The sequence below is a fragment of the Streptomyces sichuanensis genome, from assembly GCF_020328095.1.
GTDB lineage: Bacteria > Actinomycetota > Actinomycetes > Streptomycetales > Streptomycetaceae > Streptomyces > Streptomyces cinnamoneus.
In genome coordinates this window covers 1-57671 of record NZ_JAIXMK010000061.1, presented here as the reverse complement: position 1 = coordinate 57671, position 57671 = coordinate 1, and the positions used below count along the sequence as shown (strand labels likewise).

General features: G+C 72.1%; 52 protein-coding genes and 1 riboswitch (1 of these 53 running past the window's edge). Of the genes, 38 read left to right on the top strand and 14 right to left on the bottom strand.

All coding sequences use genetic code 11. The features are described 5' to 3' along the window. From LE181_RS18765 to LE181_RS18745, 5 genes are all read left to right on the top strand, one after another. On the top strand, positions 1-734 hold the 3' portion of the coding sequence (locus LE181_RS18765) for a L,D-transpeptidase (RefSeq protein ID WP_372458406.1). 520 nt of this gene lie to the left of the window's left edge; the window shows 734 of its 1254 coding nt (coding positions 521-1254); its start codon lies beyond the left edge, outside the window; the stop codon is at positions 732-734. Between the two features lie 94 nt (positions 735-828). After that, the gene (locus LE181_RS18760) at positions 829-1596 is read left to right on the top strand and encodes an enoyl-CoA hydratase/isomerase family protein (protein WP_225662462.1); all 768 of its coding nucleotides are present in this window, start codon (positions 829-831) and stop codon (positions 1594-1596) included. Positions 1597-1873: 277 nt separating this feature from the next. Continuing rightward, the gene (locus LE181_RS18755; RefSeq protein WP_225662461.1) at positions 1874-2377 is read left to right on the top strand and encodes an ATP-binding protein; all 504 of its coding nucleotides are present in this window, start codon (positions 1874-1876) and stop codon (positions 2375-2377) included. A gap of 219 nt (positions 2378-2596) precedes the next feature. Further along, positions 2597-3172, top strand: a complete 576-nt coding sequence (locus tag LE181_RS18750; protein WP_225662460.1) for an N-acetylmuramoyl-L-alanine amidase — start codon at positions 2597-2599, stop codon at positions 3170-3172. 38 nt (positions 3173-3210) lie between these two features. Then, positions 3211-3423: an EF-hand domain-containing protein gene (locus tag LE181_RS18745; RefSeq protein ID WP_190109889.1), complete on the top strand. Its 213-nt coding sequence runs from the start codon at positions 3211-3213 to the stop codon at positions 3421-3423. A 29-nt stretch (positions 3424-3452) separates the two neighbouring features. Here the strand turns inward: LE181_RS18745 and LE181_RS18740 are convergent, their stop codons facing one another. From LE181_RS18740 to gcvT, 5 genes are all read right to left on the bottom strand, one after another. Then, positions 3453-3764 (bottom strand): hypothetical protein, encoded by a 312-nt coding sequence (locus tag LE181_RS18740; protein ID WP_225662459.1) that lies wholly within the window; start codon positions 3762-3764, stop codon positions 3453-3455. 89 nt (positions 3765-3853) lie between these two features. After that, positions 3854-5236 (bottom strand): L-serine ammonia-lyase, encoded by a 1383-nt coding sequence (locus LE181_RS18735; protein ID WP_225662458.1) that lies wholly within the window; start codon positions 5234-5236, stop codon positions 3854-3856. Between the two features lie 254 nt (positions 5237-5490). Further along, positions 5491-6753, bottom strand: a complete 1263-nt coding sequence (gene glyA / locus LE181_RS18730; protein ID WP_225662457.1) for a serine hydroxymethyltransferase — start codon at positions 6751-6753, stop codon at positions 5491-5493. 34 nt (positions 6754-6787) lie between these two features. Beyond that, positions 6788-7168 (bottom strand): glycine cleavage system protein GcvH, encoded by a 381-nt coding sequence (gene gcvH / locus LE181_RS18725; protein ID WP_225662456.1) that lies wholly within the window; start codon positions 7166-7168, stop codon positions 6788-6790. 88 nt (positions 7169-7256) lie between these two features. Beyond that, the gene (gcvT, locus tag LE181_RS18720; RefSeq protein WP_225662455.1) at positions 7257-8372 is read right to left on the bottom strand and encodes a glycine cleavage system aminomethyltransferase GcvT; all 1116 of its coding nucleotides are present in this window, start codon (positions 8370-8372) and stop codon (positions 7257-7259) included. 146 nt (positions 8373-8518) lie between these two features. Then, a riboswitch (glycine riboswitch) is annotated at positions 8519-8615 on the bottom strand. A gap of 84 nt (positions 8616-8699) precedes the next feature. On the opposite strand from gcvT, the gene LE181_RS18715 reads away from it, so the two are divergent. The 10 genes from LE181_RS18715 to LE181_RS18670 all read left to right on the top strand — a co-directional run bounded on the left by LE181_RS18715 (position 8700) and on the right by LE181_RS18670 (position 20188). Then, the gene (locus LE181_RS18715) at positions 8700-9413 is read left to right on the top strand and encodes an AAA family ATPase (protein WP_372458405.1); all 714 of its coding nucleotides are present in this window, start codon (positions 8700-8702) and stop codon (positions 9411-9413) included. A gap of 235 nt (positions 9414-9648) precedes the next feature. Beyond that, positions 9649-10431 carry an enhanced serine sensitivity protein SseB gene (locus LE181_RS18710; protein ID WP_372458404.1) on the top strand — a complete coding sequence of 261 codons (783 nt, stop codon included), beginning with the start codon at positions 9649-9651 and terminating at the stop codon, positions 10429-10431. A gap of 72 nt (positions 10432-10503) precedes the next feature. Continuing rightward, a complete protein-coding gene (locus LE181_RS18705; RefSeq protein ID WP_225662452.1) occupies positions 10504-11298 on the top strand; it encodes an enhanced serine sensitivity protein SseB C-terminal domain-containing protein in 795 nt (264 codons plus the stop codon). Between the two features lie 382 nt (positions 11299-11680). After that, on the top strand, positions 11681-12679 hold the full coding sequence (locus tag LE181_RS18700) for an ABC transporter permease (RefSeq protein WP_225662451.1): 999 nt from the start codon (positions 11681-11683) through the stop codon (positions 12677-12679). 114 nt (positions 12680-12793) lie between these two features. Continuing rightward, positions 12794-14575, top strand: a complete 1782-nt coding sequence (locus tag LE181_RS18695; RefSeq protein ID WP_225662469.1) for an ABC transporter substrate-binding protein — start codon at positions 12794-12796, stop codon at positions 14573-14575. Between the two features lie 121 nt (positions 14576-14696). Next, a complete protein-coding gene (locus tag LE181_RS18690) occupies positions 14697-15695 on the top strand; it encodes an ABC transporter permease (RefSeq protein WP_225662450.1) in 999 nt (332 codons plus the stop codon). Then, on the top strand, positions 15692-16774 hold the full coding sequence (locus LE181_RS18685) for an ABC transporter ATP-binding protein (RefSeq protein ID WP_225662449.1): 1083 nt from the start codon (positions 15692-15694) through the stop codon (positions 16772-16774). Before LE181_RS18690 ends, LE181_RS18685 begins: the two co-directional genes overlap by 4 nt. Before the next feature lie 11 nt (positions 16775-16785). Next, a complete protein-coding gene (locus tag LE181_RS18680) occupies positions 16786-17829 on the top strand; it encodes an ABC transporter ATP-binding protein (protein WP_225662448.1) in 1044 nt (347 codons plus the stop codon). 127 nt (positions 17830-17956) lie between these two features. Then, positions 17957-19480 carry a M1 family metallopeptidase gene (locus LE181_RS18675; protein WP_225662447.1) on the top strand — a complete coding sequence of 508 codons (1524 nt, stop codon included), beginning with the start codon at positions 17957-17959 and terminating at the stop codon, positions 19478-19480. Positions 19481-19519: 39 nt separating this feature from the next. Continuing rightward, positions 19520-20188, top strand: a complete 669-nt coding sequence (locus LE181_RS18670) for a trimeric intracellular cation channel family protein (protein WP_225662446.1) — start codon at positions 19520-19522, stop codon at positions 20186-20188. Positions 20189-20525: 337 nt separating this feature from the next. Here the strand turns inward: LE181_RS18670 and LE181_RS18665 are convergent, their stop codons facing one another. Next, positions 20526-21107 (bottom strand): TIGR03086 family metal-binding protein, encoded by a 582-nt coding sequence (locus tag LE181_RS18665; RefSeq protein WP_225662445.1) that lies wholly within the window; start codon positions 21105-21107, stop codon positions 20526-20528. Positions 21108-21311: 204 nt separating this feature from the next. Here LE181_RS18665 and LE181_RS18660 point away from each other — a divergent pair, with 204 nt between their 5' ends. Beyond that, positions 21312-22295 carry a helix-turn-helix transcriptional regulator gene (locus tag LE181_RS18660; RefSeq protein WP_225662444.1) on the top strand — a complete coding sequence of 328 codons (984 nt, stop codon included), beginning with the start codon at positions 21312-21314 and terminating at the stop codon, positions 22293-22295. A gap of 10 nt (positions 22296-22305) precedes the next feature. Here LE181_RS18660 and LE181_RS18655 read toward each other — a convergent pair whose 3' ends face one another. Continuing rightward, positions 22306-22740 carry a carboxymuconolactone decarboxylase family protein gene (locus LE181_RS18655; protein ID WP_225662443.1) on the bottom strand — a complete coding sequence of 145 codons (435 nt, stop codon included), beginning with the start codon at positions 22738-22740 and terminating at the stop codon, positions 22306-22308. A gap of 117 nt (positions 22741-22857) precedes the next feature. Here LE181_RS18655 and LE181_RS18650 point away from each other — a divergent pair, with 117 nt between their 5' ends. Together LE181_RS18650 and mnmA are read left to right on the top strand one after the other, a co-directional pair. Next, on the top strand, positions 22858-24027 hold the full coding sequence (locus LE181_RS18650; RefSeq protein ID WP_225662442.1) for a cysteine desulfurase family protein: 1170 nt from the start codon (positions 22858-22860) through the stop codon (positions 24025-24027). Positions 24028-24179: 152 nt separating this feature from the next. Further along, complete coding sequence (gene mnmA, locus LE181_RS18645) at positions 24180-25328, top strand: tRNA 2-thiouridine(34) synthase MnmA (protein ID WP_225662441.1); 1149 nt, start codon at positions 24180-24182, stop codon at positions 25326-25328. A 100-nt stretch (positions 25329-25428) separates the two neighbouring features. On the opposite strand, the gene LE181_RS18640 is transcribed toward mnmA, so the two are convergent. After that, positions 25429-26037, bottom strand: coding sequence for a hypothetical protein (locus LE181_RS18640; RefSeq protein ID WP_225662440.1), 609 nt, complete (start codon positions 26035-26037; stop codon positions 25429-25431). Between the two features lie 212 nt (positions 26038-26249). Beyond that, a complete protein-coding gene (locus LE181_RS18635) occupies positions 26250-26705 on the bottom strand; it encodes a hypothetical protein (RefSeq protein ID WP_225662439.1) in 456 nt (151 codons plus the stop codon). A 233-nt stretch (positions 26706-26938) separates the two neighbouring features. On the opposite strand from LE181_RS18635, the gene LE181_RS18630 reads away from it, so the two are divergent. From LE181_RS18630 to LE181_RS18580, 11 genes are all read left to right on the top strand, one after another. Then, positions 26939-27478, top strand: coding sequence for an LOG family protein (locus LE181_RS18630; protein WP_225662438.1), 540 nt, complete (start codon positions 26939-26941; stop codon positions 27476-27478). A 14-nt stretch (positions 27479-27492) separates the two neighbouring features. Next, a complete protein-coding gene (locus LE181_RS18625; protein WP_225662437.1) occupies positions 27493-28191 on the top strand; it encodes an SDR family oxidoreductase in 699 nt (232 codons plus the stop codon). A gap of 31 nt (positions 28192-28222) precedes the next feature. After that, positions 28223-29251: a methionine synthase gene (locus LE181_RS18620; RefSeq protein WP_225662436.1), complete on the top strand. Its 1029-nt coding sequence runs from the start codon at positions 28223-28225 to the stop codon at positions 29249-29251. 8 nt (positions 29252-29259) lie between these two features. Continuing rightward, positions 29260-31515, top strand: coding sequence for an NAD-dependent DNA ligase LigA (ligA, locus tag LE181_RS18615; protein WP_225662435.1), 2256 nt, complete (start codon positions 29260-29262; stop codon positions 31513-31515). 173 nt (positions 31516-31688) lie between these two features. Further along, on the top strand, positions 31689-33794 hold the full coding sequence (locus LE181_RS18610) for a putative bifunctional diguanylate cyclase/phosphodiesterase (RefSeq protein WP_225662434.1): 2106 nt from the start codon (positions 31689-31691) through the stop codon (positions 33792-33794). A 194-nt stretch (positions 33795-33988) separates the two neighbouring features. Beyond that, positions 33989-34285, top strand: a complete 297-nt coding sequence (gene gatC, locus LE181_RS18605; RefSeq protein ID WP_225662433.1) for an Asp-tRNA(Asn)/Glu-tRNA(Gln) amidotransferase subunit GatC — start codon at positions 33989-33991, stop codon at positions 34283-34285. A 4-nt stretch (positions 34286-34289) separates the two neighbouring features. Further along, positions 34290-35783 (top strand): Asp-tRNA(Asn)/Glu-tRNA(Gln) amidotransferase subunit GatA, encoded by a 1494-nt coding sequence (gene gatA / locus LE181_RS18600; RefSeq protein ID WP_225662432.1) that lies wholly within the window; start codon positions 34290-34292, stop codon positions 35781-35783. Positions 35784-35871: 88 nt separating this feature from the next. After that, entirely contained in the window at positions 35872-36126 is a 255-nt protein-coding gene (locus tag LE181_RS18595; RefSeq protein ID WP_190109916.1) for a hypothetical protein, read from the top strand. Positions 36127-36151: 25 nt separating this feature from the next. Continuing rightward, positions 36152-37660 carry an Asp-tRNA(Asn)/Glu-tRNA(Gln) amidotransferase subunit GatB gene (gatB, locus tag LE181_RS18590; protein WP_225662431.1) on the top strand — a complete coding sequence of 503 codons (1509 nt, stop codon included), beginning with the start codon at positions 36152-36154 and terminating at the stop codon, positions 37658-37660. Between the two features lie 236 nt (positions 37661-37896). After that, positions 37897-38484: an AMIN-like domain-containing (lipo)protein gene (locus tag LE181_RS18585; RefSeq protein ID WP_225662430.1), complete on the top strand. Its 588-nt coding sequence runs from the start codon at positions 37897-37899 to the stop codon at positions 38482-38484. Positions 38485-38698: 214 nt separating this feature from the next. Beyond that, on the top strand, positions 38699-40936 hold the full coding sequence (locus tag LE181_RS18580; RefSeq protein ID WP_225662429.1) for an MMPL family transporter: 2238 nt from the start codon (positions 38699-38701) through the stop codon (positions 40934-40936). A 110-nt stretch (positions 40937-41046) separates the two neighbouring features. Here LE181_RS18580 and LE181_RS18575 read toward each other — a convergent pair whose 3' ends face one another. From LE181_RS18575 to LE181_RS18565, 3 genes are all read right to left on the bottom strand, one after another. Continuing rightward, positions 41047-41211, bottom strand: a complete 165-nt coding sequence (locus tag LE181_RS18575) for a DUF6191 domain-containing protein (RefSeq protein ID WP_225662428.1) — start codon at positions 41209-41211, stop codon at positions 41047-41049. Between the two features lie 16 nt (positions 41212-41227). Continuing rightward, complete coding sequence (locus LE181_RS18570) at positions 41228-42361, bottom strand: PQQ-dependent sugar dehydrogenase (RefSeq protein WP_225662427.1); 1134 nt, start codon at positions 42359-42361, stop codon at positions 41228-41230. Positions 42362-42451: 90 nt separating this feature from the next. Then, positions 42452-43462, bottom strand: a complete 1011-nt coding sequence (locus LE181_RS18565) for an aldo/keto reductase (RefSeq protein ID WP_225662426.1) — start codon at positions 43460-43462, stop codon at positions 42452-42454. Between the two features lie 74 nt (positions 43463-43536). On the opposite strand from LE181_RS18565, the gene LE181_RS18560 reads away from it, so the two are divergent. The 6 genes from LE181_RS18560 (at position 43537) to serA (ending at position 53311) form a co-directional block, all read left to right on the top strand. Continuing rightward, positions 43537-44499, top strand: a complete 963-nt coding sequence (locus tag LE181_RS18560; protein WP_225662425.1) for a 2-hydroxyacid dehydrogenase — start codon at positions 43537-43539, stop codon at positions 44497-44499. Positions 44500-44793: 294 nt separating this feature from the next. Then, positions 44794-47679: a putative bifunctional diguanylate cyclase/phosphodiesterase gene (locus tag LE181_RS18555; protein ID WP_372458409.1), complete on the top strand. Its 2886-nt coding sequence runs from the start codon at positions 44794-44796 to the stop codon at positions 47677-47679. A gap of 231 nt (positions 47680-47910) precedes the next feature. Next, positions 47911-49779, top strand: a complete 1869-nt coding sequence (locus LE181_RS18550; RefSeq protein WP_225662423.1) for an acetolactate synthase large subunit — start codon at positions 47911-47913, stop codon at positions 49777-49779. A 40-nt stretch (positions 49780-49819) separates the two neighbouring features. Next, positions 49820-50344: an acetolactate synthase small subunit gene (ilvN, locus tag LE181_RS18545; RefSeq protein ID WP_225662422.1), complete on the top strand. Its 525-nt coding sequence runs from the start codon at positions 49820-49822 to the stop codon at positions 50342-50344. A 119-nt stretch (positions 50345-50463) separates the two neighbouring features. Then, positions 50464-51465 (top strand): ketol-acid reductoisomerase, encoded by a 1002-nt coding sequence (gene ilvC, locus LE181_RS18540; RefSeq protein ID WP_225662421.1) that lies wholly within the window; start codon positions 50464-50466, stop codon positions 51463-51465. A gap of 241 nt (positions 51466-51706) precedes the next feature. Next, complete coding sequence (serA, locus tag LE181_RS18535; RefSeq protein ID WP_225662420.1) at positions 51707-53311, top strand: phosphoglycerate dehydrogenase; 1605 nt, start codon at positions 51707-51709, stop codon at positions 53309-53311. 118 nt (positions 53312-53429) lie between these two features. Here the strand turns inward: serA and LE181_RS18530 are convergent, their stop codons facing one another. Beyond that, a complete protein-coding gene (locus tag LE181_RS18530) occupies positions 53430-55001 on the bottom strand; it encodes an MFS transporter (protein WP_225662419.1) in 1572 nt (523 codons plus the stop codon). Positions 55002-55096: 95 nt separating this feature from the next. On the opposite strand from LE181_RS18530, the gene LE181_RS18525 reads away from it, so the two are divergent. The 3 genes from LE181_RS18525 to LE181_RS18515 all read left to right on the top strand — a co-directional run bounded on the left by LE181_RS18525 (position 55097) and on the right by LE181_RS18515 (position 57223). Further along, positions 55097-55693, top strand: a complete 597-nt coding sequence (locus tag LE181_RS18525) for a TetR/AcrR family transcriptional regulator (protein ID WP_225662418.1) — start codon at positions 55097-55099, stop codon at positions 55691-55693. Positions 55694-55802: 109 nt separating this feature from the next. Then, a complete protein-coding gene (locus LE181_RS18520; RefSeq protein ID WP_443742922.1) occupies positions 55803-57011 on the top strand; it encodes a cytochrome P450 in 1209 nt (402 codons plus the stop codon). 20 nt (positions 57012-57031) lie between these two features. Next, complete coding sequence (locus LE181_RS18515) at positions 57032-57223, top strand: ferredoxin (RefSeq protein WP_225662416.1); 192 nt, start codon at positions 57032-57034, stop codon at positions 57221-57223. A gap of 24 nt (positions 57224-57247) precedes the next feature. On the opposite strand, the gene LE181_RS18510 is transcribed toward LE181_RS18515, so the two are convergent. Next, positions 57248-57671, bottom strand: a 424-nt coding sequence (locus LE181_RS18510; RefSeq protein ID WP_225662415.1) for a PucR family transcriptional regulator, incomplete at its 5' end; no start/stop codon positions are given.

Sequence of the window (57671 nt, the reverse complement as noted above, 5' to 3'; positions counted from 1 at the left end):
ACCCCAAGGCCGTCGAGCGTGCCATCAAGGTGACCGCCGAGCCGGCCGTGGAGGTCAAGGCCCACTGGTTCGGCAACGACCGCATCGACTTCCGCCCCGAGAAGTACTGGGCCGCCGGCACCAAGGTGACGGTCAACCTGAACCTCGACGGCGTCCAGGGCCGCGAGGGCGTGTACGGCTCGCAGACGAAGACCCTGAAGTTCACGGTCGGCCGCAGCCAGATCAGCACGGTCGACGCCAAGTCCCACCAGATGACGGTCGAGCGCGACGGCAAGGTCATCAAGACCGTCCCGATCTCCGCCGGCGCCCCCGCCAACCCCACGTACAACGGCCAGATGGTCATCAGCGAGAAGCACGAGGTGACGCGCATGAACGGCGCCACCGTCGGCTTCACCAAGGGCGACGGCAAGGGCGAGTACGACATCCCCGACGTGCCGCACGCGATGCGCCTGTCCACCTCCGGCACGTTCCTGCACGGCAACTACTGGTCCGGCTCCTCGACCTTCGGCTCGGCGAACGCCAGCCACGGCTGCGTCGGCCTGGAGGACGAGCGCGGCGGCGGCGACCCGAACACGCCCGCCGCGTGGTTCTACAGCAACTCCCTCATCGGTGACGTCGTGGTCGTCAAGAACTCCGATGACAAAACGATCCAGCCGGACAACGGCCTCAACGGCTGGAACATGCCGTGGTCCGAGTGGGGCAAGCCCGCCAAGGACGCCGGCAAGGACAGCTGACGGCTCCCGCTCCTCTCCAGCCCTTCCCGCGGCCCGGTGCACTGTGACCAAGTGCACCGGGCCGCGGGCCGTTAACGGGGGCTAACCTGCAGTCATGACTGTGCATCTTGAGGTAGCCGAAGGCGTCGGCACCGTCCGGCTGGACCGTCCGCCGATGAACGCACTGGACATCGCCACCCAGGACCGGATCAGGGAGCTCGCCGACGAGCTGACCCACCGCGACGACGTCCGGGCCGTGGTCGTCTGGGGCGGGGAGAAGGTGTTCGCGGCCGGCGCGGACATCAAGGAGATGCGGAACATGGACCACGCCGCCATGGTGGCGCGGTCGCGCGGGCTGCAGGACTCCTTCACCGCCGTCGCGCGCATCCCCAAGCCCGTGGTCGCCGCCGTCACCGGCTACGCCCTGGGCGGCGGCTGCGAGCTCGCGCTCTGCGCCGACTTCCGGATCGCGGCCGACAACGCCAAGCTCGGCCAGCCCGAGATCCTGCTGGGCCTCATCCCGGGCGCGGGCGGCACCCAGCGGCTCGCCCGCCTCGTCGGCCCGTCCAAGGCCAAGGACCTCATCTTCACGGGCCGTCAGGTCACGGCGGACGAGGCGCTCGCCATCGGCCTCGTCGACCGGGTGGTCCCGGCGGCGGAGGTGTACGAGCAGGCGCACGCCTGGGCGGCCCGGCTCGCCGCCGGCCCCGCCATCGCGCTGCGCGCGGCCAAGGAGGCGGTGGACACCGGCCTCGAAACCGACATCGACACCGGGCTCGCCATCGAGCGCAACTGGTTCGCGGGGCTGTTCGCCACCGAGGACCGGGAGATCGGTATGCGCAGCTTCGTGGAGGACGGTCCCGGCAAGGCCAAGTTCGTCTGAGTCGCGGGGCATTGCCCCGGAGCGCCCGGAAGGGTTCCCTCCGGGGATTGCCACTTGTGGGGGAATTCCGCCGGGTGCGCGCGACGCCGGGAACGGCCTGTCGCCGGGCCCCCGGCGATCTCCCCCGGGCCGGAGGTCGCTGCAGGTCAATCCCCGTTTTCCGGGTGGACTACGGCCAGTGGCATATGTCGCCGGAGGGCGCCGGAGCCTCACGCTCCGCTGCATCGAATCCCACCGTTCCCCTCCCTGACGGCTGGATGACGGCCATGATGGGGGCATGGCGGGCCTGGAGGGAACGGAGCAGCCACGGCAGCGGGTCGGCACGGCCCCTGCGCGGTGGACCCCGATGGTTGAGGACGAACTGGCGCTGAAGGCGCTCGAACTGAGCGGCAATCCGGGCCTCGGCGAGGTCAGGCTGCCCTCCCGCCCGCACTCCGCGGTGGCCGCCCGGCGGCTGACCCAGACCGTGGTGCTGCGCCACTGGGGGCTCCCGCCCCAGGTGGCCGAGCACGCGGTGCTGCTGGTCTCCGAGCTCGTGGGCAACGCCGTGCGCCACACCGGCGCCCGCTTCTTCGGGCTGCGCATGCTGCGCCGGCGCGGCTGGCTGCGGATGGAGCTGCGCGATCCCTCACGGGGCCTGCCGTGCCTGCTGCCGGTGCGGGAGACGGACGTCAGCGGGCGGGGGCTGTTCCTCGTCGACAAGCTCTCGGACCGGTGGGGCGTCGACCTGCTGGCGCGCGGCAAGACCACCTGGTTCGAGATGCGCGTGGTGGACCGGTGACGGCCGTACGAAGAAGCCCCCATCCGTCGTCGTGACGACGTGGCGGGGGCCTCTTCGTACGGCCGCGGAAGATTGGGGTGTGCTCCGCGGCGGTGATGACGACCTGGCCCGGGTCAATGGGGGTCGCTGCCGTCGACTATGTCACGCGCGGTACGCGAGGGCCAAAGTGAGACCTCTGTAATCCAAGGTGAGCTGCGCCACTGACCTTGTATTCAATGCATGGATCCGGGGAAATTCTTATCTTTATGCAAGGCGGTCGGTGCCCTTGCGGAGGCGACGGTAGCGGGTTGTGATGTCCTCGTGACGAGCGCCCCGTACCCGCCCACCCACTGGATACCGGCCAGCACCGGTAACTACACGGCCTCCGGCCGCCCCGGTGCGTACCCGGTCGACCGCGTCGTGATCCATGTGACCGAGGAGACCTTCCCGGACGCGATGAGGATCTTCAAGGACCCGCGCTCCAGGGTCTCCGCCCACTACATGGTCGCTTCCGCCGACGGTTACATCGGCCAGTTCGTCCGCGAACGGGACATCGCCTGGCACGCGGGCAACTGGCGGTACAACACCGTCAGCATCGGCATCGAGCACGAGGGCTGGATCCACCGCCCCGAGTACTTCACCGACGCCCTCTACCGGGCCTCCGCGCGGCTCACCTCCGCCGTCTGCGCCCGCTACGGCATCCCGCCGACCCGCGAGCACATCGTCGGCCACAGCGAAGTGCCCGGATCCACCCACGCGGACCCCGGTCCGCACTGGGACTGGGACCGTTATCTGGAGCTCGTGACCGGGGGCTAGTCTGTGCCGGTCAACGAAGCACACAAGGGGAGGCCCATATGGCTGACATGGACGCTGCGCGCACTGCTTTCGCCCGTTTCGACGTGGACGGCGACGGCTTCATCACGGCCGCCGAGTACAAGAGCGTGATGGCTCAGCTCGGCGACCACAACGTCACCGAGACGGTGGCCCAGGCCATCATCAACAAGAAGGACGGCAACGGCGACGGCGTGCTGTCCTTCGACGAGTTCTGGGCCTCCCTGAACCACTGACGGGCCGTGTTACGGACCGGGCCGCCGGGTCAGCGCCAGCCCCGCCGCTGTGCGCCGGCCCGTCGCCGCCGGTCGTTGCACAGCAGGCACCGGCCCCAGCCCTGCGGCAGCGGGTCGTCCTTGTCCCCGTAGAGGGGATCCACGGGCCCCCGCGGGTGCTCCGCGCAGCCCGTGGCGCCTATCCCCGCGCCCAGCGCGTTCGCGGCCGTCAGTGCCCGGCGCAGGGCGTCCAGCAGCTGGTCCGCCTCGTGCGGGGCGGGGGCTGCGGCGTCGAGGGAGAAGGCGATGTCCGAGGCGGTGTTGAGCGCGCTCTGGAGTTCGCGCAGGTCTGCGTAACTCATGCTCGCGAGCGTACGCGGCACCACTGACAACGGAAACGGCCTCCCCGCCCGGTGGGCGGGAAGGCCGCTTGAGTACCGGTGTCAGGCCCTCAGCACTCGATGACGTTGACGGCCAGGCCGCCGCGCGCCGTCTCCTTGTACTTGACCTTCATGTCGGCGCCCGTCTCCTTCATGGTCTTGATGACCTTGTCGAGGGACACGTGGTGCCGGCCGTCGCCGCGCAGGGCCATGCGGGCGGCGGTGACGGCCTTGGCCGCGGCCATGCCGTTGCGCTCGATGCAGGGGATCTGCACCAGGCCGCCGACCGGGTCGCAGGTCAGGCCCAGGTTGTGCTCCATGCCGATCTCGGCGGCGTTCTCGACCTGCTCCGGGGTGCCGCCCATGACCTCGGCGAGACCGCCGGAGGCCATCGAGCAGGCGGAGCCGACCTCGCCCTGGCAGCCGACCTCGGCGCCGGAGATCGAGGCGTTCTCCTTGAAGAGCATGCCGATGGCGCCCGCGGCGAGCAGGAAGCGCACGACGCCCTCCTCGTCCGCACCCGGCACGAAGTTCATGTAGTAGTGCAGGACGGCCGGGATGATGCCCGCGGCGCCGTTGGTCGGGGCGGTGACGACCCGGCCGCCGGCCGCGTTCTCCTCGTTGACGGCCATGGCGTAGACCGTGATCCACTCCATCGCGCGGGCCTGGGCGTCGCCCTCGGCGCGCAGCTGGCGGGCGGTGCTGGCGGCGCGGCGGCGGACCTTCAGGCCACCGGGCAGGATGCCCTCGCGGGACATGCCGCGGGTCACGCAGCCCTGCATCACGCGCCAGATCTCCAGGAGGCCCTCACGGATCTCCGTCTCCGTGCGCCACGCCTTCTCGTTCTCCATCATCATCGCGGAGATCGACAGGCCGGACTCGCGGGACATGCGCAGCAGCTCGTCACCGGTGCGGAAGGGGTACTTCAGCACCGTGTCGTCCAGGACGATCCGGTCCGCGCCCACCGCGTCCTCGTCGACGACGAAGCCGCCGCCGACCGAGTAGTAGGTCTTCTCCAGCAGCGGGGCGCCGCTCTCGTCGTAGGCGAAGAGGGTCATGCCGTTCGCGTGGTACGGCAGGGACCGGCGGCGGTGCAGGATCAGCTGGGACGACTCGTCGAAGTCGATCTCGTGGTCGGAGCCGATCTCGGCGCCGAGCAGCCGCAGCCGCTTGCTGGTGCGGATGCGCTCGACCTCGTCGTCGGCGGTCTCCACGTCGACGGTCCGGGGCGAGTGGCCCTCCAGGCCGAGCAGCACGGCCTTGGGCGTGCCGTGGCCGTGGCCGGTGGCGCCGAGGGAGCCGAAGAGCTCCGCCCGCACGGCGGTGGTCTGGGCCAGCAGGCCGTCCTTCTTCAGGCGGCCCACGAACATGCGGGCGGCGCGCATGGGGCCGACCGTGTGGGAGCTGGACGGGCCTATGCCGATCGAGAAGAGATCGAATACGGAGATGGCCACGGTGGCAGCTCCTCTGGGTCGGTGGTACGGGGTGGTACGAGGGGTGGTGCAGGGCGCCCGCGAGGTGGTGCGGGGCACCGCGCCCACCTCTCAGTGTGCGCGATGCGGGGGGCTTGCCGCGGTGGCCCATCTCACGCGGGCCACGGCAGCCGGTGCCGCGGCCCCGCGGGACCCCGGTCGCGGTGCGGGGCACCGGCCCACTCAAGGAGTGTGCCCGGTGCCCCGTACCGGCCGGTGAATCCCGCGCTGCGGTCCTACTTCAGGCCGGGGTACAGCGGGTGCTTCGCCGCCAGGGCGGTGACGCGGCCGCGCAGCGCCTCGGCGTCGAAGCCCGGCTTGAGGGCCTCGGCGATGATGTCGGCGACCTCACGGAAGTCCTCCGCGCGGAAGCCGCGCGTCGCCAGCGCCGGGGTGCCGATCCGCAGGCCCGAGGTGACCATCGGGGGGCGCGGGTCGTTCGGGATGGCGTTGCGGTTGACCGTGATCCCGACCTCGTGGAGGCGGTCCTCGGCCTGCTGGCCGTCCAGCTCGGAGTTGCGCAGGTCCACCAGGACCAGGTGCACGTCCGTGCCGCCGGACAGGACCGAGACGCCCACCTCGGCGACGTCGGCCTGCACCAGGCGCTCGGCCAGGATCTTCGCGCCCTCCAGCGTACGCTGCTGGCGCTCCTTGAACTCCTCGCTCGCCGCGACCTTGAAGCTGACGGCCTTGGCCGCGATCACGTGCTCCAGCGGGCCGCCCTGCTGACCGGGGAAGACCGCGGAGTTGATCTTCTTGGCCAGCTCGGCCGTGGAGAGGATCACACCGCCGCGCGGACCGCCGAGGGTCTTGTGCGTGGTGGTGGTGACGACGTGCGCGTGCGGCACCGGGGAGGGGTGCAGCCCGGCGGCGACGAGGCCCGCGAAGTGGGCCATGTCGACCATCAGGTACGCGCCGACCTCGTCGGCGATCCGGCGGAAGGCCGCGAAGTCCAGCTGGCGCGGGTAGGCGGACCAGCCGGCGACGATCAGCTTCGGGCGGTGCTCCTTGGCGAGGCGCTCGACCTCCTCCATGTCGACCAGGTTGGTCTGCTCGTCGACGTGGTACGCGACCACGTTGTAGAGCTTGCCGGAGAAGTTGATCTTCATGCCGTGGGTCAGGTGCCCGCCGTGGGCGAGGTTCAGACCCAGGATGGTGTCGCCGGGGCTGAGCAGGGCGAACATCGCGGCCGCATTGGCCTGCGCGCCGGAGTGCGGCTGCACGTTGGCGTGCTCGGCGCCGAAGAGCGCCTTGATGCGGTCGATCGCGATCTGCTCGACGACGTCGACGTGCTCGCAACCGCCGTAGTAGCGGCGGCCCGGGTAGCCCTCGGCGTACTTGTTGGTGAGGACCGAGCCCTGGGCCTCCATGACCGCGACCGGAGCGAAGTTCTCCGACGCGATCATTTCGAGGGTGGACTGCTGGCGGTGGAGTTCGGCGTCGACAGCGGCGGCGACGTCGGGGTCGAGCTCATGGAGGGAGCTGTTGAGAAGCGACATGAGTTCTTCCTGGGCAGGGAGGGGACGGGCGGGGTCAGCCTGCGGAGAAGGCCGTGTACTCGTCGGCGGTCAGCAGGTCCGCCGGCTCGTCCGTGATCTTCACCTTGAACAGCCAGCCGCCCTCGAAGGGGGCGGTATTCACCAGCGAGGGGTCGGCCACGACGTCCTGGTTGGCCTCGACGACCTCGCCCGTGACGGGGGCGTAGAGGTCGCTGACCGACTTGGTCGACTCCAGCTCACCACAGGTCTCGCCCGCGGTGACCGTGTCACCGACGGCCGGGAGCTGGGCGTAGACGACGTCACCGAGCGCGTTGGCCGCGAACTCGGTGATGCCGACGGTCGCCACGCCGTCCGCGTCGGTGGCCGACAGCCACTCGTGCTCCTTGGAGTAACGCAGCTGCTGGGGGTTGCTCATGGCTAGATTCTCCTGTACGCGCGTGAGTGCTTGTGCAAGGGGTCTTGACAGGTGGGATGAGGGAGTCTCAGGGATCTTCCCGATCCGCTCAGCGGTCCCGCTTGTAGAAGGGCAGGGCGACGACCTCGTACGGCTCGTGGCTGCCGCGGATGTCCACCGATACACCCTCCGTGCCCGGTGCGGCGTGCGCCGCGTCGACGTAGGCGATCGCGATCGGCTTGCCGAGGGTGGGGGAGGGGGCGCCCGAGGTGACCTCGCCGACGACCTCGCCGGCGACGGTGACCGGGTAGCCGGCGCGCGGCACGCGGCGGCCGGTGGCGATCAGGCCGACCAGCTTGCGCGGCGGGGCCGTCTCGGCGCGCTCGGCCGCGGCGGCCAGGGCCTCGCGGCCCACGAAGTCGCCGGCCTTGTCGAACTTCACGACCCGGCCCAGACCCGCGTCGAACGGCGTCGTCGCGGTCGTCAGCTCGTGCCCGTACAGCGGCATGCCCGCCTCCAGGCGCAGCGTGTCGCGGCAGGAGAGCCCACAGGGCACCAGGCCGGCGTCCGCGCCCGCCTCGGTCAGCGCCTGCCACAGCTTCTCGGCGTCGCCGGGGGCGACGAACAGCTCGAAGCCGTCCTCGCCGGTGTAGCCGGTGCGGGCGATCAGCGCGGGCACGCCCGCGACGGTGCCCGGCAGGCCCGCGTAGTACTTCAGGCCGTCCAGGTCCGCGTCGGTGACGGACTTCAGGATGGCGGGGGAGGCCGGGCCCTGCACGGCGATCAGCGCGTAGTTCTCGCGGTCGTCGCGGACCTCGGTGTCGAAGCCGGCGGCGCGCTCGGTCAGCGCGTCCAGCACCACCTGCGCGTTGGAGGCGTTGGCGACGACCATGTACTCCTGCTCGCCCAGGCGGTAGACGATCAGGTCGTCGAGGATGCCGCCCTCGGCGTTGCAGATCATGGTGTAGCGGGCGCGGCCGACGGCCAGCGCCGAGAGGTTGCCCACCAGGGCGTGATCCAGGGCCTGCCCGGCCTGCGGGCCCGTAAGGGTGATCTCTCCCATGTGGGAGAGGTCGAAGAGACCGGCACGGGTGCGCACGGCGACGTGTTCGTCGCGCTCGCTCCCGTACCGCAGGGGCATGTCCCAGCCCGCGAAGTCGGTCATGGTCGCGCCCAGCGAGCGGTGCAGGGCGTCGAGTGCGGTATGGCGGGGGGCTTCGGTCATGGTCAGGCTCCCGGACACGAGTCGGAGGTCGGCCTCCCCATCTGTCATCGGAACCTGAGAGGTTCACCGGGAGACCCCGCAGGGGTTCCCGGCTTGCACCTTGGGTGGGGCCGCCGCACGAAACGGTGCCCGCTTTTCAGATCTGCCTCACCCGCGCGGTACGGGGCCTGAGAGATTCAAGGGAGGAACTTGCTCCTTCGGCGCCCGGTGCCGAAGGCACCAGGACTCTCCCGCGCGGATTCGAGCGGCCGGTATGCAGTTGATAGACATGCCGTTGGCGCGCACATCATTGCACGTACGAGCGTGCGACGGACTGCCCACCGCCCCATGAATTGGATTACCTTTCCTTTGCATTCCGTGGGTAGGGGGCAGTCGACGGACGGGGGAGGGAAGGCGATCACGGTGCCGACGGACGTCCAGGGGGAAGTGCCGGCGCCCGCCGCGGCCCGGCCGCGGAGCGGCGTGCTGGACCTGCGGGGGGCCGGCCGCACCGAGCTGCGGTACCCGCTCGGTGATCTGCTCGTCGTCTCCGGGCTGCCCGGCAGCGGCAAGTCCACGCTGATCCGGCGGGCCGTCGCCGCGGCCGACGGGAGAGGCACCACCGTCCACCGCGTGGACTCCCAGGACTCCCGCGACCGCATCGAACGCCACACTCCGCCCTGGGTGCCCTACGCGCTCTACCGCCCGCTCGTGCGCCTGGCCCACTACGCCGCCCTGCGGCGCGCGCTGCGCTCGGACGCCAGCGTCGTGGTGCACGACTGCGGCGAGAACGGCTGGGTGCGCGCCTGGCTCGCGCACGACGCCCGGCGCCGCGGCGGCTCCGTCCACGTGCTGCTGCTCGCCGTCGAGCCGCACACCGCGCTCGCCGGCCAGGCCGCCCGGGGCCGCACCGTCTCCCGCCACGCCTTCGCCCGCCACCGCCGCGCGATGACCCGCCTGCTGGCGGCCACCGCCGCCGGCCGCGTCCCCCCGGGCGCCGCCTCCGCCACCCTCCTCGACCGCCCCGCCGCCGACGCCCTGCACACCATCGCCTTCGGCTAGGGCGTGTCCGATGGGTCGGTGCCGGCCCCGCGGCGTCTGGTGCGGTGGATCGCAAGGCGGAGCATCTCCCGCGTACTGGGCGTACTCGGGTGATGCGACAACGCGGCGAGGTGCCGTGCCAGGCGTCGTGGGGTCTGTGCCGGCCCATCGGACATGCCCTGGACCTGCCCCCGACGGGGAGGGGACCCAGCCGTTAAGGTGCGGGTTGCGTGGTGATCGGTCGGCATGGGGACAGGTGAACGTGGCCGAGGAATACGGATGGGGCCCGGGCCGGGGCGGTGCGGCCACGGCGTGGCCCGTCAACGAGCTCGAAGAGGTGCTCGCCGCGTCCGTCGGCGTGCCCGGCTCCGGCGCCCGCATCGTGGAGGTGCTCGGCCGCAGCAGCCTGTGGATCCCGCTGCCGGCCGGCGGCGGCAACGACAGCCCCGACCTCGACCTGCCCACCCTGGAGCTGGACGGCGCCGCCTACGTGCCGGTGTTCAGCTCCCACGAGCAGTTCCTGCGCGTCGCCGGGGACCGGATGCCCTTCGCCGTGGCCCCCGCCGTGGAGTTCGCCCGCGGCCTGCCCCCACAGGTGGGCATCGCGGTCAACCCGGACGGCGAGGTCGCCGTGCCCCTGCCGCCGCCCGCCGTCGCCGAGCTGTGCCGGGCCGGCCGCACGGTCCTGGACGGCGACGCCACCGGCGGCCGGGTGCGCCTGTTCGAGCCGGACTGGCAGGAGGACCCGACCGCCTTCCTGGCCGCCGCCGGCCGGGAGTTCGCGGCCGCCGGCGTCGTACGGACCGCGCGCCGCACCCTGGCCAGCGTGGAGGGCGGCGCCCCGGCGCTGTTCATCGGCGTGGAGCTGGACCTGCCCGACCCGCCGAGCCGCGCCGCGGCCGTGGAGGCCCTCGGCCGGGCGCTCGCCGCGGAGCCCGTGGCCTGGCCCGTCCAGATGGTCTTCCTCGACGTCGCGCACGACCCCGTCGGCGACTGGACGCGCGACCGCGTGCGTCCGTTCTACGACCGTGACCTGTGACAGCTCTCATGCCCGCCGCCGCGGGCTCGTAAGCTGGTGGGAACAGACGGCCAAGAGAAGAGGCGGACCCAGGTGAGCGCGGGCGCGGAGAGCGGCGTGGAGCAGGTGCTGCGCCAGGTGGCGCCCGGCCGGTACGACACGTACGAGGCACTGTTGGGCGCCCTCGCCGAGGGCCGGGTCTGGATGCTGCTGTGGCACGGTCAGGCCGGCTCGCCCGACGCCCAGTACGGCAACATGGAGGTCGACGGCCTCGGCTACGCCCCCTGTGTGACCTCCGCCCAGGAGCTCGCCGCCAGCGGCTGGAACCGCGCCCACGAGGTGGTCTCCGGCCGGGACATCGCCGCCTCGCTCTACCCCGACCGCTGGGGCCTGTGGCTCAACCCGCACGCCCCCGGCGGCGGCGTCGGCATCCCCTGGGCCGACCTGCGCCGGATCACCGCCGGCCTGGACCGGCTGCCCGCCGGCCCGCTGCGGCTCAGCGAACCGGCCGTGGACATTCCGCAGTTCTACGCCCTGCTGGGGCAGAACGCCCACCGCACGCCCGCCGTCCGCGCCCTGCGCCGCGTCTGGGTGCAGCCCGCCCTGGGCACGCCGTACCTGGCCATCGGGCTCGACCTGTACGACACCTCCGCCGCGGCCGTGGAATCGGTGCGGCTGATGATGCAGCAGTCCGTCGGCGTGGTCCCGGAGGGGCTCCCGGTCTCGACGGTGACCCTGGCGGACGAGTACGACCCCGTGGCGATGTGGATGCGGGCCAACGCCCGGCCGTTCTTCGACCGCGACGCCTACGGCGGACCGGCCGCCCCCGCGCCGGCCGCCGGCTACGGCTACCCGCCGCAACAGGGGTGGCAGGCGGGGACGTACTGACCCGTACGCCGTCGCACCGCCCCGCTCGCCGCACCCGTATGTCCGTATAACGGAAGCCTCCTACGCACATCACGGTTGCGCATCCTTTGCGCATGAGGTCTGGCGGGTGATCGCAGGGGCGTTGAAGACTCCCGCCAACAAGGGCCGAGGCCCCTGCGCACGACTCGCTCCGCCGTACCGCCGCTCCGCCGTACGCCCGTTCCCGCGCGTACCACCGCTCCGCCGTACGACCTGCTCCGCGTGTTCGTCCCGCACCTTCGCACCTGCTCCGTGTGCACGTCCCGCACCTTCGCACCACTCGCACCTGATGTGAACCAGCCGCGTTCCGCGCGCGGCGTGCGTCGGGCCGGCCTCCCGCCGGTCGAGAGGGGTCCACCAGACGATGACGGCACCACTGCACGACACGAACGCGGCCGAGACCGCAGCCGTCGATGTCGCCGCGGGCGTCCCCGCGAAGGCCATCGAGGGCCGTTCCCCCTGGCGTATCGCCTGGATCCGGCTCAAGCGCGACAAGGTGGCCCTGACCGGCGGCATCGTGGTGCTGCTGCTCATCCTCGTCGCGATCTTCGCGCCGGTGATCGTGGGGCTGCTCGGGCATCCGCCGAACGAATTTCATGAAGAAACGATTGATCCGCTGTTCAGTACCCCCAAGGAAGCCTGGGGAGGCATCAGTTCGGACTTCCTCTTCGGCGTCGAACCGGGCAACGGCCGCGACGTGTTCAGCCGCGTGGTCTACGGCGCCCGGGTCTCGCTGCTCGTGGCCTTCCTGGCGGCGGTGGTCGCCGTGCTGCTCGGTACGGTGCTGGGCATCGTCGCCGGCTACTTCGGCGGCTGGATCGACGCCGTCGTCAGCCGGGTGATGGACCTGCTGCTGGCCTTCCCCCAGCTGCTGTTCATCATCGCGCTGGTGTCCGTCGTCCCCAACTCGCTCTGGGGGCTCTCGGGTTCGGGCGTCCGCATGGCCGTGCTCATCGCGGTGATCGGCTTCTTCGGCTGGCCCTACGTGGGGCGCATCGTCCGCGGCCAGACCCTCTCGCTCAGGGAGCGCGAGTACGTCGAGGCGGCCCGCAGCCTGGGTGCCGGGCGGCTGTACATCCTCTTCCGGGAGCTGCTGCCCAACCTGGTGGCGCCGATCACCGTCTACGCCACGCTGATGATCCCGACCAACGTGCTCACCGAGGCCGCGCTGAGCTTCCTCGGCGCGGGCGTGAAGCCGCCCACCGCCTCCTGGGGGCAGATGCTCTCCAAGGCCGTCTCGACCTACGAGGCCGACCCGATGTTCATGATCATCCCCGGTCTGGCCATCTTCATCACCGTGCTGGCCTTCAACCTCTTCGGCGACGGCGTGCGCGACGCGCTGGACCCGAAGGGCTCGCGCTGACGCGCGCCCGCCCCGCACCGCCTGGTGCACACCGCCCCTGTCGATCCGTCAGGAGGCCGTTCCCGACATCCGCCGGCCCGCTTCCCGGACGGCGACAATCACGGAGGTCGCGACATCTTGACACACCGGAGTTCTTCGAGGCGCAGACTGGCCGCAGGGGCGGCCCTCGTGGTCACGGCCCTGGTCAGCACCGCCGCGTGCGGCGGCGGGGGCGGCAGCAGCAAGAAGGAGGGCAAGGACGGCAAGGCCGCGGGCTTCAACGCCGCCGTCGACAAGCTGGCCGGCGCCTCCGACAAGAAGGGTGGCGAGCTGAAGTTCATCGGCACCCAGGACGCCGACAGCTGGGACCCCCAGCGCGGCTACTACGGATTCATGTGGGACTTCGCCCGCTACTACACCCGCACCCTGGTGACGCCCAAACCCGCCCCCGGCGGGGAGAGCTCGACGGTCGTACCGGACATGGCCACCGACACCGGCAAGATCTCCGCCGACAAGAAGACCTACACCTTCACGCTCCGTGACGGCCTGACCTGGGAGGACGGCCAGCCCATCACCACGCAGCACATCAAGTACGGCATCGAGCGCACCTGGGCCACGGACAAGATCTCCGGCGGCCCGCTGTGGCTGATGCAGGTCCTGGACCCCGACAAGAAGTACAAGGGCCCGTACAAGGACGAGAGCAAGGACAAGCTCGGGCTGCAGGCCATCGAGACGCCCGACGAGAAGACCATCGTCTTCAAACTGCCCAAGGCCAACGGCGACTTCCTGCAGATGCTGGCGCTGCCCGCGGCGGCCCCCGTGCGCCCGGACAAGGACACCGTCGAGAAGTACGGGCAGAAGCCCTTCTCCAGCGGCCCCTACAAGTGGGTGTCCTACGAGCCCAACAAGGGCCTGCAGCTGGTGCGCAACGACAAGTGGAACCGCGACTCCGACCCGGTCCGCAAGGCCCTGCCGGACAAGATCTCGGTCAAGCTCACCACCAACGCCGACGACATGGACAACCGTCTGATCGCCGGCGACTACGACCTCGACATCAACGCCACCGGCATGGGCTCGGCCGGCCGGCAGAAGGCCCTGCAGTCGGCCAAGGCCAACGTCGACAACCCGCAGACCGGCTTCATCCGCTACGCGGCCTTCCCCAAGACCGTCGCGCCCTTCGACAACGAGCACTGCCGCAAGGCCGTCATCCTCGCCGCCGACCACACCTCGCTGCAGACCGCCCGCGGCGGCCCCGAGGCGGGCGGCGACATCGGCACCAGCATGCTGCCGCCGGCCGTCAAGGGCTACGACCCCGGCTACGACCCCTTCCAGCTCAAGCAGGGCAAGCCCGACGAGGCCAAGGCCAAGGAGGAGCTGAAAGCCTGCGGCAAGCCCGACGGCTTCAAGACCACGATCGCCGTCCGCAACAACAAGCCCCCGGAGATCGCCACCGCCGAATCGCTCCAGGCGTCCCTGAAGAAGGTCGGCATCGAGGCCCAGATCGACCAGTACGACGGCGCCCAGTCCACCGGCATCATCGGCGCCCCCAAGAACGTCAAGGCCAAGAACTACGGCATCATCATCATGGGCTGGGGCGCGGACTTCCCCAGCGGCCAGGGCTTCCTCCAGCCCATCGCGGACGGCCGCTTCATCCAGGAGAGCGGCAACCAGAACTACCCCGAGCTGAACGACCCCGAGGTCAACAAGATCTTCGACCGGGCCATCGCGGAGACCGACCCGGAAAAGGCCGGGAAGATCTACCAGGAGGCCAACAAGAAGGTCACCGAGGGCGCCTGGTACCTGCCCTTCACCTACGAGAAGAACATCATCTGGCGCAGCTCCCGGCTCACCAACGTCTACACGGCCGACTCCTACAACGGCCGCTACGACTACGCCTCCCTCGGTGTCGTCAAGTGACAGTCCGTCCGCTCCACCGGCGCACCCGCCGCTAGGCCCGAAGGGCAGGTGAGGGCCGCTGCGCGGCGGCCCGGGGCGGCCCCCCTCGGGGGAGCCCCGGGCCACCGCCGGGCCGACCGCAGTGTTCGCTTACATCGTCCGACGGCTGATCGCCGTCATCGTGATGCTGCTCGTGGTCACGCTGGTGACCTTCGGCATCTTCTTCGCGATCCCCAAGCTCACCGGGGCCGATCCCGCCGCCCTGTACGTCGGCAAGCAGGCGGACCCGGCGACCATCGAGGGCATCCGGGAGAAGCTGGGGCTCAGCGATCCGATCCTCGTGCAGTTCTGGCACTTCGTCTCCGGCATCCCCGCCGGCCGCGACTACTCCGGCGGCGGCAGCTCCGTGCACTGCGACGCGCCCTGCTTCGGCTACTCCTTCCGCACCGAGCAGGCCATCTGGCCCGTGCTCCAGGACCGGCTGCCGGTGACCCTCTCGCTCGCCGCGGGCGCCTGCGTGCTGTGGCTGGTGGGCGGCGTCGTCACCGGCGTCGTCTCCGCGCTCAAGCGCGGCAGCCTGTGGGACCGGGCGGCCATGACCGTCGCCCTCGGCGGCGTCTCCCTGCCGATCTACTTCACCGGCCTGCTCTCCCTCGCCGTCTTCTCCTACGGCCTGGGCTGGCTGGACGGCGAGTACGTCGACTTCGCCGACGACCCCGGGCAGTGGTTCGCCGGCCTGATCCTGCCCTGGGTCACCCTCGCCTTCCTCTACGCGGCCATGTACGCCCGCCTCACCCGGGCCACCATGCTGGAGATCCTCGGCGAGGACTACATCCGCACCGCCCGTGCCAAGGGGCTGCGGGAGCCGGTCGTCATCGGCAAGCACGCCATGCGCTCCACGATGACCCCCGTCCTCACCATCCTCGGCATGGACCTCGGCGCCCTCGTCGGCGGCGCGATCCTCACCGAGACCACCTTCAACCTGCCCGGCCTCGGCCAGGCGGCGGTCAAGGCGATCGGCGACCGCGACCTGCCGCTGATCCTCGGGGTGACGCTCATCGCCGCGACCGCGGTCGTCGTCGCCAACCTGGTGGTGGACCTCCTGTACGCCGTGATCGACCCCAGAGTGAGGCTCTCATGACGACCGCACCCACCGCGGGAGAGGCCCCCACCGCCTTTCTCGACGTGCGCGACCTGCGCATCCACTTCCCCACCGACGACGGCCTGGTCAAATCCGTCGACGGGCTCTCCTTCCGGCTGGAGAAGGGCCGCACCCTCGGCATCGTCGGCGAGTCCGGCTCCGGCAAGTCGGTGACCTCGCTGGGCATCATGGGCCTGCACACCGTCGGCCAGTACGGGCGCCGCAAGGCCCGCATCACCGGCGAGATCTGGCTCGACGGCAAGGAGCTGATGAGCGCCGACCCCGACGAGGTGCGCCGGCTGCGCGGCCGCGAAATGGCGATGATCTTCCAGGACCCGCTGTCGTCCATGCACCCCTATTTCACCGTCGGCGCGCAGATCGTCGAGGCGTACCGGGTCCACCACGACGTCGACAAGAAGACCGCCCGCACCCGCGCCGTCGAACTGCTGGACAGGGTCGGCATCCCGCAGCCCGACCGGCGCGTCGACGACTACCCGCACCAGTTCTCCGGCGGCATGCGCCAGCGCGCGATGATCGCCATGGCACTGGTCAACAACCCCGAGCTGCTCATCGCCGACGAGCCGACCACCGCCCTGGACGTGACCGTGCAGGCGCAGATCCTCGACCTGATCCGCGACCTGCAGAAGGAGTTCGGCTCCGCCGTCATCGTCATCACCCACGACCTGGGCGTCGTCGCCGAACTGGCCGACGACATCCTGGTGATGTACGGCGGCCGCTGTGTCGAACGCGGCCCCGCCGAGCAGGTCTTCCACGCCCCCCAGCACCCCTACACCTGGGGGCTGCTCGGCTCCATGCCGCGCATCGACCGCGAGCAGACCGAACGCCTGATCCCGGTCAAGGGCTCCCCGCCCAGCCTGATCAACGTGCCCGACGGCTGTGCCTTCAACCCGCGCTGCCCCTACGCCGACCTCCCCAAGGGCGGCATCACCCGCAGCGAGCGCCCCGAGCTGCGCCCGGTGCAGGCCGCGGGGGACGGACGGCCGCACCTGACCGCCTGCCACCTGCCGCAACAGGACCGCACGCGGATCTGGAACGAAGAGATCGCGCCCAAGCTGTGAAGGAACCGGAGATGAGCATCCCGAAGCAGCCGGCGCCCGCGGCGGCCGAACCCCTCCTCAAGGTCGAGGGCCTCGTCAAGCACTTCCCCATCACCAAGGGGCTGCTGCGCCGCCAGACGGGCGCGGTGCAGGCCGTGGACGGCCTGGACTTCGAGGTCCGCGCGGGCGAGACCCTGGGCGTGGTGGGGGAGTCCGGCTGCGGCAAGTCGACCATGGGCCGGCTGATCACCCGGCTGCTCGAACCCACCGCCGGCACCATCGCGTTCGACGGCCGGGACATCAGTCACCTCGGGGTGGCCGGCATGCGGCCGATGCGCCGCGACATCCAGATGATCTTCCAGGACCCGTACTCCTCGCTGAACCCCCGGCACACCGTCGGCACGATCGTCGGCGCCCCGTTCCGGCTCCAGGGCATCACGCCCGAGGGCGGGGTGAAGAAGGAGGTCCAGCGGCTGCTGGAGCTGGTCGGCCTCAACCCCGAGCACTACAACCGCTATCCGCACGAGTTCTCCGGCGGCCAGCGGCAGCGCATCGGCATCGCCCGGGCCCTCGCCCTCAAGCCCCGGCTCGTGGTCGCCGACGAGCCGGTCTCCGCGCTCGACGTCTCCATCCAGGCCCAGGTCGTCAACCTGCTCGACGACCTGCAGGACGAACTCGGGCTGACGTACGTGATCATCGCGCACGACCTGTCCGTCATCCGGCACGTCTCGGACCGCATCGCCGTCATGTACCTCGGCAAGATCGTGGAACTCACCGACCGCAGCTCCCTCTACGCCGCGCCCATGCACCCGTACACCAGGGCCCTGCTGTCCGCCGTGCCCGTGCCCGACCCCCGCCGGCGCGCCCGGCGCGAGCGCATCCTGCTCACCGGCGACGTGCCCTCGCCGATCTCCCCGCCGCCGGGATGCCGCTTCCACACCCGGTGCTGGAAGGCGACAGAGGTCTGCAAGCAGCAGGAGCCGCCCCTGACGGCGCTGCTCCCCGGGCACCGGGTGGCGTGCCACCACCCGGAGAACGCTCCCACCGAAGCAGTAACGGAAGGTGCGCCCGCATAGGGGCCGTGCCAAGCTGACTTCCGATGCTCGTGACAGCAACCTGGCACACCTGAGCACCGCGAGAGGGGAGGGTGCAGAGTCGGCGAGTCCGCTTGCAGAGGGGCTCGGGCGTTCGAAGGGACGGCTCATGGCACTCTCCCGCTCGACCCGGCACCACTCCATACGCAGGGCCCGGCAGCACCTGACCCGGCCGGCGCGGCGCCACCTCCTCCACCCGGCCCGGTGCCGGGGAGGGCGCTGGTTCCTCGCCCTGGCCACCGCGGCGGCGTCCGCGTTCGTGCTGGCCTCCACGCCCGTCACCGCCCCGTCCCCCTCCCTCCCCGCCCCCGGGACGGCGGGCATCGGCGACCCGTACTTCCCGGGCCTCGGCAACGGCGGCTTCGACGTCCGCCACTACGACCTGGACGTCGGCTACGCCCCCGACACCGGCCGGGTCGACGGCCGGGCGACGCTCACCGCGCGGACCACGCGGAGCCTGTCCGCCTTCAACCTGGACCTGCAGCAGCTCAAGGTCACCTCCGTCGAGGTGAACGGCCTGCCCGCCGCCTTCACCCGCGACGGCGGCGAACTGAGGATCCACCCGGTGATCCCGCTGCCCCGGGGCCGCACCTTCACCACCACCGTCGTCTACGGCGGCATACCCAGGCCGCTCAGCGGCCCCATCGTCTTCGGCTCCAAGTACGGCTGGATGAGGACCAAGGACGGCGTCTTCGTCGGCTGCGAGCCCAACGGCGCCTCCACCTGGTTCCCGGCCAGCGACCACCCCACCGACAAGGCCACCTTCGACATCCGCATCAGGGCCCCCAAGGGACTCACGGCCGTCTCCAACGGCCGGCTGCTCGCCACCCACGAGCGGGGCAGGACCACCGTCTCCCACTGGCGCGAGTCCAAGCCGATGGCGCCCTACCTGGCCACCGCCACCATCGGGAAGTTCGACGTCAGGAAGGGCACCACCCCCGGCGGCATCCCCGTCTACGTCGCCACCGACCCCGCCCTGGCCGGCGGCCTGGACTTCTACGGCATCACCGCCGAGGCCACCGACCACTGGGCGAAGGTCTTCGGCCCGTATCCCTTCGAGGAGACCGGCGCCGTCGTCGACAACATGCCGGAGGCGGAGTTCTCGCTGGAGACCCAGACCAAGCCCGTCTTCTCGGCCGTGCGCGACGAGTCGACCGTCGTCCACGAACTGGCCCACCAGTGGTTCGGCGACTCCGTCTCGGTGCGGCAGTGGAAGGACATCTGGCTCAACGAGGGCTTCGCCACCTACGCCGAGTGGCTGTGGGACGAGCACAAGGGACGCAGGAGCACCCACCAGTCCTTCCTGGGCGCCTACCACGAGCACAAGCCCGACGACCCCTTCTGGAAGATCGACATCGCCGACCCGCAGCGCGACACCATGTTCTCCCGGGCCGTCTACTTCCGCGGCGCCATGACCCTGCAGGTGCTGCGCGAGCGCATCGGCGACCGGGCGTTCTTCCGGCTGCTGCCGCTGTGGACCAAGCTGCACCGGCACGGCAACGTCCGCACCTCCCAGTTCGTCGGGCTCGCCGAGGCGGTCTCCCGCAAGGACCTCGGCGATCTCTTCGCCACCTGGCTCTCGCGGCCCGGGCGGCCCCCGCTGCCGCCGGCCGGCGGCGCCGCCCGCCGGTAGCCTGTCGGGGGCACCGTCCGCGGCGAGTAAGAATGTCGCGTGCTCACCGATCTGTTCAGTCCCTCCGTCCAGCACTCGCTCGACCTCGCCGGGATCTTCGTCTTCGCCATCTCCGGCGCGCTCCTCGCCGTCCGCAAGAACTTCGACGTCTTCGGCATGGCGGTCCTTGCGGAGGTCACCGCGCTGGGCGGCGGGCTGTTCCGGGACCTGATCATCGGTGCCGTGCCGCCCGCGGCCTTCACGGACCTGGGCTACTTCCTCACCCCCCTGGTGGCCACGCTGATCGTCTTCTTCCTCCACCCGGAGGTGGAGCGGATCACCAAGGCGGTGAACGTCTTCGACGCCGCCGGGCTCGGGCTCTTCTGCGTCGCCGGCACCGTGAAGGCGTACGGGCACGGCCTCGGCCTCACCTTCGCGGCGACCCTCGGCCTGGCCACGGCGGTCGGCGGCGGCGTGCTGCGCGACGTGCTCGCCCACGAGGTGCCCTCGCTGCTGCGCTGGGACCGCGACCTGTACGCCGTGCCGGCCATGGTCGGCTCCACCATGGCCGCGCTGCTCATCCACTACGACGCCCTCAACGTCGGCACCAGCATGCTCTCCGCCGCCACGGCCTTCGTCCTGCGCCTGCTGGCCATGCACTACAACTGGCGGGCCCCCCGCGCCTGGCACCGCCGCAGCGCGGCGACGGAGGATCCTGCGGTCGGGTAAGCAAGGGGCGTAACGTTTCGGCGCGGCCTGGGCTTTGCGCCTGGGCCCCGGCTGTACGCCCCGGCCCCGGCTCCTGGCTCCCGCGGCTCCTGCCCGCGGCCCCCTGGACCGGCCTCGGCCTTCGCCCCCCGGTCCGGCCCCGGCCTCTCGGGCCCTGGCCCCTGGCCTCGGCCCCTGTCTCCGGCCAGGGTCCCTGGCCCTCCGGCCTCGGATCCGTGCCCCCGGGTCCGTGCCCCCGGGCCCAGGGCCCAGGCGAGGACGCGGGGGCCGGGCCCCCGCGACGCCCGGTGGCCCGGTCCCGGCAGCGGCGAAGGGCGTCGGCCGTCGGCGCGGCCGGCTAGACCGTGCGGCCCAGCCAGGCCGCCAGCCGTGCGTACGCGTCCGCGCCCTCGGGCGCGGGCTGCACCGGCCCGAACGGCACGCCCTCGCCGCGCCGCCCGGCCGGCAGGAACTCCCTCGCCCAGCCCAGCGCGAGCTCCGCGAGCTCCTGGTCGAGGGGGAGCGGGTGCCCCACGGCCTGCGAGAGGTCCCACGTGTGGGTCACCGTCTCCAGCACCATGCCCGACGTCATGAACACCCGGCCCGGGAACGTCCCCCACGGCAGCTCCAGCACCCGCTCCAGCGCCGCGTCGTCCGCCCACGCGGCCGCGAGGCGGGCCCGGGCCTCGTCGTAGGCGGGCCCCCAGCCGTCGTCCGGCACACCCGCCGGCGGCTCGCCCCACGCGACCTCGCCCGTCTCGCCGATCACCGCCCCGTCGCGCGTGCCGGCGACGAGGTGCCCGAGCAGCGCGCGCACGTCGAACTCGGCGCACGGCGTCGGGTCGCCGAGCCGGGCGGCCGGCACGGCGGCGACGAGCGCCGACATCTGGGCGGTGGCGCGGTCGAGGAGGGGGCGGGGGTCGAAGGCGGTGGTGGTCATGACGGCTCCTTGTCCGGCGGCCCGGATGCCCGGGGTGATCGGTTCGGGAACAGCTTCCGCGCATAACCTGACACCTGCCGTCATGTTTTCCGGCGAGATCGAAACGGTTGATCGAAACGGCTGATCGACGCGACGGCGCGCCCGCCGGAGGGGCCTCCCCCCGGGCATCCCGACGGACCGCACCCGAAAGGCACGACGACCCCCGTGAAGTCCGACCGCCTGCTGTCGATACTCCTGCTGCTCCAGACCCGCGGGCGGGTGCCCGCCGCCGAACTCGCCCAGCGCCTCGAAGTGTCGGTGCGCACCATCTACCGCGACGTCGAATCGCTCTCCGCGGCCGGCGTTCCCGTCTACGCCGAACGCGGCCGCCGCGGCGGCATCGCCCTGCTCCCCGGCTACCGCACGGACGTCACCGGGCTGACCGCCGACGAGGCCCGCGCCCTGTTCGTCCTGGCCGCCGAGGGCACGCACTCCGCCCTCGGCCTCGAAGGCGCCCTCGGCTCCGCGCTCCGCAAGGTCATGGCCGCCCTGCCCGCCCCGCACCGCCCCGCCGCCGAGGCCACCAGCCGGCGCGTCCTCGTCGACCCCGTCCGCTGGATGCGGACCCCGGCGGCCGACCCCGCCGTGGACGTCGAGGACCTCCACGCGGCGGTCTTCACCGACCGCCGGCTGCGCCTGCGCTACCGGCACGGTGGCAGCAGCGAGCCGCGCGCGTACACCGTCGACCCCTACGGGCTCGTCGCCAAGGCCGGCGTCTGGTACCTCGTCGCGGACTGCGACGGCGAGCCGCGGCTCTTCCGCGCCGACCGCGTGGACGCGGCCGCCGTCACCGACGAGCCCGTCCGCCGCCGCGGCGGCGCGGAGCTGGCGGACGTCTGGGACGGGCTGCGCCGGGACGTCGAGCAACGGCCGGCGGACGTGCTCGTCACCGCCCGGATCCGGCGCTCCCGCCTCGACATGTTCCTGCGCCTGCACGGCCCCCTGCTCACCGGCCCGCCCTCCGGCGACGACCCGGCCACCGTCGAGCTCGCCCTGCCCGAGGTCCGTTCCGGCCGCGCGCTGCTGTCCTTCGGGCCGGACCTGGAGGTGCTGTCCCCAAAGGCGGTGCGCGAGGACCTGGCGCAGCTGGCGGCGGCGGTCGTGGCGCAGTACGCGCCCGGGCCGGCCGGCCCGGCCGGAGATGCCTAGTCCTGGTCGCCTAGTCCTGGTCGACGGGCAGCAGCCCGCGCTCGGCGAAGACCTTCTTGGCCACGAACGTGGCGTTGAGCGCCTTCGGGAAGCCGCAGTAGACGGCCGAGTGCAGCAGCGCCTCGACGATCTCGGCCGGGGTGAGCCCGGTGTTCAGCGCGGCGTGGACGTGCACGTCCAGCTGCGGTTCGCAGCCGCCGAGCGCCGTCAGCATGCCCAGCGTGACCAGCTGGCGGTCGCGCGGGGCCAGCCCCGGGCGGGCGTAGATCTCGCCGAAGCCCCAGGCCACCACCTGATGGGCCAGCTCGGGGGAGACGTCGGACAGGGAATCCACGACGCGCTCCCCGCCCTCCCCGTCCACGCGGCGCAGCACGGCCAGACCGTGCTCGAAGCGGGCCTCGCGGGAGTCGTCGGACGGGTGGCCGGTGGTGTGTGCGTTGTTCATGCCCCGCACCGTAGGAGTTGGAGCGGACTCGAAGGCAAGCGCCGCGCCCGGGCCCCCGCCCATGACCAGGAACGCTCGCTACCGCCCCGGGGCCCACCTCGTAGAATCGTGCCCACCATGGCCTACCTCGACCACGCCGCCACCACCCCGATGCTTCCGGAGGCGGTGCAGGCGATGACCGCCCAGCTCGCCCTCGCCGGAAACGCCTCTTCGCTGCACGCCGCCGGCCGGCGGGCGCGCCGCACCGTCGAGGAGGCGCGCGAATCGCTCGCGGCCTCGCTCGGCGCGCGCCCCAGCGAAGTGGTGTTCACCGCGGGCGGCACCGAAGCCGACAACCTCGCCGTCAAGGGCCTGTTCTGGGCGCGCCGCGCCGCCGACCCGGCCCGTACGCGCGTGCTGGCGAGCCCCGTGGAGCACCACGCCGTGCTCGACGCCGTCGACTGGCTCGCCACCCACGAGGGCGCGAACGTCGAATACCTGCCGGTCGACGCCTGCGGACGCGTGCACCCCGGGGCGCTGCGCGAGGCGATCGCCCGGAACCCCGCCGACGTCGCCCTGGCCACCGTCATGTGGGCCAACAACGAGATCGGCACCGTCATGGCGGTGCGCGAACTGGCCGACGTGGCCGCCGAGTTCGGTGTACCGCTGCACTCCGACGCCGTGCAGGCGTACGGCCAGCTGGACGTCGACTTCGCCGCGTCCGGGCTGGCCGCGATGACCGTCACCGCCCACAAGGTCGGCGGCCCGTACGGGGTCGGCGCCCTGCTGCTGGGCCGCCAGTACGCGCCCGTGCCGCTGCTGCACGGCGGCGGGCAGGAACGCCACGTGCGCTCCGGGACGCTGGACGTGCCGGCCATCGCCGCGTTCGCCGTCGCCGGCACGCTGGCCGCCGAGCGGCGCCCGGACTTCGCGCGCGAGGTGGGTGCGCTGCGGGACGAGCTGATCGCGGGCGTCCGGGCGGCCGTTCCCGACGCGGTCCTCGGCGGCGACCCGGACCCGGCGGGCCGGCTGCCCGCCAACGCCCACTTCTCCTTCCCCGGCTGCGAGGGCGACTCGCTGCTGCTGCTCCTGGACGCCCAGGGCATCGAGTGCTCCACGGGCTCGGCCTGCACGGCCGGCGTCGCCCAGCCCAGCCACGTCGTCCTGGCCACGGGCACGGACCCGGACCTGGCGCGGGGGACACTGCGCTTCTCCCTGGGGCACACGTCGACGCGCGAGGACGTCGCCGCGGTCGTCGAGGCGATCGGCCCGGTGGTGGAACGGGCCCGGAGCGCGGGCCTGAGCTAGGGCCGCGTTTCGCGCGGTGTCCTCACACGCCGGAGGGGCTGGATTTTCCAGCCCCTCCGGCGCTTGAGGAGCGGGGTCCGGGGCGGAGCCCCGGGAAACGGCGAAGGGGGGGGACCGGGGCCTCCTCGTCCGCCCCGTACCCTGGTAGGGCTATGACTGACTTCCCGGGTGCCCCCGATCCCAGAGCCCCCCGCAAGGGGCTCCGCGTGCTCGCCGCCATGTCCGGCGGCGTCGACTCCGCCGTCGCCGCGGCCCGCGCCGTCGAGGCCGGGCACGACGTGACCGGCGTGCACCTCGCGCTGTCCGCGAACCCCCAGTCCTTCCGGACGGGCGCCCGCGGCTGCTGCACCATCGAGGACTCCCGCGACGCCCGCCGCGCCGCCGACGTGATCGGCATCCCCTTCTACTGCTGGGACCTCGCCGAGCGCTTCCGCGAGGACGTCGTCGAGGACTTCGTCGCGGAGTACGAGGCCGGCCGGACCCCGAACCCCTGCCTGCGCTGCAACGAGAAGATCAAGTTCGCGGCGCTGCTCGACAAGGCGCTCGCGCTGGGCTTCGACGCGGTGTGCACCGGTCACTACGCCACGGTCGTGGTCAACGACGACGGCACCCGCGAGCTGCACCGGGCCAGCGACATGGCCAAGGACCAGTCGTACGTGCTGGGCGTCCTGGACGACAGGCAGCTGGCCCACGCGATGTTCCCGCTGGGCGACACGCTCACCACCAAGGACGAGATCCGCGCCGAGGCCGAGCGCCGCGGCCTGGCCGTGGCGAAGAAGCCCGACAGCCACGACATCTGCTTCATCGCCGACGGCGACACCCAGGGCTTCCTGGCCAAACGCCTGGGCAAGGCGGAGGGCGACATCGTCGACGAGTCCGGCACCAAGATCGGCACCCACGAGGGCGCCTACGGCTTCACCATCGGCCAGCGCAAGGGCCTGCGCATCGGCCACCCCGCCCCGGACGGCAAGCCGCGCTACGTCCTGGACATCTCCCCGGTGAACAACACGGTGACGGTCGGCCCGGCGGCGTCCCTGGACGTCGGGGCGCTGACGGCGATCAAGCCGCGCTGGTGCGGCGTCGCCCCGGCGGGCCCCGGCACGTACACCGCCCAGCTGCGCGCCCACGGCGGCGAGACCGGGGTGACGGCCGAGCTCGTCGGCGACGAGCTCCACGTCCGCTTCGCGGAGCCGGTCCGCGGCGTGGCCCCGGGCCAGGCGATCGTGCTCTACGACGGCACGCGCGTGGTCGGCTCGGCGACGATCGCGGCGACGGAGCGGGTGCGGGCGCAGAGCGCCTGAGGCACGGCGTCCCGGACGCCGGAGGCGGGGGTCGCTCACGAGCCCCCGCCTCCGGTCCCGGATCAGCGTCCGGGGGCAGCCCCCGGACCACAGCCCGGGATCAGTGCTCGATCGTCCGCAGGACGTTGGTGACCTCGCACTTGCCGCCGCTGTTCGGCGAGCCCGCCTTGGGGACGTACGGGGTGGAGACGTCGAGCGTGCTCGTCTTGCCCGGCATCACGTAGGGGATCGACGGGTTGCGGGTGGTGACGGTGCCGTCGGGGGCCGTGAACTTCACCGTGAGGCGGTAGGTGTACTTGAGCGTGGCGCTGCCGTTGGTGGCGCTGAGCTTCGCCGTGATGCCCAGGCGGTCGGTGTAGGCGCAGTCGTTGATCTTGACGTCGCGCATGGCGTCGTTGCGGCTGCTGCCCGTGCCGCCGATGGTGGTCGACGAGCCGCCCGTCGTGGAGTCGCCCGAGGTGCCGGACGTGGTGGTGCCGCCGGAGGTCGTACCGCCGGTCGTTCCGCCGCTCGTCGTGCTGCCGAACGTGCCGCCCGAGGAGTCGCCGCCGGTGGTGCCGCCGCTGGTCGACGAGCCGCCCGAGGAGGAGGAGCTGCTGCTGTGGCTGGAGCCGCCGCCGCAGCTGCCGCCGTGGTGTCCGCGGGCGCCCGTCAGGGCGACGACGACGAGTGCACTGACGGCGACCGTGCGGGCATGACGAAGCTTCACGCTGAGAACTCCCCCGTTGGAGTGGCTTGTTTTCGAAGTGGCTTGTTTGTGCGCTCGATTGACGAGCACACGTCACGCTAACAACGCCTTTACAGGCCGCCAAATCCAGGAGCGTTCTGTGACGCGGTCGCGACGGAACGGGTTCCGAACCAGAACGCGAGCTGGCCGAAAACAGGCCATAGGGGCCCCACCGGGGCGGGGCCCCCGCGGGCTCAGCCGATGCTGCGGACCGCCTCGGTGACCTCGCACTTGGCGCCGGTGGTGGAGGCCCCCGGCTTGGGGGTGTAGGGGGTCGCCACGTCGGCCGAGTCGGTGCGGCCGGGGCGGACGTAGGGGAGGGAGGGGGTCTGGGTGGCCAGGGGAGTGCCGTCGGGGGCCGTGAACTTGACGGTGACCTTGTACGTGAACGTCGCCGTCGCGCTGCCGTTGGTGGCGCTCAGCCGGGCCGTGATGCCCCGCTTCTCGGTGTATGCGCAATTGGAGATCTCGACGTCCTTGCGGGCGTCGCCGGCGGCGTCCTCGCTGGTCGAGGTGTCGGCGGTGGGCGTGGCCTCCGAGCCAGAGCCCTGCTCGCCCGAGTCGCCGCTGCAACCGCTCCCGCTCGCTCCGGTGAGGGCGATGACGGCGAATCCGGACACGGCGACGGCGCGGAGGTAACGAAGCTTCACTATGGCTGCTCTCAGTAAATTGCTGGAATGCGCCCGATGTGGGGGATTTGGGGGGCGTGTCGGCGGGGTCGCCGACGGGCCCCGTCACGTTAGACAGCCGGTCCACCCAAGGCCATACCGGCGGTAACACCGTGATGGGTTCGCGATACAACAGATCCCGAACCCTTACCGGGGGCCGGTTTAAACCCGTGCATAGCCTCCGACCCGCGTCTATGCGGCGTACCGTGGCGCTTATGAACATCACCGTCTTCTGCTCCGCCGCCGACCTCGACGACCGCTACACCGCACCGGCCCGCGAGTTCGCCGCCCTCATCGGCAAGGGCGGGCACACGCTGGTGTGGGGCGGGTCGGAGTCGGGGCTGATGAAGGTGATGGCCGACGGCGTGCAGGAGCACGGCGGGCGCCTGGTGGGGGTCACGGTGGAGTTCCTCGCCGCGAAGGCCCGCAAGAACGCCGACGAGATGCTGGTGACCGAGGACCTCGCCGCCCGCAAGGCGCAGTTGCTGGCGCGCGGCGACGCCGTCGTCGTCATGGTGGGCGGCACCGGCACCCTGGACGAGGCCACGGAGATCCTGGAGCTGAAGAAGCACGGGCTGCACGACAAGCCCGTGGTGCTGCTGAACGCGGCCGGCTTCTACGACGGTCTCAAGCAGCAGTTCCAGCGCATGGAGGCCGAGGGCTTCCTGCCGCTCCCCCTCACCGACCTGGTCTTCTTCGCGGAGGACGGCGTGGGGGCGATGACCTACCTGGAGGAGTCCGCAGGGGTGCGTTAGGGCAAGCTGGGGGCATGGCAACACATCTGATCACCGGTGCCGGCTCGGGAATCGGCGAGGCGGTCGCCCAGCGCCTGCACGAGCGCGGCGACGAACTGTGGCTCGTGGCGCGGGACGCGGGCCGGGCCAAGGACCTGGCCGCACGGTTCCCCGGCGCCCACACCCTCGTGGCCGACCTCGACACCCCCGACCGGCTCTCCTGGGCCCTCAGTCACCAGACCCTGCCCGACCGGCTCGACTCCCTCCTGCACATCGCCGGGATCTCGGACCTCGGCGCGGTCGGCGAACTGAGCACGAAGCGGTGGAACCGCACGCTCGCCGTCAACCTGGTCGCGCCCGCCGAGCTGACCCGCCTGCTCCTGCCGCAGCTGCGCATCTCCCGCGGCCACGTCGTCTTCCTCAACTCCGGTGCCGGGACGACCGCGCGCCCCGAGTGGGGCGCCTACGCCGCGAGCAAGCACGGCCTGAAGGCGCTGGCCGACTCCCTGCGCGGCGAGGAGCACACCCACGGCGTGCGCGTCACGAGCGTCTACCCCGGCCGCGTGGCCACGCCCATGCAGGCCGGCGTGCAGCAGCAGGAGGGCAACGCGTACACACCGGACAAGTGGATCGCCCCCTCGTCGGTGGCGGCCACCGTGCTGCTGGCCCTCGACCTGCCGCGCGACGCGGAGATCCACGACCTCTCCGTCCGTCCCGGGTACTCGGGAAGCTGAGCCGGAGGTCGCGGTCTCGTACCCTTCCTGGGTGAGCGAGAAGAACAGCAACCGCCCCCTGTGGGGCGCCGGGACCGCGACCGGCGTCGGCTCGATGCCCGGCGGCGACGCGCGCGAGGCCGCCAAGACCGTCACCGGGTCGCTGGAGACCCTGCCGCACCTGCCGGAGCTGCCCGCGCGCGGCCCCGGCGCCGACATGATCGGCCGGACCGCCGGCCTGCTCGTCGAGGTCTTCGCGCACGTCGAGCCCAGCGGCTGGCGGATCAGCGACCGGCCCGGCCGCGACACGCGCCGCGCCCGGTCCTGGCTGGGCGAGGACCTCGACGCCCTGGAGGAGTTCACCCAGGGGTACGAGGGACCGCTGAAGGTCTCCGCCGTCGGGCCGTGGACGCTGGCCGCCGCGCTGGAGCTGCGCGGCGGCGAGGCGGCGCTGAGCGACGCCGGAGCCTGCCGCGACCTCACGGCCTCCCTCGCCGAGGGCCTGCGGGCACACCTCGCGGAGGTCCGCCGCCGGATCCCGGGCGCCCGCGTCGTGCTGCAGCTGGACGAGCCGTCGCTGCCGGCCGTGCTGCGCGGGCAGGTCCGCACCGCCAGCGGCTACCGCACCCACCGGGCCGTCGACCGGGCCGTGGTGGAGGGCGCGCTGCGGGAGCTGGCGACCGTGGCGCAGGAGAGCCCCGGCGGGGCTCTCGTCGTGCACTCGTGCGCTCCCGGCGTCCCCTTCGCGCTGCTGCGCCGGGCCGGCGTCACGGGCGTCTCGTTCGATTTCTCGCTCCTCACCGAGCGTGAGGACGATGCGATCGGTGAGGCCGTCGAGGCGGGCACGACCCTCTTCGCGGGCGTGGTGCCCGGCGTGGACGGCCCATTGTCAGACCCTGCCGGTAGCGTCATGGGTGTCAGGACGCTGTGGCGCAGGCTGGGGCTGTCGCCGGGGACTCTCGCCGAGTCCGTGGTGGTCACTCCCTCGTGCGGGCTCGCGGGCGCTTCGCCCGCATATGCCCGTGCGGCCCTCGCGCACTGCGTCCGGGCGGCGAAATCACTCGCAGACAACCCTGAGTGACGGCGCTCATGGATCAACGGGAGGACGAGACGGTGGCTGTCGAACAGCAAGGCGAAGAGCTCGAAGCGCTCGCGGCACAGGCCGCGGTGCCCGCGAAGGCGCGGGAGAAGCACGCACTGCTGGCCGAGCAGGTCGAGGAGCACCGCTTCCGCTATTACGTCAAGGACGCCCCCGTCGTCAGCGACGCCGAGTTCGACACCCTCCTGCGCGAACTGGAGGCGCTGGAGGAGGAGTACCCGCAGCTGCGCACCCCCGACTCGCCCACCCAGAAGGTGGCGGGGGCGTACCAGACGGAGTTCACCTCCGTCGAGCACCGCGAGCGCATGCTCTCCCTCGACAACGCCTTCGACGACGAGGAGCTGGCCGCCTGGGCCGACCGCATCGCCAAGGACATCGGCGAGGGCGCCCGCTACCACTACCTGTGCGAGCTGAAGGTCGACGGCCTCGCCGTCAACCTGACGTACGAGAACGGCCGGCTCACCCGCGCCGCCACGCGCGGCGACGGCCGCACCGGCGAGGACATCACGCCGAACATCCGCACCATCGACGAGATCCCCGAGCGCCTCAAGGGCGACCGCATCCCCGCGCTCGTCGAGGTGCGCGGCGAGGTCTACTTCCCGATGGAGAAGTTCGAGGAGCTCAACGCCCGTCTGGTGGAGGCCGGCAAGGCCCCCTTCGCCAACCCCCGCAACGCCGCGGCCGGTTCGCTGCGCCAGAAGGACCCGCGCGTGACCGCCACCCGGCCCCTGCACATGGTGGTGCACGGCGTCGGCGCCCGCGAGGGCTTCGCCATCGACCGCCAGTCGCAGGCGTACGACCTGCTGCGCGAATGGGGCCTGCCGACCGCCGCGCACGCCCAGGTGGTCGACTCCCTCGACGACGTGCGGAAGTTCATCGCGCACTACGGCCAGCCCAAGGTCCGGCACTCCATGGAGCACGAGATCGACGGCGTCGTCGTCAAGCTCGACGAGATCCCCCTCCAGGGGCGCCTCGGCTCCACCGCGCGCGCCCCCCGCTGGGCCATCGCCTGGAAGTACCCGCCCGAGGAGGTCAACACCAAGCTCCTCGACATCCGCGTCGGCGTCGGCCGCACGGGCCGGGTGACCCCGCAGGCGGTCTTCGAGCCCGTCACCGTCGCCGGATCCGAGGTCGAGTTCGCCACCCTGCACAACCAGGAGGTCGTCAAGGCCAAGGGCGTCCTCATCGGCGACACCGTCGTCATCCGCAAGGCCGGCGACGTGATCCCCGAGGTCCTCGGCCCCGTGGTGGACCTGCGGGACGGCACCGAGCGGGAGTTCGTGATGCCCGCCGAGTGCCCGGAGTGCGGCACCGGGCTGCGCCCGATGAAGGAAGGGGACATCGACCTGCGGTGCCCCAACGCCCGCTCCTGCCCGGCCCAGATCCGTGAGCGGCTCTACTACCTGGTGGGCCGGGAGTGCCTCGACGTCGAGAACTTCGGCTACGTCGCGGCCACCGCCCTCACCCAGCCGCTGGAGCCCGCCACCCCGCCCATGGCGAACGAGGGCGACCTCTTCGGTCTGACGATCGAGGAGCTGCTGCCCATCAAGTCGTACGTGGTGGACCCGGACAGCGGCCTGCCCAAGCGCGACCCCAGGACCGGCGAGGCGAAGGTCGTCACCTTCTTCGCCAACCAGAAGGGTGAGCCGAAGAAGAACGCCCTGGCCATGCTGGAGAACATCCAGGCCGCCCGGCAGCGCCCGCTCGCCCGGATCATCAACGGGCTGTCCATCCGTCACGTGGGCCCCGTCGCCGCGGCCGCGCTGGCCCGGGAGTTCCGCTCGGTCGACCGCATCGCCGCGGCGAGCGAGGAGGAGCTCGCCGCCGTGGAGGGCGTCTCCGACACCATCGCCACCGCGGTCAAGGAGTGGTTCGCCGAGGACTGGCACCGCGAGATCATCGACAAGTGGCGGGCCGCCGGCGTCCGGATGGAGGAGGAGGCCGCCACGGACGAGGGACCGCGTCCGCTGGCCGGACTCACCGTCGTCGTCACCGGCACCCTCTCGGGCTACACCCGTGACGGTGCGAAGGAGGCGCTGCAGCAGCAGGGTGCGAAGGTGACCGGGTCGGTGTCGAAGAAGACGGACTTCGTGGTCGTCGGGGACAATCCCGGTTCGAAGTTCGACAAGGCGATGCAGCTGAAGGTCCCCGTGCTGGAAGAGGACGGCTTCGTCGTACTCCTGAACGAAGGGCCCGAGGCGGCGCGCGAGGCCGCCGTGCCCCAGGAGGTCACCCCCACGGAGTAATGCCCGCATAGTCAGTGGGCATTACCCCTACAGCGCATACCAGATGGCTGCAGAAGGCCGGATCGCATTCGGGCAACCGCTGCCGATCGCTGCCCGCCGTAGCCTTCTGCGCCCTACTGTTGAGATGTGCGCCTGCCGTGGCGCGGGCACCGCCGGCTGTGAGAGGGACGGGCATGAAACCCACCGACAGCGCCGAACCGGCATCGCGGCCGCGCCGGCTATCCCCGCCCGCGCTGCCCACGGTCTGCGTGGCCCTGGCCGCGCTGGCGTTCACCGTCGGGACGTTCCGCGCGCTCGTCACGGACCGGGCCCTCTTCCCCGGGGGCACCGTCGGCTGGTCGCTGGCGGCGCTCACCGGGCTCATCGTCGCCCATCTCGTCGCCCTCGGGCGCGACCGCTGGTGGGGCGGCACCGGATCCGGTGCCGCCCTCACCCTGGCCGTCCTCCTGCTCTACGGCTGGGTCCCCTCCGCCCTGACCAGCATCGCGGTCGTCACCCTGGTGGCCACCGCCCGGCGCCACCGATGGCGGCAGGCGTTACTGCACGGCGCGGTCGACATCCTCGGCATCGCCGCCGCCGGACTCGCCCTCGCCGCCTGCGGCGTCACCGCCGCCGTCGAGGACCCCTGGCTGCCCGACACCTGGCGGGCCTCCGCCGTCCCCAGGGTCGCCCTCGCCGCGTTCCTCTACCTCGCCGTCACGCGCGTCCTGCTCTGGTACTCCATGGCCCCGCGCGCCGCGCTGACCAGCATCGCCCGCACCGCCCTCATGCGGCAGGCCCTGGTCGGCGGCGCCCTCCTCGGCATCGCCCCGCTCATCGCCGTCGTCGCCGACCACGCGCCCCTGCTGCTGCCGCTCTTCGCGGTGCCCCTCATCGCCCTGGACTCCACGCTCTGGATCGCCCGCGCCCGCGCCGAGGAGCAGCTGCGCGACCCCCTCACCGGCCTGCCCAACCGCCAGTGGCTGCTGGAGCGCACCTGGACCGCCCTGGACGAGGCCGAGCGCGCCGGGGACCGCGCCGCGCTCGTCCTGATCGACCTCGACCGCTTCCGGTCCGTCAACGACACCCTCGGGCACCTCGCCGGCGACCGGCTGCTCCTCCAGATAGCCGAACGGCTGCGCCTCGCCCTCCCGCGCGACGCCGAGGCCGCCCGCCTCGGCGGCGACGAGTTCGCCGTGCTGCTGCCCACCGCCGACTCCCTCACCAGCGCCCAGCGGGTCGCCCGCGCGCTCGTCGCCGACCTCGGCTCGCCCCTCGACCTCGACGGACTCACCCTCGTCCTGGAGGCCAGCGCGGGCGTGGCCGTCTACCCCGACCACGCGCTCGACGCGGAAGGGCTCCTGCGCCGCGCCGACGTGGCGATGTACCAGGCCAAGCGCGACCGCAGCGGCGTCGAGGTCTACGAGGCCCGCCGCGACGGCAACACCCCCGACCGGCTCGGCCTGTTGGGCGACCTCCGGCGCGCCCTGGACGCCGGCGACGTCGAGCTGCACTACCAGCCCAAGGTCGGCTTCGACGGACACGTGGAGGGGCTGGAGGCGCTCGTGCGCTGGGTGCACCCCGAGCGGGGCAGGGTCTCGCCGGACGAGTTCATCGCCATCGCGGAGTCCTCCGGGCTCATGCCCCGGCTGACCGAGTACGTCCTGGAGACCGCCCTGTGCCAGGTCGCCAAGTGGCGGGCCATGGGCCTGGAGGTCCCGGTCGCCGTCAACGTCTCGCCGCGCGACGTCCACACCCCCGGCTTCGCCGGCTCGGTCGCCGCCCGGCTCGCCCGGCACGGCGTCCCCGCCGGGGCGCTGCAGCTGGAGATAACCGAACACGTCCTGCTGGAGGACCCCCAGCGGGCCGCGGACACCCTCGCCGGCCTGACCGGCCACGGCGTGAAGATGTCCCTCGACGACTTCGGGACGGGCTACTCCTCGCTCGTCCACCTGCGCCGGCTGCCGGTGAGCGAGCTCAAGATCGACCGTTCGTTCGTCGCCCGGCTCGCCATCGACAACGAGGACGCCGAGATCGTCCGGTGCACCCTCGACCTCGCCCATTCGCTCGGGCTCCTCGTCGTCGCCGAGGGCGTGGAGGACGACGAGACCTGGGAGCGGCTCCGCGACCTGGGGTGCGACGCGGTGCAGGGCTGGCTGGTGGCGGCCGCGATGCCGCCGGACGAGACGACGGCCTGGCTGCGGCTGCGCAACGAGTCCGGGTGGCGCCGGGAGCACGAGCCGCTGGCGGCCGCGGCGGCCGAAGCGGCCGAGGAGGACGCCGACCAGCCGGTGACGTGACGCGGACGGTGCGGCGGGCGGTGCTGCGGCCGGTGCGGCGCCCGGTTTTCCGGCCGGACAGGGCGAAGATGCAGGTGCCGCCGGGCAGAGATCCACGTGCCGCCGCGAAACCGTTTCGCAGGCACAGGCGGCGGCGCCATAGGATTGGGGCGAAAGCCGTACGCCCACCACCACCCACCCTTGAGGATCGCTGCATGCCTGGCATCACGCGCGAGGAGGTCGCCCACCTCGCCCGGCTGTCGCGTCTGGAGCTGAAGGCCGAAGAGCTCGACCACTTCGCCGAACAGCTCGACGTGATCATCGGCGCGGTCGCCCGCGTTTCCGATGTGGCCGACGAGGACGTCCCCCCGACCTCCCACCCGCTGCCCCTGACCAACGTCATGCGGCCGGACGAGGTCCGCCCGTCGCTGTCCCCCGAGGAGGCGCTCTCCGGCGCCCCCGCCCAGGAGCAGCAGCGTTTCAAGGTGCCGCAGATCCTGGGGGAGGACTGACCACATGACGGAGATCATCAAGCTCACCGCCGCCGAGATCGCCGCGAAGGTGGCCTCCGGCGAGCTCACGGCCGTCGAGGTCGCCGAGGCCCACCTGGCCCGCATCGACGCCGTCGACGAGAAGGTCCACGCCTTCCTGCACGTCGACCGCGAGGGCGCCCTCGCCCAGGCGCGCGAGGTCGACGCCAAGCGCGAGCGCGGCGAGAAGCTCGGCCCGCTGGCCGGCGTCCCGCTCGCCCTGAAGGACATCTTCACCACCAAGGGCGTCCCGACCACCGTCGGCTCCAAGATCCTCGAAGGCTGGATCCCGCCGTACGACGCGACGCTCACCAAGCGTCTGAAGGACGCCGACGTCGTCATCCTCGGCAAGACCAACATGGACGAGTTCGCCATGGGGTCCTCCACCGAGAACAGCGCCTACGGCCCCACCGGCAACCCCTGGGACCTCACCAAGATCCCCGGCGGCTCCGGCGGCGGCTCCTCCGCGGCGCTCGCCGCGTACCAGGCGCCCCTGGCCATCGGCACGGACACCGGCGGCTCCATCCGCCAGCCCGCCGCCGTCACCGGCACCGTCGGCGTCAAGCCCACCTACGGCGCGGTCTCCCGCTACGGCATGGTGGCCTTCTCGTCCTCCCTCGACCAGGGCGGCCCCTGTGCCCGCACGGTCCTGGACGCGGCCCTGCTGCACGAGGTCATCGCCGGCCACGACCCGCTGGACTCCACCTCCATCGACGCCCCGGTCCCGCCGGTCGTCGAGGCCGCCCGCAACGGCTCCGTCGCCGGCATGCGCGTCGGCGTCGTCAAGCAGTTCCGCGGCGAGGGCTACCAGGCCGGCGTCATCCAGCGCTTCGACGAGTCCGTGGAGCTCCTCAAGGAGCTCGGCGCCGAGATCGTCGAGCTGGACTGCCCGTCCTTCGACCTGGCGCTGGCCGCGTACTACCTCATCGCGCCGTCCGAGTGCTCCTCGAACCTGGCCCGCTTCGACGCCATGCGCTACGGCCTGCGCGTCGGCGACGACGGCACCCGCTCGGCCGAGGACGTCACCGCCCTGACCCGCGAGGCCGGCTTCGGCCCCGAGGTCAAGCGCCGCGTCATGCTCGGCACCTACGCGCTGAGCTCCGGCTACTACGACGCGTACTACGGCTCCGCGCAGAAGGTCCGCACGCTCATCTCGCGCGACTTCGACACGGCGTTCGAGCAGGTCGACGTGATCGTCTCGCCGACCACGCCGACCACCGCCTTCGCGATCGGCGAGCGCGCCGACGACCCGATGGCGATGTACCTCGCGGACCTGTGCACCATCCCGACCAACCTGGCGGGCAACTCCGCCATGTCGCTGCCCTGTGGCCTCGCGCCCGAGGACGGGCTGCCGGTCGGACTGCAGATCATCGCTCCCGCCATGAAGGACGACCGGCTCTACAAGGTCGGTGCCGCGGTCGAGGCCGCGTTCACCGAGCGCTGGGGCCACCCGATTCTCGAGGAGGCGCCGGCACTGTGAGCGACGCACACGCGGCCGCCGGGCCGCAGATGACCGCGAAAGCCGCACCTCTGCGCCGCGTGGGCGGAGAAGCGAACGAGGAGGCACGGTGAGCACCGACAAGAAGAGCGCGCTGACCAAGGCCAAGGGCTTCAAGAAGTCCAAGGCCGGCACGTACCTGTCCATCGGCACCACGCTGTTCGGTGCGATCAGCGTGGCCAAGCAGGCGAAGAAGGCGCGCGGCGAGCAGGACACCCTCCAGCTCGTGGACGCGGTCGTCTCCGCGGCCGCCATCGCCACCGGCGTCGCCCTGCTCGTCCGCGAGCTGCGCCGCATGAACAGCGACGACGTCCTCGCGGGCTGAGCCGGGACTGAGAGGTTAGTTTTCCGTGACCGTCACTGAACTGGTGTCGTACGAGGAGGCGCTTGCCACCTACGAGCCCGTCATGGGGCTTGAGGTGCACGTCGAGCTCGGCACCAAGACCAAGATGTTCTGTGGGTGCTCCACCGAGCTGGGCGCCGAGCCCAACTCGCAGACCTGCCCCACCTGCCTCGGCATGCCCGGCTCCCTGCCGGTCGTGAACGCCGTCGGCGTCGAGTCGGCCGTGAAGATCGGTCTCGCGCTGCACTGCGAGATCGCCGAGTGGTGCCGCTTCGCCCGGAAGAATTACTTCTATCCGGACATGCCGAAGAACTTCCAGACCTCCCAGTACGACGAGCCCATCGCCTTCAACGGCTATCTGGACGTCCAGCTGGAGGACGGCGAGGTCTTCCGCGTGGAGATCGAGCGCGCCCACATGGAGGAGGACACCGGCAAGTCCACGCACGTGGGCGGCGCCACCGGCCGCATCCACGGCGCCTCCCACTCCCTGCTGGACTACAACCGCGCCGGCATCCCCCTCATCGAGATCGTCACCAAGCCGATCACCGGTGCGGGCGAGCGCGCCCCCGAGGTCGCCAAGGCGTACGTCGCCGAGCTGCGCGAGCTCATCAAGGCGCTCGGCGTCTCCGAGGCCCGCATGGAGATGGGCCAGATGCGCTGCGACGTCAACCTCTCGCTGATGCCGAAGGGCGCCGAGAAGTTCGGCACCCGCAGCGAGACGAAGAACGTCAACTCGCTCCGCTCGGTCGAGCGCGCCGCGCGCTTCGAGATCCAGCGGCACGCGGCCGTGCTGTCCTCGGGCGGCACGATCCTGCAGGAGACCCGTCACTTCCACGAGGAGGACGGCTCCACGACGTCCGGCCGGATCAAGGAAGAGGCCGAGGACTACCGCTACTTCCCCGAGCCGGACCTGGTGCCGGTGGCCCCCTCCCGCGAGTGGGTCGAGGAGCTGCGGGCGGGCCTGCCCGAGCTGCCGCGCCTGCGCCGCAACCGGCTGCGCGAGGAGTGGGGCGTCTCGGCCCACGACATGCAGTCGATCCTCAACGCGGGCGCCGTCGACCTGATCGTCGCCACGATCGAGGCCGGTGCCGACGCCGCGTCCGCCCGCAAGTGGTGGATGGGCGAGCTGTCCCGCCGGGCCAACGAGGCCGGCACCGACCTCGCCGCGATGGAGATCACCCCCGAGCAGGTCGCCCGGGTGTGCGCGCTGGTCGCCGAGGGCTCCCTCAACGACAAGCTGGCCCGCCAGGTCATCGAGGGCGTGCTCGCGGGCGAGGGTGCCCCGGACGAGGTCGTCGAGAAGCGCGGCCTGAAGGTCGTCTCCGACGAGGGCGCGCTGGGCACGGCCGTGGACGAGGCCATCGCGGCCAACGCGGGCATCGCCGACAAGATCCGGGCCGGCAAGGTCGCGGCGGCGGGCGCGCTCGTCGGCGCGGTCATGAAGGCCACCCGGGGTCAGGCGGACGCGGCGCGCGTGCGCGAGCTGATCCTGGAGAAGCTGGGCGTCGAGGGCTGATTCCGGCCCCTCGGCATCCCGCCGTCAACGGCGGGCGATGGCCGTCCCTCTTCGGAGGGGCGGCCATCGGCCGTTCCCGGAGCCGTGGAAGAGCGGTCAGAGCGGTGGGAACCGGCCCGGGTCCGCCCGGGACGGTCTGAATTCGGCCATTGGTGTCCCACGCGCCGAAACGGTCCGGCATGATCCCGACAGCGGGCCGGTCCGCGTGCCCGCATGTGAATGCTGGGGGTAGGGACATGCGACGGGTGACAACGCGACTGGCGGCGCTCCTGCTGGCGGGCGCCGGGCTGGCGGTGACACTGCCGGCGGGCGCGGCGGTGGCGGCCGGGGCCCCGGCGGCTTCCGCGGCCTGCGCGGCCGACTGGGGGAGCCTGCCCAAGGTGAGCACGGCCACCGGCCACAAGCCGCTCCGGGACATCAGGACCGGTCGGCACGACTGCTACGACCGCATGGTCTTCGACGTCCTGGGCCCGGACACCGGGGCGCCGGTCGGCTACCGCGTGCAGTACGTCGACACGCTGCACCAGGACGGCTCCGGGGACGTCATCCCGGTCGGCGGCGGCGCCGTCCTGGAGGTCCGGGTGGCCGCCCCGAGCTACGACCCGGCCACGGGCAAGCCGGTCTACGACGGCAAGGCGGGCCTGCCGCTGCCCGGCGTGGACGTCAGCGGTTACCGGACGTTCCAGGACACCCGCTTCGCGGGCAGCTTCGAGGGCGACACGCAGGTCGGCCTCGGTGTGCGGGCGCGGCTGCCCTTCCGGGTGTTCCAGCAGGGCAACCACGTCGTCGTGGACGTCGCCCACACCTGGCGCGGCTTCCGCTGAGCCGTCACCGTCCGTCGGACCGGCACTACGGTAGGACATAATCCCGGGCGCACTGTGGTATAACCCACAAAACAGACAAAGGATCTTTTCGCGCTGCCACAGTGGGCGGCAGAAGGCCCTCAGCGGGCCTTCTGTCCCGTTGCTCAACCTTCCTCAGCGGTCGTCACCACGGGGTCATCCCGGCGAGACCGACGCGTTACCCGGGAAGCAGGTTATGACCTCACTTGCCCGGTGGTGCCTGCGCCGCCGCTTCGCCGTCATCGCCCTGTGGCTCGTGGTGCTGGCCGGTACGACCCTCGCGGCCACCGTCGCCGGCTCCGCGTACTCCGACGACTACCGCGTCCCCGGCACCGAGTCCTCCCGCGCGACGGCCCTGCTGGAGAAGGCGTTCCCCGGCCGCGGCGGCGACGACACCATCGTCTGGCACACCGACCGGGGCACCGTGCGCTCCGCCGAGGTCGAGCAGCGCATGACCGCCACCCTCCGCGAGATCGCCGCCCTGCCCGGCGTCGCCTCGGTGGACAGCCCGTACAGCGGCGGGCGCGGCAGCGCACAGATCAGCCCCGACCGGCACACCGCCTACGCCTCCCTCACCTTCGACGGCGCCACCGGCGACCCGGCCCCGGCCCGGGTCGAGAAGGTCGTCGAGACCGCCCGTGCGGCGGCGGACGGCAACCTCCACGTCGCGCTGGGCGGCAGCGGCATCGCCTCGTCCCAGGGGGCGAGCGGACACCTCAGCGAGATCATCGGCATCGCCGTGGCGGCGGTGGTCCTGCTGGTCGTCTTCGGCTCGCCCGCGGCGAGCGTGCTGCCGATCGCCACCGCCGTCGTCGGCGTGGGCACCGCCTCCATGGGCACCGTCCTGCTGGGCCACCTGATGAAGGTGGCCGATTTCGCCCCCATGCTGGGCACCCTGATCGGCCTCGGCGTGGGCATCGACTACGCCCTGTTCATCGTCACCCGGCACCGGCGCGGCCTCAAGCAGGGGCTGCCCGTGCCGCTCGCGGCCGAACGGGCCGTCGCCACCACCGGCCGGGCCGTCGTCTTCGCCGGCGGCACCGTCTGCGTGGCGCTGCTCGGCATGCTGATCCTGCGGCTGAGCTTCCTCAACGGCGTCGCCCTCGCGGCCTCGCTGACGGTCGTGCTGACCGTGGCCGCCTCCGTCACGCTGCTGCCCGCGCTGCTCGGCGTCATCGGCGAGCGCGCCCTCAGCCGCCGGGAGCGCCGCCTCCTGGCCGAGCACGGTCCCCGGCCGGAGACCCCCACCGGGCTGGCCGCCCGCTGGTCGGCGCTGATCGAGCGGCACCCCAAGCTGCTGGGCGCGCTCGCGGCGGCCGTCATGCTCGTGCTGGCCCTGCCGACGCTCTCGCTCCACCTGGGCACCTCCGACCAGGGCAACCAGCCCGCCTCCAGCACCACCCGCCAGGCGTACGACATGCTGGCCGGCGGCTTCGGGCCCGGGGTCAACGGGCCCCTGACGCTCGTGGCGCGGCTGGACAGCGCCGCCGACAGCCTGGCCTTCAACAAGCTCCCCGACACCCTGCGGCACACCCCGGGCGTCGCCTCCGTCACCCCCTCGGTCCTCAACGGCAGCGGTGACACCGGCGTCATCACCGTCGTCCCCACCACCTCGCCGCAGTCCCGGGCGACCAGCGAGCTCGTGGACCGGCTGCGGACGGAGGTCCTGCCCAAGGCCACCGGCGGCAGCGGCCCCGAGGTGCGCGTGGGCGGCATGACCGCGAGCTACGACGACTTCGCCGGCGTGATACTCGGCAAGCTCCCCGTCTTCGTGGGCACCGTCGTGGGCCTGGGCTGCCTGCTGCTCCTGCTGGCCTTCCGCAGCATCGGCATACCGCTGAAGGCCGCGGCGATGAACATCGCCGCCGTGGCGTCCTCCTTCGGCCTCATCGTGGCGGTCTTCCAGTGGGGCTGGGGCAGCGAGCTGCTCGGCCTGGGCGGCGCCGGTCCCGTCGAGCCCTTCCTGCCCGTGGTCATGGTCTCGGTGCTCTTCGGGCTGTCGATGGACTACCAGGTCTTCCTGGTCAGCCGGATGTACGAGGAGTGGCTGGCCACCCGTGACAACACGCGGGCCGTCCGCGTGGGCCTCGCCGAGACCAGCCGGGTGATCAACTCCGCGGCGGTCATCATGATCTCCGTCTTCCTGGCGTTCGTGCTCAGCGGCGACCGGGTGATCGCGATGTTCGGCATCGGCCTGGCCTCGGCCGTGGCCCTGGACGCGTTCGTCCTGCGCACGCTGCTGGTCCCGGCCCTGATGCACATGCTCGGCGGCGCCAACTGGTGGCTGCCGGCCTGGCTGGAACGGCTGCTGCCGCGCATCAGCATCGAGCCGCCGGAGGAGCCCGAGCCCGTGGTGCCGCTGCCGGCGCTGCCCGCGGTGCACCGCCCCGACCGAACGGACGAGCAGGCCGAAGCGGTACCGCTCGCCCGCTGACGGGCGTTCTTTCCGTCCCCGTGGCGGCCCCCGCGCCGCGCCGTCGGCCGAGGGGCCGGGCCGCGCCGGGCCGTCGGCCCGGCCAAGGGCGTCAGCCTGCGGCAGAGACGTCAGCCGCGGCGGGGGCGGATGACCACCTGGCCGGAGTCGAGGTCGATGGGGCCCTTGCCCGGGTCGCCGTCGTCGGCGTCGTCGCGGGTGAGCTCCAGCCGGTTGAGCTCCTCCTCCGTGTGCTTCCGGCCCGGTGCGAACACTTCCTCGAACACGTTGAACACGGCACGTCCCCTTCCGTCAGGTCACCTTCAGCCGCAGCAGCCGGTCGTCGCCGGCGGCCGGGCTGCCCCTGCCGTCGGTGTTGCTCGTCGTCAGCCACAGGCCGTCGTCCCCCAGGGGAACAACAGTCCGTAGCCGCCCGTAGTTCCCCTGCAGGAAGGGCCGGGGTTCGGCCGCGGCCGTGGCACCCCGCAGCGGGATGCGCCACAGCCGCTCGCCCCGCAGGCCGGCCATCCACAGGGAGCCGGCCGCGTAGGCCAGCCCGCTCGGCGAGGCGTCGGCCGTCCGCCACTGCACCACCGGGTCCTTCAGGCCCGGCCGGTGCGCCGTGCCCTCGGCCTGCGGCCAGCCGTAGTTCCCGCCGGGCTCCACCACGTTGAGCTCGTCCCACGTGTCCTGGCCGAACTCCGACGCCCACAGCCGCCGCTCCGCGTCCCACGCCAGCCCCTGCACGTTGCGGTGCCCGTAGCTGTAGACCACGGAGCCGGGGTCGGGATTGCCGGGCGCGGGCCGGCCCTCGGGGGTCAGGCGCAGGATCTTGCCGCCCAGGGAGGCCCGGTCCTGGGCCAGGCCGCGCCGGCCGCTCTCGCCCGTACCGGCGTAGAGCATCCCGTCGGGGCCGAAGGCGATGCGGCCGCCGTTGTGCACCGTCCCCTTCGGGATGCCGCGCAGGACCACCGCCGGCGCGCCCAGCCGCCGGCCCTCCGGCGCCCCCTCGTCGACCGGCATGCGGACGATGCGGTTGTCGGAGCCGGTGGTGACGTAGGCGTACAGCAGGTGGTCGGTGGGGTAGCGGGGCGACGCGGCGAGGCCCAGCAGGCCGCCCTCGCCGGCCGCGGCGACGTCCGGCACCGTGCCCAGCGGTGCCCGCCGGCCGCCGTCCGCCCCGACGCGTACGACCGTGCCCGTGTCGCGCGAGCCGATCAGCAGGTCACCGCCGGGCAGCGGGGCCACGCCCCAGGGCGATGCGAGCCGGGTGGCGGCCGTGGCGACGACCTCGGCGGAGCCCCGGGCGGAGCCCGCCGAGGGGGTGGGTGCGCCGGCGCGCGAGGAGGAGGGGGCCGGGCCCCGGGAGGGTGAACCGCCGGAACAGCCCGTGACGATCAGCAGCGCGGACACGGCCAGTACGGCGGTGGCGGTCGGGCGTCGCACGAGGGGTCTCCTCTCGCGGGAGCGGATCACCCCTCCTTGATACACCCCGCCACCGACACCGCCCCCGGTCCCACGACCCCGTCGCGCGACTCAGTCCCACGATCCGATCGCGCCGGGCAGCGCCGCGATCTCGGCCAAGTCCTGCACCGTCAGCCGCAGTCCGGCGGCCTCGGCGTTCTGCACGGCCCAGCGCGCCTTCTTCGTCCCCGGCACCGGCACCACGTGCCGCCCCTGGGCCAGCGCCCAGGCCAGGGCGACCTGGGCGGCCGTGGCGCCGTGGCGGTCGGCGACGCGCCGCAGCCCGGCCACTATCGGCTGGTTGGCGGCCATCATGTCCGCGGTGAAGCGGGGGTGACGCGCCCGGATGTCCTCCGGTTCGAACCCCTGTCCCGGGGTGAGCGTGCCGCTGAGGAAACCGTTCCCCAGGGGCATCGCGGCCAGCAGCCCCACCCCGCGCGAGGCGCACCACGGCACCAGCCGGTCCAGCGCCTCCCGCGACCAGACCGACAGCTCGGCCTGGACGCAGCTGACCGGGAAGACCTGCTGCACCCGTTCCAGCTGGCGGATCGTGGTGTCGTACATCCCCGGTCCCGCCCCGGCCGCGGCGCCGTACCGGCGCCGGGCCCGGGCGCCGATCGCGCACCACCCCAGGGCCCGGACCTTGCCCGCGGACACCAGCTCGGCCATCGCCCCCCAGGTCTCCTCCACGGGCACCTCCGGGTCGGGGCGGTGCAATTGGTAAAGGTCGATGACGTCGGTCTGCAGGCGCCGCAGCGAGGCGTCGCAGGCACGTTTCACATAGCCCGGCCGGCCGTTGGCGACGATGTGCTGCTCACCCACCAGCAGCCCGCACTTGGTCGATATGAACGCCTCCGAGCGCCGCTCCCGCAACACCCGCCCCACCAGCAACTCATTGGTGAACGGCCCGTACATGTCGGCGGTGTCCAGCAGCGTGGCCCCGGCGTCCAGGGCCGCGTGGACGGTGCGCAGCGCGGTCTCGCCGCTCTGCTGGGAGGCGCTGTACGCCCAGTGCATCGGCATGCACCCGAGGCCGATCGCACCCACTTCGAGCGCCGTCGCACCGATTGTCCTGCGCTCCACCGGCCGTACCCCTCCCGTTCCTCGGCCCCAAAACTAACCTCTGCCACTGAGGTCACTTCGCATAGCCTCCAGACATGAGCGCAGATCACAGCGGTTCCCAGCGACCCCTCGCCTGGCTGCCGATCCGTCCCGAGGAGATCGACGGCCTGCCCGGGGGCCTGGAGTACGCCCACTGGGACGGCGGTCCCGACTTCCCCACCGATCCGGCGCGCTGCGCCTTCTACGTCGTGCCCTACATGAAGGGCGCCGCCGTGGAGACGCGCCCGCTGCCCGCGATGACGGGCGTGCGCGTCGTCCAGGCGCTGACCGCCGGCGTGGACGACCTGCTGCCCGAGGTGGGGCGGCTGCCCTCCGGCGCACGGCTGTGCAACGCCCGCGGACTGCACGACGCGAGCACCGCCGAGCTGGCCCTGACGCTCGTCCTCGCCGCCCTGCGCGGCGTCCCCGGCTTCGTCCGGGCCCAGGACGCGGGGGAGTGGCGGCCGTCCTTCCGGCCGGCGCTCGCCGACAAGTCGGTGCTCCTCGTCGGCTACGGCTCGATCGGCGCCGCCATCGAGGACCGGCTCGTTCCCTTTGAATGCGCGCGGGTTGTGCGCGTCGCGCGCTCTCCGCGCACGGCAGCACGCGGGCCGGTCCATCCCGTGACGGCCCTGCCGGAACTGCTGCCCGACGCCGACGTGGTGATCCTCGCGACGCCGCTCACCCCGGAGACCACGGGCCTCGTGGACACCGCCTTCCTCGCCCGCATGAAGGACGGCGCGCTCCTGGTGAACGTCGCCCGCGGCAAGGTCGTGGACACCGAGGCGCTCCTGGCCGAGCTGGAGAGCGGCCGGCTGCTGGCCGCACTGGACGTGACGGACCCCGAACCGCTGCCCGCCGGCCACCCGCTGTGGAAGGCCCCGGGAGTCCTCGTCACGCCCCATGTGGGCGGCCCCTCCTCGGCGTTCCTGCCCCGCGCCAAGGCCCTCCTGCGAGATCAACTGACCAGATTCGCACTGGACGAGCCTCTGCGGAATGTCGTAGCCACTGCCGTCTGATACCACGTAGAGGCACCATTTGGCTGCGCTGTGTATCCGTAATCCGGTAGCTAGTTACGCTATGTATATGAGCTATGTCCCTGAGTGACGACTCTGGTGTATCGTCCCGACGGGGGCTGCTCCGCGCACCGTACGGGCGCAGCGAAGTACCGGAACTCAAGGGGGGCGACGGGCGATGCACGGCCAATGGACGATCTACCCGACGCGGCTCAAGCACCGACCGCGACCGCACGGCGCGGCGACCCCGGCCCGAAGGCTCCCGAGGACCGGCGGCCCGTTCAGGGCGGCGGCGCGGTGAGCGCGCCCGGAGCGGCCCTGACCCGCCGGCCGGCCCAGGCCGGCGGCCCGGGCGTGTTCCCGCAGCTGTTCCTCGCCGTCGTCTGCGGCGGCTACGCCACCGGCGCGGTCTTCGGCTGGGGCTCGGCCGAGCTGGCCACCACCATGGGCGACTTCGGCCTCAGCGGCGCCGCCGGGCTCGCCGCCGCCTCCTGCTTCTGGTACGGCCGCACCCGCAGCACCCGCTTCCGGCCCGCCTGGCTGCTGTTCGCCGCCTCCTCCGCCATGGCCGGCTTCGGCAACTTCGTCTGGGGCTGGTACGAGGTCGTCCTGGGCCGGCACGTGCCGAGCCCCTCGCCGGCCGACTTCTGCTTCCTGCTGTTCGCACCGCCCGCCATCATCGGCCTGCTGGTGCTCGCCCGCCGCCCGGTCACCCGCGCCGGCTGGGTCTGCCTGGCGCTGGACTCCTGGCTGATCGGCGGCTCGCTGCTGACGCTCTCCTGGAGCCTGGCCCTCGCTCACACCGCGCACTTCGCGGGCGAGACCGTCGCCCACGCCGCGCTCTCCCTCGCCTACCCGCTGCTGGACATCGTCCTGGTGTCCATGGTGCTGGCGCTGCACTTCAAGCGCTCGTCCGCCAACCGCTCCGCCATCAACACCGCCATCGCGGCCCTCGCCCTGACGGTCCTGTGCGACGCGCTGTTCACCTCGCCGCTGCTGCGCGAGCACTACCGCTCGGGGCAGATCCTCGACGCGGGCTGGTTCGCCGGCTACATGCTCATGGCGTACGCCCCCTGGGTGGCACGGGAGGAGGGCGAGGAGACCCTCGCCCGGCGCGGCCGGAGCGTGCCGCAGGCCGGCCGGCCCATCGCCGGCTCCCTCGCCGCCCTCACCCCGTACCTGGCCGCCGCCGTCTGCACCCTGGGCATCCTGTACAACGTCCTGGACGGCCACCACGTCGACAGGGTCGTGCTGTTCACGGGCTGCACGGTCGTCCTGGCGCTCGTCGTCCGCCAGGGCATCATGCTGCTGGACAACATCTCCCTCACCCAGGAGCTGGCCCAGAAGGAGAACCACTTCCGCTCCCTGGTGCAGGGCTCCAGCGACGTCATCATGATCGCCGCACCCACCGGCATACTGCGCTACGTCAGCCCGGCCGCCGCCGGGGTCTACGGCCGCGACGCCGAGGAGCTCGTCGGCTCCGAACTGGCCACGCTCATCCACCCCGAGGACCTCGGCCGCGTCGTCCACGAGGTGCGCCGCTTCCTCGCGGCCCCGCCCGCGGAGGAGCCCACCACGCGCATCGAGTGCCGCTTCCGCTCCGGCAGCGGCGAGTGGCTCAACGTCGAGTCCACCGTCAACCGCCACCACGGCGGTCTGATCTTCAACAGCCGTGACGTCACCGAACGCGTCCGTCTGCAGGCCCAGTTGCAGCACACCGCCGAGCACGACCCGCTCACCGACCTGCCCAACCGCGCCCTGTTCACCCGGCGCGTCCAGCAGGCCCTCGCCGGCCGCAGAGTCACCGACGCCGGCACCGCCGTGCTCTTCATCGACCTCGACGGCTTCAAGGCCGTCAACGACACCGTCGGCCACCAGGCCGGCGACGAACTGCTGGTCCAGGCCGCCCGCCGGCTCCAGGACTCGGTGCGCGCCGGCGACTCCACCGCCCGCTTCGGCGGCGACGAGTTCGCCGCGCTCATCATCGGCGACGGCACCCGCGACGCCGCCGTCCGCGAGTACCGCATCCTGGAGATCGCCGACCGGCTGCGCGTCACCCTCTCCCAGCCCTACCTGGTCGAGGGCGGCACCGAGGTCCGCGTCGCCGCCAGCATCGGCGTGGCCTTCGCCGAGCCGGACATCACCCCCGGCACCCTCATGCGCAACGCCGACCTGGCCATGTACCGCGCCAAGCAGGCCGGCAAGGGCCGCGTCGAGCTGTACGCACCGCAGATGCAGGCCGACGTCGTGCGCCGCACCGAGCTCGCCAGCCGGCTGCGCACCGCCCTGCACGACGGCGAGTTCGCCCTGCTGCACCAGCCCGTCGTCGAGCTGGCCACCGGCCGCATCACCGCCGTCTCCGCGCAGGCCCGCTGGCGCTCCGCCCAGGGCATCCTCTTCACCCCCGACGAGTTCCTGCGGGTGGCCGAGATGGACCGCGGTGACGAGAGCGCCCGCACCGCCGAGCTCGGCCGCTGGACGCTGGAGAGGGCCGTCGAGCAGGCCGACCGGCGCCGCCGCGCGGGCCACACCGTGCCCGTCTACGTCCGCCTGTCCGCCGCCCGCCTCCTGGACAAGTCGCTGCCGCCCAAGAACATCGAGGCGATCGTGCTCCGCCACGGCCTGCCCGCGGGCTCCCTGGTCCTGGAGCTCTCCGGCAGCGACCCGCGCATCCCCCTCGACGAGCTCGAACGGCGGCTGGCCTCGCTGCGCCGCTTCGGTGTGCGCATCGCGCTCGACGGCTTCGGCAGCGGATACGCCGCCATGAGCGCCCTGCGCCGGCTCCCCATCGACGTCCTCAAGCTCGACCGGGGCCTGGTCGAAGGGGTCGCCGACTCCGCCCGGCTGCACAAGATCACCGCAGGACTGCTGCGGATCGCCGGCGACCTCGGCATGCTCTCCGTCGCCGACGGCGTCGACGAGCCCGAGCAGGCCCGTGCCCTGCTCGCCATGGGCTGCACCCACGGCCAGGGCGCCGCCTTCGCCGGAGCGCTCGACGAAGCCCGGCTGCAGCACGCCCTCGACAGCGGCCCCTACACCCTTCCGAGTGAAGCCCCCGGGGGCGGTCGCGAGGTGCTCGTCGGGGGCGCACTGCCCGTACGATCCGGAGCGGTGGGCGGTGCGGGAGCCCTCGCACATGCTCCATTGCGCTCAAATAATGAGACGCCCGTCCCACCCACTTGACACTTCAGGTGCCCCGGAGGGAGGGTCGTTTTCATGCGCACCCGAATTCTCGTACTTGGAAAGCGCGTCGGCTGAAGCAGGCCCATGAAGTCCTGCTGACCACACCGGCGCGCTCCCCTCGCTTGCCTCACGGCACGAGGGGTTTTTTGTTGCACTGACACCCATCGAAGTCGCACTGACACCCCTCGAACACCCGTCGAAACCGTCGAATCCGAAGCCTTCGAGAAGAGAATGTCGATGACAGAGCAGGCCACCGGGGCCCATCATCATCCGCAGCCGCGGCCCCGAAGCGGCGGGGCGCAGCAGCCCGCCATCGTCGAGCAGCACCTCACCGGTGCGCAGTCCCTCATCCGTTCCCTGGAAGAGGTAGGGGCCGACACCGTCTTCGGCATCCCCGGCGGCGCGATCCTCCCCGCCTACGACCCGATGATGGACTCCTCGAAGGTCCGCCACATCCTCGTCCGCCACGAGCAGGGCGCCGGCCACGCGGCCACCGGCTACGCGCAGGCCACCGGCAAGGTCGGCGTCTGCATGGCCACCTCGGGCCCGGGTGCGACGAACCTCGTCACCCCCATCGCCGACGCCCACATGGACTCGGTGCCGCTGGTCGCGATCACCGGGCAGGTGTCGTCCAAGTCGATCGGCACGGACGCCTTCCAGGAGGCGGACATCTGCGGCATCACCATGCCGATCACCAAGCACAACTGGCTGGTCACCGACCCCGCCGAGATCCCGCGCACCATCGCCGAGGCGTTCCACGTCGCCTCCACCGGCCGCCCCGGCCCGGTGCTGGTCGACATCGCCAAGGACGCCCTCCAGGCGCGTACGACCTTCGTCTGGCCGCCCCAGACCGACCTGCCCGGCTACCGCCCGGTGACCAAGCCGCACGCCAAGCAGATCCGCGAGGCGGCCAAGCTGATCACCCAGGCCCGGCGCCCGGTCCTCTACGTCGGCGGCGGCGTGCTCAAGGCCAAGGCCACCGCCGAGCTCAAGGTCTTCGCCGAGCTGACCGGCGCCCCCGTCACCACCACCCTCATGGCCCTGGGCGCCTTCCCCGACAGCCACCCGCTGCACCTGGGCATGCCCGGCATGCACGGCTCGGTCGCCGCGGTCACCGCGCTGCAGAAGGCCGACCTGATCATCGCCCTCGGCGCCCGCTTCGACGACCGCGTCACCGGCAAGCTGGACTCCTTCGCCCCCTACGCCAAGATCGTCCATGCGGACATCGACCCGGCGGAGATCGGCAAGAACCGCACCGCCGACGTCCCGATCGTGGGTGACGCCCGCGAGGTCCTGGCCGACCTGATCGTCGCCGTCCAGGCCGAGCACGCGGACGGCCACACCGGCGACTACACCGAGTGGTGGGCGGACCTCAGCCGCTGGCGCGACACCTACCCCCTGGGCTACGACCAGCCCGAGGACGGCAGCCTCTCCCCGCAGCAGGTCATCCAGCGCATCGGGGAGCTCGCGCCCGAGAACACCATCTACACCGCCGGTGTCGGCCAGCACCAGATGTGGGCCGCGCACTTCATCCGCTACGAGCAGCCGCAGACCTGGCTCAACTCCGGCGGCGCCGGGACCATGGGCTACGCCGTGCCCGCCGCCATGGGCGCCAAGGCCGGCCGGCCGGACAGCACCGTGTGGGCCGTCGACGGCGACGGCTGCTTCCAGATGACCAATCAGGAACTGGTCACCTGCGCGCTGAACAACATCCCCATCAAGGTCGCCATCATCAACAACGGCGCCCTGGGCATGGTCCGGCAGTGGCAGACGCTCTTCTACAACCAGCGCTACTCCAACACCGTCCTGCACTCCGGCCCGGAGTCGGACGGCAAGGAGGCCGCCGCCGGCACCCGCGTCCCCGACTTCGTCAAGCTCGCCGACGCCATGGGCTGCGTCGGGCTGCGCTGCGAGGACCCCGCCGACCTGGACAAGGTCATCGCCGAGGCCAACGCCATCAACGACCGGCCCGTCGTGGTCGACTTCATCGTCCACCAGGACGCCATGGTCTGGCCGATGGTCGCCGCCGGCACCTCCAACGACGAGATCCTCGCGGCTCGTGGCGTGCGCCCGGACTTCGACGGCATCGACGACGACTGACCGCCACCGACTTCGAGACGAGAGGCTCCCAGGCCATCCCATGACCAAGCACACGCTCTCCGTCCTGGTGGAGAACACCCCCGGCATCCTCACCAGAGTCGCCGCGCTGTTCTCCCGCCGCGGTTTCAACATCGACTCCCTCGCCGTCGGGGTCACCGAGCACCCCGACATCTCCCGCATCACGATCGTCGTCAACGTCGAGACGCTGCCGCTGGAGCAGGTCACCAAGCAGCTCAACAAGCTCGTCAACGTGCTGAAGATCGTCGAGCTGGAGGAGAGCGCCGCCATCCAGCGCGAACTCGTCCTGGTGAAGGTCCGCGCCGACAACGAGACCCGCTCCCAGATCGTCGAGATCGTCCAGCTCTTCCGCGCCAAGACCGTCGACGTCTCCCCGGAGGCCGTCACCATCGAGGCGACCGGCGGCAGCGACAAGCTCGGCGCCATGCTCAAGATGCTGGAGCCGTTCGGCATCAAGGAGCTGGTGCAGTCCGGGACGATCGCCATAGGGCGCGGCGCGCGGTCCATCACCGACCGCAGCCTGCGCGCCCTCGACCGCTCGGCCTGACCGCCCTGCGTGCCGCCGCCCGCGGCCGCGCGCGGCGGCACCCCTCACCCTTCCCGCACCCCGCCCGTCATACGGTGGGACGTAACACCGGACACACCGGAAACAAGGAGATATCCCCAGTGGCTGCCGAGCTCTTCTACGACAACGACGCCGACCTCTCCATCATCCAGGGCCGCAAGGTCGCGGTCCTCGGCTACGGCAGCCAGGGCCACGCCCACGCGCTGTCGCTGCGGGACTCGGGCGTCGACGTCCGCGTGGGCCTCCACGAGGGCTCCACGTCCCGCCAGAAGGCCGAGGAGCAGGGCCTGCGCGTCGTCACGCCCGCCGAGGCCGCGGCCGAGGCCGACGTCATCATGGTCCTCGTGCCGGACCCGATCCAGGCCAAGGTCTACGAGGAGTCCGTCAAGGACAACCTCAAGGACGGCGACGCCCTCTTCTTCGGCCACGGCTTCAACATCCGCTTCGGCTTCATCAAGCCCCCGGCCGGTGTCGACGTCTGCATGGTCGCCCCCAAGGGCCCGGGCCACCTGGTGCGCCGTCAGTACGAGGAGGGCCGCGGCGTTCCCTGCATCGCCGCCGTCGAGCAGGACGCCTCCGGCAACGCCTTCGCGCTGGCCCTCTCCTACGCCAAGGCCATCGGCGGCACCCGCGCCGGCGTCATCAAGACCACCTTCACCGAGGAGACCGAGACCGACCTCTTCGGCGAGCAGGCCGTCCTGTGCGGCGGCGCCTCGGCGCTGGTCAAGGCGGGCTTCGAGACCCTCGTCGAGGCCGGGTACCAGCCCGAGATCGCCTACTTCGAGTGCCTCCACGAGCTGAAGCTCATCGTCGACCTCATGTACGAGGGCGGCCTGGAGAAGATGCGCTGGTCCGTCTCCGAGACCGCCGAGTGGGGCGACTACGTCACCGGCCCGCGCATCGTCACCGACGCGACCAAGGCCGAGATGAAGAAGGTCCTCGGCGAGATCCAGGACGGCACCTTCGCCAACAACTGGATGAAGGAGTACCAGGAGGGCCTGCCGAAGTACAACGAGTACAAGAAGGCCGACGAGGACCACCTGCTGGAGACCACCGGCAAGAAGCTGCGCAAGCTGATGAGCTGGGTCGACGACAAGGAGTAGTCCGCCGTCCGGGCCCCGGGGCACACCCCGGGGCCCGCATCCGTCCCGCCGTGTCCGTCGTGTCCAGACCCCGGCGGGTGACGTTTCCGCAACGGCCCGGAGCCCGGCCGGGACACCCCGATACACTGCGGAGCACAACGCGTCAGGCTCACAGCGTCGTGCGTCTTCCACGCGGCTGCCCCCTTCACCGCCTTCGGCCGTCGGGACGGCCGTCCGCGAAGTTAGTGAGGACTGAGACCCCGTGAGCCCTGCTTCGTCTCGTAAACCCGTCGTACTCATCGCCGAAGAGCTGTCGCCCGCCACCGTCGACGCCCTGGGTCCCGACTTCGAGATCCGGCACTGCAACGGGGCCGACCGCTCCGCGCTGCTGCCCGCGGTCGCCGACGTCGACGCCATCCTCGTGCGCTCCGCCACCCGGATCGACGCCGAGGTGGTCGCGGCCGCCCGGAAGCTGCGCGTCGTCGCCCGGGCCGGCGTCGGTCTCGACAACGTCGACGTCTCCGCCGCCACCAAGGCCGGCGTCATGGTCGTCAACGCGCCCACGTCCAACATCGTCACCGCCGCCGAGCTGGCCTGCGGCCTGCTGATCGCCACGGCCCGCAACATCCCGCAGGCCAACTCCGCGCTGAAGAACGGCGAGTGGAAGCGCTCGAAGTACACCGGCGTCGAGCTGAGCGAGAAGGTCCTCGGCGTCGTCGGCCTGGGCCGCATCGGCGTCCTCGTCGCCCAGCGGATGTCCGCCTTCGGCATGAAGGTCGTCGCCTACGACCCGTACGTGCAGCCGGCGCGCGCCGCCCAGATGGGCGTCAAGCTGCTGACGCTCGACGAGCTGCTCCAGGCCGCCGACTTCATCACCGTGCACCTGCCCAAGACGCCCGAGACGATCGGCCTCATCGGCGACGACGCGCTGCACAAGGTCAAGCCGTCCGTGCGCATCGTCAACGCCGCGCGCGGCGGCATCGTCGACGAGGCCGCCCTGGCCACCGCCCTGAAGGAGGGCCGGGTCGCCGCCGCCGGTCTCGACGTGTACGCGTCCGAGCCGTGCACCGACTCGCCGCTGTTCGAGTTCGACAACGTCGTGGCCACCCCGCACCTGGGCGCCTCCACCGGCGAGGCCCAGGAGAAGGCCGGCATCGCCGTCGCCAAGTCCGTGCGGCTCGCACTGGCCGGCGAGCTGGTGCCGGACGCGGTCAACGTCCAGGGCGGCGTCATCGCCGAGGACGTCAAGCCGGGGCTGCCGCTGGCCGAGAAGCTCGGCCGGATCTTCACCGCCCTGGCGGGCGAGGTGGCGGTGCGGCTGGACGTCGAGGTCTACGGCGAGATCACGCAGCACGACGTGAAGGTCCTCGAACTCTCCGCGCTCAAGGGCGTGTTCGAGGACGTCGTCGACGAGACCGTCTCGTACGTGAACGCCCCGCTGTTCGCGCAGGAGCGTGGCGTCGAGGTCCGGCTGACCACGGGCTCGGAGTCGCCGGACCACCGCAACGTCGTCACCGTGCGCGGCACGCTGTCCGGCGGTGGCGAGGTCTCCATCTCCGGCACGCTGGCCGGTCCGAAGAACCTGCAGAAGATCGTCGCGGTCGGCGACCACGACGTGGACCTCGCCCTCGCCGAGCACATGGCCTTCCTGCGCTACGAGGACCGTCCGGGCGTCGTCGGCACGCTGGGCCGGATCCTGGGCGAGGCCGGCATCAACATCGCCGGCATGCAGGTCTCGCGGGCGACGGAGGGCGGCGAGGCCCTGGTGGCCCTGACCGTCGACGAGTCCGTGCCGCCGGCCGTCCTCGCGGAGATCGCCGCGGAGATCGGGGCCACGTCGGCCCGGGCCGTCAACCTGACGGACTGAGCTCCGGGTCCCTGACGGCCGCGAGCCCCGGACCCCGGCGGGTCCGGAGGGCGGCCGCCGAGGCGGGAAGGCGAGCGGCGCCCCCGGCCGGTTGGCCGGGGGCGCCGCTCGTGGTCTTTCAGGACCGGGCCGGAGCCGGCTCCGGGGTGACCGGCCCGTCGGTGGCCGTGGTCGTGTCCCCGCTGCGCACGCCCCGCAGGGTGGTCACCGCGAGGAGCGCTGCCAGGGCCAGGAGGACGGCGCCCCCGACGGAGGCGACGGCCATGCCGTGAGTGAACGCCTCCCGCGCCGCGCCGAGCACCGCCCCGCCGGTACGGGCCGGCAGGTGCGCCGCGACCCCGACGGCTCCGCCGAGCGTCTCGCGCACCGTCTCCAGCGCGTCGTGCGGCAGGTCCGACGGCATCGTGTCCGTCACGTCGCGGCGGTAGACCGCGGTGCCGACGCTGCCGAAGACCGCCATGCCGAGGGCGTTGCCGAACTCCTGGCCGGTCTCCAGCAGCGCGGCGGCCGAACCGGCCTTCTCCGGCGGGGCGGTGGCCAGGGCCATGTCCGACGCGGGGGCCATGACGGTGACGATGCCGCAGCAGATCAGGGCGGCGCCGGTCAGGGCCAGGGCCAGGGAGTCGGTGTCCGACAGGGCGAGCACGCCGTAGCCGGCGGCGCCGACGAGGAAGCCGGCGGCGATGACCAGGGCCTTGTCCGCCTTCTGGGCGGCGGTGGTCGCCAGCGGGGCGACGGCGGCCACCGCCAGCGACGGCAGCAGGCCCCACAGGGCGGCGTCCAGGGGGCTCTTGCCGAGCACGCTCTGGAGGTACTGCGTCGTGAAGTAGGCCGAGCCCATCATGCCGACCGAGGCGACGGTGTTGACGGTGACGCCGATGCCGAAGCCACGCTTCCGGAAGAGCTCCCGGCTGATCATGGCGTCGCGCCGGGTGCGCTGGCGGCGTACGAAGAACCAGCCGACGACCAGGCCCGCGGCCACGCACGCGGTGGACGGCAGGGTGAACCCGTCGGCCGCCGTCTGCTTCAGCCCGTAGACCACCGGCAGGACGGCCCCCATCGACAGCGGGACGCTCAGCAGGTCGAAGGCGCCCGGAGCGGGGTCCTTGAACTCGGGGACGAGGACGGGCACGAGGACGAGCAGCAGCACCATGGCCGGCACGTTGATCAGGAAGACCGAGCCCCACCAGAAGTGCTCCAGCAGCACGCCGCCCACCACGGACCCCAGGGCGATGCCGCCCGCCATGGCGCCGGACCAGATGCCGACGGCCCTGCTGCGCTGCCGGTCGTTGCGGAACATGTTGCGCACCAGCGCCATCGTCGAGGGCATCAGCGTCGCGCCGCCGATGCCGAGCACCGCGCGGGCCGCGACGAGCGTCTCGGCGTCCCGTGCGTACGCGGCCGCCACGGACGCCGCCCCGAAGGCCGCCGCGCCGAAGAGCAGCAGTTTCCGGCGGCCGATCCGGTCGCCCAGCGAACCCATCGTGATCAGCAGCCCGGCGAGGGCGAAGGCGTAGACATCGAAGATCCACAGCTGCTGCGTGCCGGTGACCCGGAGGTCCTCGCTGATCACGGGCACGGCGTAGAAGAGGACCGAGACGTCCATGGAGACCAGGAGGAGGGGCAGCAGGAGGACGACGAAGGCCGTCCACTCCCTGCGCCCGGCGAGGGGTGCGCTGGGGTTCGTCATGCCGAGGAATATACGGGCGTCTTAAACGTTTGTCTAGAACGCTCGTATAAGACGGCCGTCTGGAACGTCCGTACAGGGCGCGCTAGGGTGCCGGTATGGGACACCGGGAAGATCTGCTCGACGGCGCCAAGCGCTGCCTGCTGGACAAGGGCTGGGTGCGCACCACCGCGCGCGACATCGTGGCGGCCTCGGGCGCCAACCTCGCCTCGATCGGCTACCACTACGGCTCCAAGGACGCGCTGATGATGGAGGCGTTCCTGAAGCTGACCGAGGACTGGGGCGAGCAGATCACGCACACCCTGGCCCGTGCCGCCGCGGCCGGCGTCCCCCACGACGAGCGGCTCGCCGCCGTCGTCGACGGGATCGTCGACAGCTTCTCGGGCGACCGTCAGTTCTGGGCCGCCCAGCTGGAGGTGATCGGACAGCTGGACAACCACCCCGTCCTCCGCGAGCGGTTCGCCGCGGTGATGCCCCAGGGGCGCGAGGGGCTGGTGGCCGTCTTCGAGGGGGTGGACGACGGCGCGGTGCCGGCCGAGGCGGCGCGGACCACCGGTTTCCTGTACTACGCGCTGTTCACGGGGCTGTGGGTGCAGTGGCTCATCGACCCGAAGCAGGTGCCCGCGGGCCGGGACGTCGTCGAGGGCATGCGCCGCGCCGTGGCCGGCACCGTGCTGGAGGTCCCGGAGAAATAGCGTTGCGCGAGGGCGGGTTGATGGGGCGTACTGGACGTAACCGGGATGTATTCGCTGTACTGGTTGCCCGAGTACACCAGTAGGAATGTCCGGGAGGTTGCTCGTGCCCCTGACCGACGCCCGTTCCACTGCCCCCTACGCCCCCTCCTTCCCGCAGGACCGCACCTGTCCGTACCACCCGCCCGCCGCCTACCCCGAGTTGGCCGAGCGCGGGCCGGTGGGCCGCATGACCCTCTACGACGGCCGTCAGGTGTGGGCCGTGACCGGCCACGCCGAGGCCCGCGCCCTGCTGGCCGACCGGCGGCTCTCCGCCGACCGGAAGAATCCTTCCTTCCCCGTCGTGCTGGCGCGCTTCGCGAACCAGGCCGAGCTCGACATCCCGCTCCTGGGCGTCGACGACCCCGAGCACGCCCGCCAGCGGCGGATGCTGATCCCGAGCTTCGGCCTCAAGCGCATCGCCGCCATGCGCCCGGCGATCCAGGCCATCGTGGACGGCGTCATCGACGCCATGCTCGAACGCGGCCCGGAGGCCGAGCTCCTCTCCGCGTTCGCCCTGCCCGTGCCGTCGATGGTCATCTGCCGGCTCCTCGGGGTCCCCTACGCCGACCACGAGTTCTTCGAGAGCCGCTCCCGCGCGCTGCTCACCGCCCCCACCGCCGCCGAGTCCAACGCGGCGCGGGAGGAGCTGAAGGACTACCTCCACCACCTCGTGGCCGCCAAGGAGGCGCACCCCGGCGACGGGCTCCTCGACGAGCTCATCGCCGACCGCCTCGGCACGGGCGAGCTCGACCGGGAGGAACTCGCCCTGCTGGCCATGATCCTGCTCGTCGCCGGCCACGAGACCACGTCCAACATGATCACCCTCGGGACGTACACCCTCCTCGAACACCCCGGGCAGCTGGCCGCGCTGCGCGCCGACCCCGCCCTGATGCCCGGGGCCGTCGAGGAGCTGATGCGCTACCTGTCCATCGCCGACGGCATGGTGCGCGTCGCCACGGAGGACATCGAGATCGGCGGGCACACCATCCGCGCCGGCGACGGCGTGCTCCTGCCGACCTCCGCCATCAACCGGGACCCCGGCGTCTACGCGGACCCCGGCGCCCTCGACGTGCGCCGGGTCGCCCGCCACCACGTGGCCTTCGGCTACGGCGTCCACCAGTGCCTGGGCCAGAACCTGGCCCGCGCCGAGATGGAAATAGCCCTCACCACCCTCTTCGCCCGTATCCCCACCCTGCGTCTGGCCGTTGCTCCTGACGAGGTGCCCATCAAACCCGGCGACACCCTGCAAGGTCTCTACGCACTCCCGGTCACCTGGTGACCGAAGAACGGAGCACCCGAATGCGCATCAGTATCGACTCCGGCGTCTGTATCGGCTCGGGCATGTGCGCCCTCACCGCACCCGACGTCTTCACCCAGGACGACGACGGCTTCGGCACCGTCCTCCCGGGCAAGGAGGACGGCGCGGGCAACCCGCTCGTCAAGGAAGCGGTGCGCGGCTGTCCCGTCCAGGCCATCACGGCCGGCGAATAGCCGGCGGCGCGCACGCGGAGGGCGTCACGGCCGCTGCAGCCGGGACCCCTTGAGGGTCATGTGCAGCAGCAGCCGGTCCTCGCCGTCGTCCAGGTCGAGGCCCGTCAGCTGCTCCACCCGGCCCAGACGGTAGTAGAGGGTCTGCCGGTGGATGCCCAGGGCCGCCGCCGCACGGCCCGCCTGGCCCGCGCAGTCGAGGTACACCTCGGCCGTGCGGGCCAGCTCCGTGTGCGCGGGCGCCAGCAGCGGCAGCACCGCCGGGTCCGCCGCGCGCTCGGCCGCGAGCCCGGTCAGCACCCGGTACGGGCCGATCCCCGCCCATTCCGCCACCGGCCCCAGCCGCCGCTCCGCCACCGCGGCCCGCGCGGCCCCCAGCGCCTCCGTCCAGGCCGCGGGGAGCTCCGCCAGCCCCTTGCGGGGCGTCGCGAGCCCGGCCGCGGCCAGGGCC

Bases quoted from the DNA above. Each gene is read 5' to 3' on its own strand.
- LE181_RS18760 (WP_225662462.1), top strand. From the start codon at position 829: ATGACTGTGCATCTTGAGGTAGCCGAAGGCGTCGGCACCGTCCGGCTG.
- LE181_RS18755 (WP_225662461.1), top strand. From the start codon at position 1,874: ATGGCGGGCCTGGAGGGAACGGAGCAGCCACGGCAGCGGGTCGGCACG.
- LE181_RS18750 (WP_225662460.1), top strand. From the start codon at position 2,597: ATGGATCCGGGGAAATTCTTATCTTTATGCAAGGCGGTCGGTGCCCTT.
- LE181_RS18745 (WP_190109889.1), top strand. From the start codon at position 3,211: ATGGCTGACATGGACGCTGCGCGCACTGCTTTCGCCCGTTTCGACGTG.
- LE181_RS18740 (WP_225662459.1), bottom strand. From the start codon at position 3,764: ATGAGTTACGCAGACCTGCGCGAACTCCAGAGCGCGCTCAACACCGCC.
- glyA (WP_225662457.1), bottom strand. From the start codon at position 6,753: ATGTCGCTTCTCAACAGCTCCCTCCATGAGCTCGACCCCGACGTCGCC.
- gcvH (WP_225662456.1), bottom strand. From the start codon at position 7,168: ATGAGCAACCCCCAGCAGCTGCGTTACTCCAAGGAGCACGAGTGGCTG.
- gcvT (WP_225662455.1), bottom strand. From the start codon at position 8,372: ATGACCGAAGCCCCCCGCCATACCGCACTCGACGCCCTGCACCGCTCG.
- LE181_RS18715 (WP_372458405.1), top strand. From the start codon at position 8,700: ATGAATTGGATTACCTTTCCTTTGCATTCCGTGGGTAGGGGGCAGTCG.
- LE181_RS18700 (WP_225662451.1), top strand. From the start codon at position 11,681: ATGACGGCACCACTGCACGACACGAACGCGGCCGAGACCGCAGCCGTC.
- LE181_RS18685 (WP_225662449.1), top strand. From the start codon at position 15,692: ATGACGACCGCACCCACCGCGGGAGAGGCCCCCACCGCCTTTCTCGAC.
- LE181_RS18680 (WP_225662448.1), top strand. From the start codon at position 16,786: ATGAGCATCCCGAAGCAGCCGGCGCCCGCGGCGGCCGAACCCCTCCTC.
- LE181_RS18675 (WP_225662447.1), top strand. From the start codon at position 17,957: ATGGCACTCTCCCGCTCGACCCGGCACCACTCCATACGCAGGGCCCGG.
- LE181_RS18665 (WP_225662445.1), bottom strand. From the start codon at position 21,107: ATGACCACCACCGCCTTCGACCCCCGCCCCCTCCTCGACCGCGCCACC.
- LE181_RS18655 (WP_225662443.1), bottom strand. From the start codon at position 22,740: ATGAACAACGCACACACCACCGGCCACCCGTCCGACGACTCCCGCGAG.
- LE181_RS18650 (WP_225662442.1), top strand. From the start codon at position 22,858: ATGGCCTACCTCGACCACGCCGCCACCACCCCGATGCTTCCGGAGGCG.
- mnmA (WP_225662441.1), top strand. From the start codon at position 24,180: ATGACTGACTTCCCGGGTGCCCCCGATCCCAGAGCCCCCCGCAAGGGG.
- LE181_RS18630 (WP_225662438.1), top strand. From the start codon at position 26,939: ATGAACATCACCGTCTTCTGCTCCGCCGCCGACCTCGACGACCGCTAC.
- LE181_RS18625 (WP_225662437.1), top strand. From the start codon at position 27,493: ATGGCAACACATCTGATCACCGGTGCCGGCTCGGGAATCGGCGAGGCG.
- ligA (WP_225662435.1), top strand. From the start codon at position 29,260: ATGGATCAACGGGAGGACGAGACGGTGGCTGTCGAACAGCAAGGCGAA.
- LE181_RS18610 (WP_225662434.1), top strand. From the start codon at position 31,689: ATGAAACCCACCGACAGCGCCGAACCGGCATCGCGGCCGCGCCGGCTA.
- gatC (WP_225662433.1), top strand. From the start codon at position 33,989: ATGCCTGGCATCACGCGCGAGGAGGTCGCCCACCTCGCCCGGCTGTCG.
- gatA (WP_225662432.1), top strand. From the start codon at position 34,290: ATGACGGAGATCATCAAGCTCACCGCCGCCGAGATCGCCGCGAAGGTG.
- LE181_RS18585 (WP_225662430.1), top strand. From the start codon at position 37,897: ATGCGACGGGTGACAACGCGACTGGCGGCGCTCCTGCTGGCGGGCGCC.
- LE181_RS18580 (WP_225662429.1), top strand. From the start codon at position 38,699: ATGACCTCACTTGCCCGGTGGTGCCTGCGCCGCCGCTTCGCCGTCATC.
- LE181_RS18560 (WP_225662425.1), top strand. From the start codon at position 43,537: ATGAGCGCAGATCACAGCGGTTCCCAGCGACCCCTCGCCTGGCTGCCG.
- LE181_RS18550 (WP_225662423.1), top strand. From the start codon at position 47,911: ATGTCGATGACAGAGCAGGCCACCGGGGCCCATCATCATCCGCAGCCG.
- ilvN (WP_225662422.1), top strand. From the start codon at position 49,820: ATGACCAAGCACACGCTCTCCGTCCTGGTGGAGAACACCCCCGGCATC.
- LE181_RS18530 (WP_225662419.1), bottom strand. From the start codon at position 55,001: ATGACGAACCCCAGCGCACCCCTCGCCGGGCGCAGGGAGTGGACGGCC.
- LE181_RS18525 (WP_225662418.1), top strand. From the start codon at position 55,097: ATGGGACACCGGGAAGATCTGCTCGACGGCGCCAAGCGCTGCCTGCTG.
- LE181_RS18515 (WP_225662416.1), top strand. From the start codon at position 57,032: ATGCGCATCAGTATCGACTCCGGCGTCTGTATCGGCTCGGGCATGTGC.